The sequence below is a fragment of the Hyphomonas sp. BRH_c22 genome, from assembly GCF_000961795.1.
Taxonomy (GTDB): domain Bacteria; phylum Pseudomonadota; class Alphaproteobacteria; order Caulobacterales; family Hyphomonadaceae; genus Hyphomonas.
On the sequence record NZ_LADU01000124.1, the window covers coordinates 1 to 53,342 of the forward strand.

Annotated in this window: 55 protein-coding genes, 1 tRNA gene and 1 pseudogene; 21 read left to right on the forward strand and 36 right to left on the reverse strand. The window is 62.2% G+C overall.

Annotated features, from left to right (window positions below):
• Positions 1-252, forward strand: a pseudogene (locus tag VR74_RS17885) (IS91 family transposase); the annotation flags it as partial.
• Between the two features lie 437 nt (positions 253-689).
• On the opposite strand, the gene VR74_RS17890 reads toward VR74_RS17885, so the two are convergent.
• The 3 genes from VR74_RS17890 to VR74_RS17900 form a co-directional block, all read right to left on the reverse strand.
• Complete coding sequence (locus VR74_RS17890) at positions 690-1,442, reverse strand: SDR family oxidoreductase (RefSeq protein ID WP_045699174.1); 753 nt, start codon at positions 1,440-1,442, stop codon at positions 690-692.
• 409 nt (positions 1,443-1,851) lie between these two features.
• Positions 1,852-2,529 (reverse strand): hypothetical protein, encoded by a 678-nt coding sequence (locus VR74_RS21305; protein WP_299951180.1) that lies wholly within the window; start codon positions 2,527-2,529, stop codon positions 1,852-1,854.
• A gap of 33 nt (positions 2,530-2,562) precedes the next feature.
• A complete protein-coding gene (locus VR74_RS17900) occupies positions 2,563-3,234 on the reverse strand; it encodes a DUF4386 family protein (protein ID WP_045699178.1) in 672 nt (223 codons plus the stop codon).
• A gap of 156 nt (positions 3,235-3,390) precedes the next feature.
• Between VR74_RS17900 and VR74_RS17905 the strand changes: the two genes are divergently transcribed.
• On the forward strand, positions 3,391-4,593 hold the full coding sequence (locus tag VR74_RS17905; protein ID WP_045699115.1) for a helix-turn-helix transcriptional regulator: 1,203 nt from the start codon (positions 3,391-3,393) through the stop codon (positions 4,591-4,593).
• Between the two features lie 213 nt (positions 4,594-4,806).
• On the opposite strand, the gene VR74_RS21620 is transcribed toward VR74_RS17905, so the two are convergent.
• Entirely contained in the window at positions 4,807-5,055 is a 249-nt protein-coding gene (locus tag VR74_RS21620; RefSeq protein WP_366462829.1) for a DUF3363 domain-containing protein, read from the reverse strand.
• Between VR74_RS21620 and VR74_RS17915 the strand changes: the two genes are divergently transcribed.
• The 4 genes from VR74_RS17915 to VR74_RS17930 all read left to right on the forward strand — a co-directional run bounded on the left by VR74_RS17915 (position 5,018) and on the right by VR74_RS17930 (position 8,099).
• Positions 5,018-5,335, forward strand: a complete 318-nt coding sequence (locus tag VR74_RS17915) for a hypothetical protein (protein ID WP_299951183.1) — start codon at positions 5,018-5,020, stop codon at positions 5,333-5,335. The genes VR74_RS21620 and VR74_RS17915 overlap by 38 nt on opposite strands.
• Before the next feature lie 70 nt (positions 5,336-5,405).
• On the forward strand, positions 5,406-6,449 hold the full coding sequence (locus VR74_RS21310) for a fumarylacetoacetate hydrolase family protein (protein ID WP_299951186.1): 1,044 nt from the start codon (positions 5,406-5,408) through the stop codon (positions 6,447-6,449).
• A 16-nt stretch (positions 6,450-6,465) separates the two neighbouring features.
• Positions 6,466-7,257 carry a glutathione S-transferase family protein gene (locus VR74_RS17925; RefSeq protein ID WP_299951189.1) on the forward strand — a complete coding sequence of 264 codons (792 nt, stop codon included), beginning with the start codon at positions 6,466-6,468 and terminating at the stop codon, positions 7,255-7,257.
• A 53-nt stretch (positions 7,258-7,310) separates the two neighbouring features.
• Complete coding sequence (locus VR74_RS17930) at positions 7,311-8,099, forward strand: enoyl-CoA hydratase/isomerase family protein (RefSeq protein WP_045699120.1); 789 nt, start codon at positions 7,311-7,313, stop codon at positions 8,097-8,099.
• A gap of 159 nt (positions 8,100-8,258) precedes the next feature.
• Here the strand turns inward: VR74_RS17930 and VR74_RS17935 are convergent, their stop codons facing one another.
• From VR74_RS17935 to VR74_RS17970, 8 genes are all read right to left on the reverse strand, one after another.
• Positions 8,259-8,870 carry a glutathione S-transferase family protein gene (locus tag VR74_RS17935; protein WP_045699122.1) on the reverse strand — a complete coding sequence of 204 codons (612 nt, stop codon included), beginning with the start codon at positions 8,868-8,870 and terminating at the stop codon, positions 8,259-8,261.
• Between the two features lie 84 nt (positions 8,871-8,954).
• Positions 8,955-9,161 (reverse strand): hypothetical protein, encoded by a 207-nt coding sequence (locus VR74_RS17940; RefSeq protein ID WP_299951195.1) that lies wholly within the window; start codon positions 9,159-9,161, stop codon positions 8,955-8,957.
• Between the two features lie 44 nt (positions 9,162-9,205).
• Positions 9,206-10,048 carry a fumarylacetoacetate hydrolase family protein gene (locus VR74_RS17945; protein WP_045699126.1) on the reverse strand — a complete coding sequence of 281 codons (843 nt, stop codon included), beginning with the start codon at positions 10,046-10,048 and terminating at the stop codon, positions 9,206-9,208.
• 46 nt (positions 10,049-10,094) lie between these two features.
• Positions 10,095-11,618 carry an arylsulfatase gene (locus tag VR74_RS17950; RefSeq protein ID WP_299951198.1) on the reverse strand — a complete coding sequence of 508 codons (1,524 nt, stop codon included), beginning with the start codon at positions 11,616-11,618 and terminating at the stop codon, positions 10,095-10,097.
• Positions 11,619-11,637: 19 nt separating this feature from the next.
• Positions 11,638-12,417 carry an SDR family oxidoreductase gene (locus tag VR74_RS17955; RefSeq protein ID WP_045699127.1) on the reverse strand — a complete coding sequence of 260 codons (780 nt, stop codon included), beginning with the start codon at positions 12,415-12,417 and terminating at the stop codon, positions 11,638-11,640.
• Positions 12,417-14,096, reverse strand: coding sequence for an FAD-dependent monooxygenase (locus VR74_RS17960; protein ID WP_045699129.1), 1,680 nt, complete (start codon positions 14,094-14,096; stop codon positions 12,417-12,419). The genes VR74_RS17955 and VR74_RS17960 overlap by 1 nt, the downstream gene beginning before the upstream one ends.
• Positions 14,093-15,064, reverse strand: coding sequence for a VOC family protein (locus VR74_RS17965; RefSeq protein ID WP_045699131.1), 972 nt, complete (start codon positions 15,062-15,064; stop codon positions 14,093-14,095). The genes VR74_RS17960 and VR74_RS17965 overlap by 4 nt, the downstream gene beginning before the upstream one ends.
• A 45-nt stretch (positions 15,065-15,109) precedes the next feature.
• On the reverse strand, positions 15,110-17,563 hold the full coding sequence (locus VR74_RS17970) for a TonB-dependent receptor (protein WP_299951201.1): 2,454 nt from the start codon (positions 17,561-17,563) through the stop codon (positions 15,110-15,112).
• A 171-nt stretch (positions 17,564-17,734) separates the two neighbouring features.
• Here VR74_RS17970 and VR74_RS21315 point away from each other — a divergent pair, with 171 nt between their 5' ends.
• Positions 17,735-18,373, forward strand: a complete 639-nt coding sequence (locus VR74_RS21315) for a TetR/AcrR family transcriptional regulator (RefSeq protein ID WP_299951204.1) — start codon at positions 17,735-17,737, stop codon at positions 18,371-18,373.
• Positions 18,374-18,431: 58 nt separating this feature from the next.
• Here the strand turns inward: VR74_RS21315 and VR74_RS17980 are convergent, their stop codons facing one another.
• From VR74_RS17980 to ychF, 3 genes are all read right to left on the reverse strand, one after another.
• The gene (locus VR74_RS17980; RefSeq protein WP_045699137.1) at positions 18,432-19,136 is read right to left on the reverse strand and encodes an IS6 family transposase; all 705 of its coding nucleotides are present in this window, start codon (positions 19,134-19,136) and stop codon (positions 18,432-18,434) included.
• A 234-nt stretch (positions 19,137-19,370) separates the two neighbouring features.
• Positions 19,371-19,460 (reverse strand) — tRNA-Ser (locus tag VR74_RS17985).
• 70 nt (positions 19,461-19,530) lie between these two features.
• A complete protein-coding gene (gene ychF / locus VR74_RS17990; protein WP_045699138.1) occupies positions 19,531-20,628 on the reverse strand; it encodes a redox-regulated ATPase YchF in 1,098 nt (365 codons plus the stop codon).
• Positions 20,629-20,775: 147 nt separating this feature from the next.
• On the opposite strand from ychF, the gene VR74_RS17995 reads away from it, so the two are divergent.
• Entirely contained in the window at positions 20,776-21,690 is a 915-nt protein-coding gene (locus VR74_RS17995) for a toll/interleukin-1 receptor domain-containing protein (protein ID WP_045699139.1), read from the forward strand.
• Between the two features lie 80 nt (positions 21,691-21,770).
• Here VR74_RS17995 and VR74_RS18000 read toward each other — a convergent pair whose 3' ends face one another.
• The 9 genes from VR74_RS18000 to VR74_RS18040 form a co-directional block, all read right to left on the reverse strand.
• Positions 21,771-22,352, reverse strand: a complete 582-nt coding sequence (locus VR74_RS18000; protein ID WP_299951207.1) for an ATPase — start codon at positions 22,350-22,352, stop codon at positions 21,771-21,773.
• A gap of 13 nt (positions 22,353-22,365) precedes the next feature.
• The gene (locus VR74_RS18005; RefSeq protein ID WP_045699183.1) at positions 22,366-22,914 is read right to left on the reverse strand and encodes an ATP synthase F0 subunit B; all 549 of its coding nucleotides are present in this window, start codon (positions 22,912-22,914) and stop codon (positions 22,366-22,368) included.
• 74 nt (positions 22,915-22,988) lie between these two features.
• Entirely contained in the window at positions 22,989-23,225 is a 237-nt protein-coding gene (locus tag VR74_RS18010) for a F0F1 ATP synthase subunit C (protein ID WP_034737903.1), read from the reverse strand.
• 116 nt (positions 23,226-23,341) lie between these two features.
• Positions 23,342-24,100, reverse strand: coding sequence for a F0F1 ATP synthase subunit A (locus VR74_RS18015; RefSeq protein ID WP_045699185.1), 759 nt, complete (start codon positions 24,098-24,100; stop codon positions 23,342-23,344).
• A gap of 8 nt (positions 24,101-24,108) precedes the next feature.
• Complete coding sequence (locus VR74_RS18020; protein ID WP_299951213.1) at positions 24,109-24,468, reverse strand: AtpZ/AtpI family protein; 360 nt, start codon at positions 24,466-24,468, stop codon at positions 24,109-24,111.
• Between the two features lie 149 nt (positions 24,469-24,617).
• Entirely contained in the window at positions 24,618-28,079 is a 3,462-nt protein-coding gene (gene smc / locus VR74_RS18025; protein ID WP_045699140.1) for a chromosome segregation protein SMC, read from the reverse strand.
• Between the two features lie 15 nt (positions 28,080-28,094).
• Positions 28,095-28,754, reverse strand: coding sequence for a DsbA family protein (locus tag VR74_RS18030; protein WP_045699188.1), 660 nt, complete (start codon positions 28,752-28,754; stop codon positions 28,095-28,097).
• 67 nt (positions 28,755-28,821) lie between these two features.
• A complete protein-coding gene (locus VR74_RS18035) occupies positions 28,822-29,484 on the reverse strand; it encodes a thioredoxin domain-containing protein (RefSeq protein ID WP_299951215.1) in 663 nt (220 codons plus the stop codon).
• A gap of 25 nt (positions 29,485-29,509) precedes the next feature.
• Positions 29,510-30,082 (reverse strand): DciA family protein, encoded by a 573-nt coding sequence (locus VR74_RS18040; RefSeq protein WP_299951217.1) that lies wholly within the window; start codon positions 30,080-30,082, stop codon positions 29,510-29,512.
• A gap of 42 nt (positions 30,083-30,124) precedes the next feature.
• Here VR74_RS18040 and VR74_RS18045 point away from each other — a divergent pair, with 42 nt between their 5' ends.
• The gene (locus VR74_RS18045) at positions 30,125-31,168 is read left to right on the forward strand and encodes an A/G-specific adenine glycosylase (RefSeq protein WP_045699141.1); all 1,044 of its coding nucleotides are present in this window, start codon (positions 30,125-30,127) and stop codon (positions 31,166-31,168) included.
• Here VR74_RS18045 and VR74_RS18050 read toward each other — a convergent pair.
• Together VR74_RS18050 and VR74_RS18055 are read right to left on the reverse strand one after the other, a co-directional pair.
• The gene (locus tag VR74_RS18050; RefSeq protein ID WP_045699142.1) at positions 31,165-32,247 is read right to left on the reverse strand and encodes a site-specific DNA-methyltransferase; all 1,083 of its coding nucleotides are present in this window, start codon (positions 32,245-32,247) and stop codon (positions 31,165-31,167) included. The genes VR74_RS18045 and VR74_RS18050 overlap by 4 nt on opposite strands.
• A 230-nt stretch (positions 32,248-32,477) precedes the next feature.
• On the reverse strand, positions 32,478-33,332 hold the full coding sequence (locus tag VR74_RS18055; RefSeq protein ID WP_045699144.1) for a metal-dependent hydrolase: 855 nt from the start codon (positions 33,330-33,332) through the stop codon (positions 32,478-32,480).
• A 68-nt stretch (positions 33,333-33,400) separates the two neighbouring features.
• Here VR74_RS18055 and VR74_RS18060 point away from each other — a divergent pair, with 68 nt between their 5' ends.
• Together VR74_RS18060 and VR74_RS18065 are read left to right on the forward strand one after the other, a co-directional pair.
• Positions 33,401-34,003: a TetR/AcrR family transcriptional regulator gene (locus tag VR74_RS18060; RefSeq protein ID WP_045699146.1), complete on the forward strand. Its 603-nt coding sequence runs from the start codon at positions 33,401-33,403 to the stop codon at positions 34,001-34,003.
• A 48-nt stretch (positions 34,004-34,051) separates the two neighbouring features.
• A complete protein-coding gene (locus tag VR74_RS18065) occupies positions 34,052-34,822 on the forward strand; it encodes an SDR family oxidoreductase (RefSeq protein ID WP_045699148.1) in 771 nt (256 codons plus the stop codon).
• Positions 34,823-35,233: 411 nt separating this feature from the next.
• Here VR74_RS18065 and VR74_RS18070 read toward each other — a convergent pair whose 3' ends face one another.
• Positions 35,234-35,908, reverse strand: a complete 675-nt coding sequence (locus tag VR74_RS18070) for a cytochrome b/b6 domain-containing protein (protein WP_045699150.1) — start codon at positions 35,906-35,908, stop codon at positions 35,234-35,236.
• Between the two features lie 5 nt (positions 35,909-35,913).
• On the reverse strand, positions 35,914-36,426 hold the full coding sequence (locus VR74_RS18075) for a cytochrome c (RefSeq protein WP_299951220.1): 513 nt from the start codon (positions 36,424-36,426) through the stop codon (positions 35,914-35,916).
• Between the two features lie 170 nt (positions 36,427-36,596).
• On the opposite strand from VR74_RS18075, the gene VR74_RS18080 reads away from it, so the two are divergent.
• Complete coding sequence (locus tag VR74_RS18080) at positions 36,597-37,142, forward strand: hypothetical protein (RefSeq protein ID WP_299951223.1); 546 nt, start codon at positions 36,597-36,599, stop codon at positions 37,140-37,142.
• Between the two features lie 28 nt (positions 37,143-37,170).
• Here VR74_RS18080 and VR74_RS18085 read toward each other — a convergent pair whose 3' ends face one another.
• The 5 genes from VR74_RS18085 to VR74_RS18105 all read right to left on the reverse strand — a co-directional run bounded on the left by VR74_RS18085 (position 37,171) and on the right by VR74_RS18105 (position 40,307).
• Complete coding sequence (locus VR74_RS18085; RefSeq protein WP_045699153.1) at positions 37,171-37,656, reverse strand: NAD(P)H-dependent oxidoreductase; 486 nt, start codon at positions 37,654-37,656, stop codon at positions 37,171-37,173.
• 83 nt (positions 37,657-37,739) lie between these two features.
• Positions 37,740-38,096, reverse strand: a complete 357-nt coding sequence (locus VR74_RS18090; protein WP_045699155.1) for a hypothetical protein — start codon at positions 38,094-38,096, stop codon at positions 37,740-37,742.
• Positions 38,097-38,296: 200 nt separating this feature from the next.
• Positions 38,297-38,704, reverse strand: a complete 408-nt coding sequence (locus VR74_RS18095; protein ID WP_299951226.1) for a GIY-YIG nuclease family protein — start codon at positions 38,702-38,704, stop codon at positions 38,297-38,299.
• 40 nt (positions 38,705-38,744) lie between these two features.
• Positions 38,745-39,740, reverse strand: a complete 996-nt coding sequence (gene hemB, locus VR74_RS18100) for a porphobilinogen synthase (RefSeq protein WP_045699157.1) — start codon at positions 39,738-39,740, stop codon at positions 38,745-38,747.
• 30 nt (positions 39,741-39,770) lie between these two features.
• Entirely contained in the window at positions 39,771-40,307 is a 537-nt protein-coding gene (locus VR74_RS18105) for a GNAT family N-acetyltransferase (protein ID WP_299951229.1), read from the reverse strand.
• Positions 40,308-40,369: 62 nt separating this feature from the next.
• Between VR74_RS18105 and VR74_RS18110 the strand changes: the two genes are divergently transcribed.
• Positions 40,370-41,509 carry an isobutyryl-CoA dehydrogenase gene (locus VR74_RS18110; RefSeq protein WP_045699159.1) on the forward strand — a complete coding sequence of 380 codons (1,140 nt, stop codon included), beginning with the start codon at positions 40,370-40,372 and terminating at the stop codon, positions 41,507-41,509.
• A 50-nt stretch (positions 41,510-41,559) separates the two neighbouring features.
• Here the strand turns inward: VR74_RS18110 and VR74_RS18115 are convergent, their stop codons facing one another.
• On the reverse strand, positions 41,560-42,408 hold the full coding sequence (locus VR74_RS18115) for a type II CAAX endopeptidase family protein (protein WP_299951231.1): 849 nt from the start codon (positions 42,406-42,408) through the stop codon (positions 41,560-41,562).
• 244 nt (positions 42,409-42,652) lie between these two features.
• On the opposite strand from VR74_RS18115, the gene VR74_RS18120 reads away from it, so the two are divergent.
• A complete protein-coding gene (locus tag VR74_RS18120) occupies positions 42,653-45,184 on the forward strand; it encodes a zinc-dependent metalloprotease (RefSeq protein WP_299951234.1) in 2,532 nt (843 codons plus the stop codon).
• Positions 45,185-45,346: 162 nt separating this feature from the next.
• On the opposite strand, the gene VR74_RS18125 is transcribed toward VR74_RS18120, so the two are convergent.
• Positions 45,347-45,601 carry a PilZ domain-containing protein gene (locus tag VR74_RS18125; RefSeq protein WP_299951237.1) on the reverse strand — a complete coding sequence of 85 codons (255 nt, stop codon included), beginning with the start codon at positions 45,599-45,601 and terminating at the stop codon, positions 45,347-45,349.
• 133 nt (positions 45,602-45,734) lie between these two features.
• Between VR74_RS18125 and VR74_RS18130 the strand changes: the two genes are divergently transcribed.
• The 5 genes from VR74_RS18130 (at position 45,735) to VR74_RS18150 (ending at position 49,624) form a co-directional block, all read left to right on the forward strand.
• Positions 45,735-46,796 (forward strand): enoyl-CoA hydratase/isomerase family protein, encoded by a 1,062-nt coding sequence (locus tag VR74_RS18130; protein WP_045699161.1) that lies wholly within the window; start codon positions 45,735-45,737, stop codon positions 46,794-46,796.
• A gap of 60 nt (positions 46,797-46,856) precedes the next feature.
• Positions 46,857-47,567, forward strand: coding sequence for a DUF805 domain-containing protein (locus VR74_RS18135; protein WP_045699163.1), 711 nt, complete (start codon positions 46,857-46,859; stop codon positions 47,565-47,567).
• A gap of 259 nt (positions 47,568-47,826) precedes the next feature.
• A complete protein-coding gene (locus tag VR74_RS18140; protein ID WP_299951240.1) occupies positions 47,827-48,321 on the forward strand; it encodes a MarR family transcriptional regulator in 495 nt (164 codons plus the stop codon).
• A 144-nt stretch (positions 48,322-48,465) separates the two neighbouring features.
• Entirely contained in the window at positions 48,466-48,864 is a 399-nt protein-coding gene (locus VR74_RS18145) for a VOC family protein (RefSeq protein WP_045699167.1), read from the forward strand.
• 67 nt (positions 48,865-48,931) lie between these two features.
• On the forward strand, positions 48,932-49,624 hold the full coding sequence (locus tag VR74_RS18150) for a hypothetical protein (RefSeq protein ID WP_045699168.1): 693 nt from the start codon (positions 48,932-48,934) through the stop codon (positions 49,622-49,624).
• Here the strand turns inward: VR74_RS18150 and VR74_RS18155 are convergent.
• Positions 49,621-50,202, reverse strand: coding sequence for a cytochrome c family protein (locus VR74_RS18155; RefSeq protein WP_045699170.1), 582 nt, complete (start codon positions 50,200-50,202; stop codon positions 49,621-49,623). The two genes, VR74_RS18150 and VR74_RS18155, sit on opposite strands and share 4 nt — an antisense overlap.
• Before the next feature lie 138 nt (positions 50,203-50,340).
• Here VR74_RS18155 and mutL point away from each other — a divergent pair, with 138 nt between their 5' ends.
• Both mutL and VR74_RS18165 read left to right on the forward strand, forming a co-directional pair.
• The gene (gene mutL / locus VR74_RS18160) at positions 50,341-52,203 is read left to right on the forward strand and encodes a DNA mismatch repair endonuclease MutL (protein WP_045693344.1); all 1,863 of its coding nucleotides are present in this window, start codon (positions 50,341-50,343) and stop codon (positions 52,201-52,203) included.
• An 18-nt stretch (positions 52,204-52,221) separates the two neighbouring features.
• The coding region (locus tag VR74_RS18165) for an alpha-hydroxy acid oxidase (RefSeq protein WP_045699172.1) at positions 52,222-53,342 on the forward strand (1,121 nt) is incomplete at its 3' end.

The following is a 53,342-nucleotide window of genomic DNA, read 5'->3' on the forward strand; positions in this document are numbered from 1 at the left end:
CGCATCCGCCATGTCGGGTTCCTCGCCAACACACAGCGCCGAGACGCCATTGATCGCATCAGGGACCTGCTCGCAGAGCGCATGCTGCCCTCGCAGGACCCGGAATCCGGGCCAACGCCGGAGCCTGCACCTCAAACACCCGAACCGGAAAAGTGTGCCTGTTGTGGTGGACGGATGATCCTGATCGAACTGATCACCCCGGCGTCCCGCCTGCGACGACGATCACCGCCAGAAAGGATCGACACCTCATGAACGCCGCCTCACGCGCTCATCTTTGCCAGCTTGCGTTCGCCACCATTGGCGGCGACGGTCAACTGCGCTCTGGCCGAACCCATCCTGGCAACATCGCCCAACCTGGCCCGCCAAAACAGGGCCAGACACGCGACATCCGCCTTGTTCGACATCGATCCCGACGATCGAACGCACTCGCGCTCTGAAGACGAGAAGCAAGCGCAGTCTTTAAATCCCCATAGCAGTCCACACCGTCCGCGCGTCAGGCATTGAGCCTTCCACGACGCCCGCCATCATGCGTGGTGCAACCGGCTGTGCAAGGCGGGCGTCGTGGAAACCTAAACAGAAGCAGTCATCAGGAATCGGATGCTCAGCGGGCAAACTTTGGCCCGTTTCCGCCGGTCGGTAAAAGCCAAGCAACCGGTCGCTATGGGGGAATGACGGACACCGGCAATTTCTTACAGTTTGCTTATCGAGTTTCCGCCATCCGCGATCATGGCGCTTCCGGTTACGAAGGATGCGTGATCAGAAAGCAAGAAGAGCGCGGCGTTAGCGATTTCGGACGGCTCCGCCATGCGCTTCAGCGCGTGAAACCCGCGCACGACCTCATGAAAATCGGCATCATCCCCGGCCATTGGCGTCATCGTACCTCCTGGTAGGAGTGCATTGACGCGAATGTTTTCAGGACCGTGCTCCGCCGCAAGCACCTGGGTAATGCCGATGAGGCCAGCCTTTGCAGCGGCGTAGGCCCCCATGCCGGGCAAACCAATCGTGTGTCCGACGAATGAGGAGGTGAAGACGATGGAACCGCCACCGCGTTTGCGCATAGCCGGAATTTGATGCTTTGCCGCGTAGAAGCCGCTGTTGAGATTAACCGCTATCACTTTATGCCAGTTGCTTTCTGCCATGTCGGGGATTGGTCCCATATCACCCGTCACACCAGCATTGTTGAAAGCGCCGTCGAGCCCCCCGAAGCGCGACTCTGCAAGCTTCACCAGGTCTGCGGCATAGGCGCTGTCTTCGACGTCCCCTGCCAAGAAAACCGCCTCGCCACTGTTGGCAGAAATATCCTTTGTGATTTGCTCAAGTCGTTCGACGCGGCGGGCTCCAAGAACCACTTTCGCGCCTTCGGCCGCAAAAATCTTAGCGGCTGCGGCTCCGATACCGCTGCTTGCGCCGGTTATGATGATTGTCTTTCCGTTGAGAAGCATTCCCATCTCCATTGATTGAGGATTAGGAGGTGTCTGACGATATCGAGGTGCTCAACCCACCCGATTCTTGCGCAGTTTGTTGTTTTGTTGGCGGAGGAAGTCAGTCGTTTTTTGCTGCTGCAGCAATAATCAAAATGGGGCACGAACGGGCCTTTCGCCGCAGAGCCATCGATTGACTGTTTCCGGCGAGTTCCAGCCAGATGGCCAGGTCTTCTCGAATGGGCGTTGTTGGCCCACAACGGTCGTTCAACACAAGAAGCCGAATGACGGTGCTTGGCGAAGTCCGGCCTGGTGCTGGTGAGGTAGCCGGATGACCGGATCCAGTTCCCCCTGCCGATCGCCGAAGATAATGATCCGTGCCGACTTGGCCCAATTGAGACAGGCACTGGTGGGCCTCCGAACGGCGTATCTAACGGGAAGGAGTTCTGTACCAATTGGTGAAAGTCACGCGCATCAGCCAAAACACCATCAGTGCCAGAACGGCGACAATCGGGGAGGTGAGGAAAAATGGTGTGCGCAGGACTTCCGGCAGTACGTCATTGTTGCCGAGAAAGAAAATCGTCACTGCGATGAACAGAGACAGACACATCCGCCAGAGGTGGCGCGCAATCCGATGCTTGCCAGTGCAGCCGCCGCGCCGGATCACAGCAACATCCTGCGCACCAAACAGCACCGCGAGAGCGGCCAAGATGAAGAAAGCGGCGGAGGAAACATCGCTCTGCAACGGAGCCCCGCGGATTGTTTCTGTCAGGCCCAATCCGAGTGCGGATGCGCCCGCAATGAGAATGAAAAGACAATTCGCCAGCTCAAACCGCTCCGTTTTTCCTTCGCGGCGCATGACTGTCGCCCAGCCGCTGGAGAGCAAATAGAAGGCCATCACGCTCAGAAAAAAGGTGAACAGAATTGAACGCGTGACGCTGAAATAGAGGCCACTTGCGATCAGTAGGAGCATCGCGCCAAAGAACAGGTTTCCGGCCATCCTGTGCAGACGCCGCCCCTTCGCGGCCGCCAACGCACCCGCACCGGAGATGACGGCCAGCGTGCCCATCAAGAGGTGTAGCAACCCAATGAGTGGAAGATCAGACATGTTAGTGTTCATCCTGATAGTATTTTGGGTGGCTCATGCCGCTGAAGGCATCAGTTTGCGCGACTTGCGGGACAGCATCACGACACCCGCCCCAAGAAACCAGACGATCTGGCTGAGCCCGAAAACAGCGTTGAGCGGTTCGAAATCGGGGTAGATTGTCACGATGCCGGCAAGCCCGATCGCAAGGCCGAACAGGTTCAACGCCCTGGGCAAACCGCGATGTCGCAGTCCGGCCAGACTTACCAGCGTGATCCAGACGCCGCCGACGAACTCAGTTCCCCCGCCCAAAACATTCTGCACAATGCCAACGGTGAGCCAAACCGTCGCGGCGCGCTCGGGATCAGTTTCAGCAAGGCGCGTGACACTGTCCGCGCCAAGGATGGAGAGCATGCCGCTGACCAGAACGATGGCGGCCCAGATGATGCCGACCGCCGTCGCCGTCTGCATCACAACAGGCGCGTGCGCTTTCAGCCGATCATTGAGTGCGAGCAGGAGCACGATAAGAAACAGGCTGGCCAGAACGTAGCTGACAAGCATGGTTAGAAACAGCTGAAACGCATGGTCTGCGGCGAAGGCCACGCTGCCTGAAGGTCCGGAATAGCCCGATGAGTCCAGCACGAAGATGAACATCGCAAAGCCGATGAGGTAACAGGCTGCCATAGCGATGGCGGAAAAGCCGCCAGCTTTCTGAAATTCGTGTGTCATTTTCAGGCCCTTTCTGTTGTAGACCGTATGATCTTCAATTGCGGGATTTGCCTGATGCCTGTCGTCCGTCCCCAAAGGCCCGGACACACCGAGCCACCTTCGGCATTTGAACGCAGGCCTGACTCCGCTAGGAATAGTGCCTCCGGAGAATAGCAATTGCCCAATCTCGACGTCTTCGCCCTGATGGTTGCCGCGCTGGGACAGATAGGTCTGTGCGCGACGATCCTGCTCGCGCGTGCAGGACAGAGCCAGACCTACATGCCGCTCAGCGCTTTCTTCGTCGCGCTAGGGGTCGTGATCATGGATCCAGTCGTCGCGGTGTTCGCGCCTGCGTTGAGGACGCAGGCAATTGCCCTGACCCTCCCGGCCTATTTGTTGCTCGGTCCGATGCTGTGGTTGTATATTGAGGGGCTGACAGCTTCCGTGCCGTGGCAATGGCAGCGTCGCCATCTCTGGCATTTCCTTCCATTTGTGCTGGGTCTGATCGTCGCCGGAATGTTGATCGCGCAACCTCTCGATATCCGCGAGCAGATGTTGTTCACCGGCGAACTGCCACCGGGTGGACTTGTTGTGATAATCGCTCTCTCCGCCTTCGCTCTAATCCTGCTGTGGCCAGTACAAGCAGGCTGGTATGGTATTCGGGCGATCCGGCGCCTGCGCACCTACCGTCATGAACTCCGCAACTTATTCGCCAGCAATGAGAGCCGTGAACTGTACTGGCTGAGTTGGCTCATTCTTGTACTTGGCGGCGTGTGGTTGTTGGCGTTTGCTGCAATCATTGCCGAAAACTTCTTCGGCCGAGTCATTATCGACCGTCGCGCGGGGGCCGTTATGGCCCTGCTGCTCACCTGGACCCTGGCGGTCTGGGGGCTGCGGCAGAAGCCAGGCTTCGAAGGGCGGTATCTCGGCGACGCTTCAGACGAAGTCCCGGAAGAGGTCACAGACATCACCTCCAGCCAGAAATACCAGCGCTCAGCCCTTGGCGAAGAGCAATCCGTCCGGATTGCCGCAAAAATTGATGCCGCGATGAAAAGCGATCAACTTTTCCTCGACCCCGCGCTCTCCTTGCACAAGCTAGCCCGCCACGTCGGGATTTCTCCGAGCTACATTTCGCAGACGCTTAATGAGACCATCGGGAAGAGTTTTTTCGATTATGTGAACCAGATGCGGGTCGAATACGCGAAACCGCTCATCATTGAAAGTAAAGAGACCATTCTGGCAATTTCTCTGCGTGCCGGCTTCAATGCGCGCTCGTCATTCTACAAGGCCTTCAAGCTGGAAACCGGCCATACACCAAGCGCATTTCGCAACGCCGACCAATCCTCACAAGAAGCAGTGGACACGCCAATTCAAGAGTAGCGTCAAGTCGCTCCAAAATGGACACTCACAAGTTGGCACCGAACACCGACTCTTGGCGAGTTTCCGACATTCAATACTGCTCCGCCCAATGTCTCCTGACGAGATAATCCAGCCTTTCCAAACGAATCCTAACGATGTCGCTAAGCTTCACCAACTCTTTCTCCGAGAGGGCAGGGAGTTCGACATTTGCAATTCCAATAGAAGATCTGTCCCTCATCTCGATATCCCGCGCGTCCTTCCACCTGGGAATGTCCATCCAAGTCCCTTCGCCTTTGGCTCCAGGACAAGGCTCTGCCCCCGAAGGCGTTCCAGATCGCGTCGCCATGGCACCAGCGCGAATGCCTTTTCGTTGCCGATGAGGGACATTCGCCCCTGGGCAAGGTCGATCCTCCGCTCAAACCGGCCCTCGAAGGACTGGCGCTGCGTGAGTGACACGACCAAAATATCCTTTGCTGGCGTCACTGAAGCGCTGATGCTCTGGCACCGCGCTGTCGGGCAATACAAGGCCGATCTGGACCGGGCGCTGTGTTGCGCTGGAGGGCTCAGTTGCCACGCTCGACGCAGCAAACAGGGCCATGAGCAGTATTTGATTGTGAAACCTGGAAACATCCTGGCGTTGGCGTTTCGGATCGTTGATCCCGACAGGAAGAAAATGTTGACACACCTCTCATTTGTGGGATTTATCTCAATTATCGACGTTTCAGTTCGCTCTGCAATACGGCCGCTAGCCGCCCAATCCTAGGGAGTTCGCGGGTTCAGCAGCGTTTGCGACAAGCGGCTCGGCAAAACACAGACCGGAGTGGGAGTTCCAGATGCGGCCCGTGAAAATTGTCCTCGGTGCGCTCGCGCTACTCCTCGGCGGCGCCATCCTATGGTCGCTTTGGATCTCGCGCCCGATTTTTGATGAAACCCGCGAATTCGCTCTCACCGCGTCGGTCGCCGATCCGCTGGAAGCCCTGACCTTCGCACGCACCCCAGATGCCCTTATCCGCGTCACCTCAATTGGCGACACCGGCGTGACCGGTATAGATCTGACCGCCGTTATCGGGGTCGACGAGACGTCTGACCTCCTCCAACTCTATTCTGTGCTTGGCTATGACGCCCTCGCTGGCGTTGACGGGCCATCGGTCACCGCCGCGAACACGGCGCTACGTGCGCCTATCGAGTACACCGCCCCCTTTATAGCTGCCGGCACAAACTATGCCGAGCATGCCGAGGAAGTGCTGCTCGACGACCCGCCTTTCCTCTTCCCGAAGCTGTCTGCCCCGACACGCTGGGATGCCCCGGTCCATTTCGTTCCGCGCCTCGATTATGAGGCGGAACTGGCAATGGTCCCGCTGACAGACATCGAAGACCCCGGCGACGCGGTCGAGTACGGCCTGGTCTTGTGCAATGACTTTACCGATCGCTGGACGCTCATTCGCGAGTTGCGGCTCAGCAAACCGATGGGAACAACCGGCTTTGCCAGTGCCAAGGGCCGCGAAACCTTCCTGCCCTGCGGAAACCTGTTCGTTATCCCACGAACGCAGGACTTTCATCGCTCCATTGAACTACGCCTTTATGTCAACGACGCTTTGCGTCAGCATTTCGTTGCCGATGACATGATCCTTAAAGTCGGCGACATTGTCGCGCAGGCCTTCGCCCAGCAGGATTGGATCTATTGGCGGGGTGAGGAAGCGGTTGAGTTGCTCCCCCACGGAACCATTCCCTCTGGCACGCTGATCCTGACCGGGACAGCTGGCGGTGTTGTCTTCAAACCGGCCAATATCTGGGCGCAATGGCTGTATCTGGAGCGCGGCGACATTGTGCGCACCGAGGCCGACGGGCTGGGCTACCTCGTTAATGAAATTCGCTGATCCCTCGGAGGCCACCATGAAGCTGTATCACAACCCGATTTCAACCTGCTCGCAGAAAGTACGTCTCGTCCTTTGCGAGAAAGGGATCGAGGTGGAGGACGCCCTCCTGGATCTGCAGCGCGGGGACCAGTTTGATCCCACCTATCTCAAGCTCAATCCGAATGGGGTCGTCCCGACACTTGAGCACGCCGGCAGCGTGATGACCGAGTCGACGCTGATCAATGAGTATATCGACGACGCCTTCCCGGCGCCGTCCCTGCGGCCGGCCGCAGCCACCGGGCGGCACAGGATGCGCCTGATGACCAAGCGGGTGGATGACGCCCTTCATGGCGCGTGCGGTGTGCTCACCTATGCCATCGGCGCGCGGCCTACCCTGTTGGCCCGCCCCGAGGCCGAGCGCGAAGCCATGCTGGCCAAGATCCCGGACGCGGCGAGGCGCGAGACGCGGCGGAGCGTGATCGAACGCGGCGCCGAAGCGCCCGCCTTCGCCTCGGCCATGGACATCCACCACGCCGTGCTTGATCATGTCGAACGCGCACTCGATGGAAGCCCATGGATCGCCGGAGAAACCTTCAGCCTCGCAGACTGCGCTCTCGCGCCTTATGTCCTGCGCGTTGACCATCTCATGCTGGGCGAACTTATCGAGACCCGTCCCAATCTTGCCCGCTGGTATGATGCGGTGCAGGCGCGGCCGAGCTGGGCTGGCGCGGTGACACAATGGTTGCCCGATGCCGTGGTCGATGCCTTTCGCAGCGCCGGGCAAGCCCTGAAGGCCGAGTATCCACGCGTTGCCGGCCGCCGGGACTGACAACCTGGCCTCATAAGTCCCTGCCAGGCCAAAGAGCCAGACGGAGTATCTCAATGACAGATCCCCTGCTAATTGACCAGGACGGCGCCGTCGCGATCGTTTCGATCAATGATGCACCCTTCAACCGTATGTCGCTTGAATTCATGGATGCCCTCGAAGAGCACGTCACCCGGATCGGCTCAGACACGTCCATTCGAGCCGTTGTCATGACCGCAGAGGGGCAGGATAATTTTTCAGTCGGGATGAATCTCAAGCAATTGCCTGAAGGCATTGCGCGTATGGGAAGTGCCGATGCTGTGTTCGACCAGCGCCTCCGGATCATCCGATCAATTGAAACCATGGAAAAACCATGGATCGCGACGCTCTTCGGGTTCTGTCTTGGCGGGGGTCTTGAATTGCCGCTTGGATGTCATTTTCGCCTCGCCGCTGCAGAGGGAGCGCAGATCGGCCTGCCTGAGCTTGACCTCGGATCAGTTCCTGCCTGGGGTGGTAGTGCACGTTTGACCAAATGCGTTGGTGAACATCACGCACTGGACATGATCCTGCGGGCGAAGAAAATTTCAGGGCCTGAAGCGTTTCGTATCGGCCTCGTCCACGAAGTGTGGTCGCTAAAGGACTTGAAGGCGGCAGCCGTGCGGCTCGGTCACGAACTTGCGGCCATGCCCGTTGGCCCAGTGCGCAGTATGCTTGGCCTGATCGTCAATGGCCAGGACAGACCCCTTGAGGAGTTGCTGACCGCTGAGCGGCAGGCCGTCAAAGACAATCGCAACACGTCCGATTCCCGAGAAGGGATGGCAGCGTTTCTTGAAAAGCGAAGGCCCCTGTTCCATCGTGCTGAATAACGTGCGCACGCTATCTGAACGGTGTGTAGTCCGAGCGAGGTGGCGACCAACGACCAGACCAAACATCCGCCTTTCGTTGACGAGCCCACACATGCTGTCGCTTCGCGTTTAAGGCACCGACCATGAGTTGGGGTACGCACTCATTGCGCGGAGTAGAACTCATCTGATTGAGATGGCTTTTTTGAAAGCCTCTCGGTTTTCAATTCGGCCTATATAGGATTTCAGAGCCGTCATGCTGTCGTCGACCGAGCCAATCCGGTTGCTCATGAAGCAAGCATGACCGAGCATAATATCTGCAGCCGAGAAGTCACCGGCAAGATAGTCCCTGCCTTCCAGAGCCGCATTCACAGGCTCGAGCACCTTGGTGAGCAAGCGGGTGGCCTGGGCCAGCGCCGTTTGATCCTGCCGATCAGGGGGTAGCAACAGCGTGTTGACCACTACAATGTTCACCGGTGGCATGACCATGCCTTCACAATAGTGAAACCATTGCAGGTAAGCCGGAAATTCCGGGTCATGCGGTGCCGGCTTGAGACCGCCGTTCTTGTGACGCTCGATAATGTATTCGATGATTGCGCCGGACTCGAATATCCGGACATCACCGTCCTCGAGCACCGGGACACGGCCAAGCGGGTGGCGGCTGCGATGCGCATCGGACTTGAGGTCCTTGGGGTGGAAAGCCATCTTGTTCAATTCGTAGGGCAGTCCAAGTTCCTCCAGAAGCCAGACAATCCGTCCCGCGCGGGAATTCGGGGCAAAATGAACCTTAAGCATAGTGTCTTTTCCTTGGGCCTGGGTATTCATCATTTGGTATAATCCGAATGCCGCAAACAATTGGCATCGGTCAGTTTCCAGTGTTCAGCGATGTGACGGCTCATCTGTCAGAACGCCTAGGCGCCTCCTGCCGAGAAGCGTGTACAGCAAGGCAAATTCGTTCCCTTTCAGAAGGCCGAGCTGCGTATCCGAAAGTTGGAGGTCTTCCATTATGGTGGGTGACAGGATGCTGATGAGCTGGCGGGCGACGACGTTCATTACCGTGACAGCGGTGAGGGGGACGAGCATCATATTGCGATATCCGGCACCCCCGCTCGCGTGCAGCCTCTCCGCCGTCATTCCGGTCTGCAGGTCGCTTCGATTGACCCGAGGCCCTCGACTTCGCAGCGTACCACATCGCCGGGCTTGAGGAATTGCGGCGGTTTCATCGCCCCGCCAACGCCGCCCGGTGTGCCGGTGAAGATGACGTCGCCTGGCTCGAGGGTCATGGCTTGTGAAAGTTCGGCGACCTGTTGCCAGACATTGAAGATGAGATGGCGCGTGTTGGACGATTGGCGCACCTCGCCATTGACGCTGCATCGGATGTCGAGCGCATGGACATCGCCCGCCGCCGCGCTGGTTGTGATCCAGGGGCCGAAGGGGGCATGCGTATCGAATGACTTGCCGAGCGAGTATTGAGGTGTCCGCATCTGCCACATACGTTCGCTGACATCATTGCCAACGCAATATCCGAAGATGTGGGATGGGGCGTCTTCGGTCGAAATGTGGCGTCCGCCCTTGCCAATGACGGCGACCATCTCGACTTCGTAATCGGTGGTGAAGGAGCTGCGCGGAATCTCGATAGGGTCGAACGGGCCATTCACGGCGGTCGCCGCCTTGGTGAACCATATCTGGTGGGGTGGCATATCCATGCCTGACTCTTCGACATGGTCGGCATAGTTGAGACCTATAGCGAAGATCTTGCCGGGGCGCGGGACAGGGGCAAGCAGCCGCACACGATCGAGCGCAATTCGTTCGCCTTGCTGCATCAGGGCCATCACCTTGTCAGAATGCGCTTCCCAATCGTCGATCAGCGCGATCATGTCCGCAGCGATGCTGGACAATGAGACGATCTGGCTGGCGTCAACGAGGACGCCTGGTTCGGCTTTTTCATGCCGCAGGAAAGTCAGGAGATGCATTAGAGTATCCTTCTTGTTGTGTTGGGCGCGGCCTTGGCGACGCGGTTTAGTCCCGGATCTGTTCGGCCCAGGGCGCGCGGTCTTCCTCGCCGCCGAAAAAGTCCGGATCATCGACCACGTCCTGAAGAGGCAGAGCGATGTCAGCGCCGCGCGGGAGAGCCGCAAGCTCTGCGGTAAGCACCGCCACCTGTTCGGGATACGCGCCAGCACGATCGTCCTGTTCGCCGGGATCCTCGGTCAAATTGAACAATCGGGGCGGCGTGTTGGCGATCAGGACAAGCTTCCAGGGATAGCGGTAATAGGCGATATCCGTGGCCTGATGGGTCTGGACAGCATAGCCAAGCGCTTCGACCGCCCCTGCGCCTGAAATTGCAGGCCAGGCGCTGCGCCCGTCCAGCGGATCGGTTTCATGGGGAATCCCGGCTGCATCGATCAGGGTAGGCAGGACGTCCTGCACACTCACGAACGCCTCTTCCCGGTCCGCCTCAAGTACGCCGCGCCAATAGACCAGAGAGGGAACCCGGACCCCGCCTTCGTGGACCGAGCCCTTGCCACCCCGGAAAGGCGAATTGTCCGATCCGCCCTGGGTCGAGTTGACCTGGATGAATTGGAGGAAGCGTGGTGTCATGCGAACACCAAATCGTTGGCCCAGCTGCTCCATGACCTGCTCTGGTGACAGATTGGCGGGCGGCGCGGGGGCCGGAATCAGTCCGCCATTGTCGCTGAGGAACCAGATGAGCGTTTCATCGATCAGGTCTTCTGCTTCCAGCGCGGCCACGATCTCACCGACAGCCGCGTCGAATTCGCTGACCATTGCGGCATGCACCCGGCGCCTCGGATCAGTCATGTCGCCATAACTGGCGATGGTCGCTTCTGGTGCTTCATTCGGCAGATGGGGGGCATTGAACGACGCCATAAGAAAGAGCGGACGGGCGCTGTCACGCTTTTTGATGACGCGCACCGCCTCAGCAGCGACCAGATCGGTGACATAGCCCTCTTCGCCTAGGCTCTCACCATTGCGCTGCAGGTCGTAACCCCCGCCATGTACATGGTCCCAATAGCCGATGCCGCCGTGCAGGTTCCCGTAGAAATAGTCGAAGCCCCGACTGTTAGGGTGATACGGTCGCCGGTTTCCGCCAAGGTGCCACTTGCCCAGCAGTGCCGTCTGGTATCCCGCTTCCTTCAGATATTGAGGCAGGATCCGCTCGCTCAAGGGGAGGCCGTTTTGCATGTTCTTGGAGATCGGTGCCAGCACGCCGAGGCGCAGCGGTGACTGTCCCGTCATCAGTGCGGCACGAGTCGGACTACAGGTTGGTTGTGCATAGAAGCGGCTGAGCACAACGCCTTCAGCGGCGAGCCTGTCGAGATTGGGTGTGCGGATTTCGCTGCCATTGAAGCCGACATCATTCCAGCCGAGATCGTCGGCCATGATGATCACAATGTTCGGATAGAGCGGCTGCTCATCGGTGGCGGGCGCGAGCTCCGGAAGACCCGCGCGCGGCGAACAGGAAGCGATCAGCATCAGGCTGGCCAGCAGGATCGAAAACAAACCAGTCGAACGTGCAATCATGGACACATTTCTCATCGGCCTACATCAGCCCCGCATAGGAGCCGCCATCCAGCTGGATGTTCTGGCCCGAGATGAACCCCGCATACTCACTGCAAAGAAAGGCGCAGGTGGCCCCGAATTCCGCTGGCTGCCCGAACCGCTTCGCCGCGATGGACTGCGCAATCTCCTCCCGCGCCTCCTCATAGGTGATGCCTTTGAGCTGGGCCGTCAGGCGCGCCATGCCCACCTGCCTCTCGGTGTCGAAACGCTCCGGTAACATGAAGTTGATGGTGACATTGTCGGCGGCGACCTCCGGGACGAGCGCCTTGCAGGCGGCGGTCAGTCCCGTGCGCGCGGCCGTCGACAGGCCCATCGGCGCGCGCGGCGATTTCACCATGGCACTCGTAATGTTGATGATGCGGCCGAACCTGCGGGCCTGCATGCCCGGCAGGAGCCCCCGGATCAGCATCAGCGCAGGCAGCATGTTGGCCCCGATCGCGGCCAGCCAGGCCGCTTCATCCCAGGCCTCGAAACGCCCCGGCGGCGGCCCACCATTATTGTTGACGAGGATGTCGGCTTCCGGACAGGCTGCAAGCAGCTCTCCTCGTCCCTCCCTGGTGTTCAGGTCAGCGGTCAACGCCCGGACCGGATTTCCTGTCTCGTTCTCGATGGCGACGCGTGCAGCCTCCAGCGTATCAGCGTTGCGGCCATTCAGGGTCACGTGCGCGCCTTCGCGAGACAGGGCGAGCGCGCAGGCATGGCCAAGTCCCTTGGAAGACGCGCAGACCAGCGCCTTGCGTCCATTCAGCCCCAGTTCCATCACGCAGCTCCTGTTAATGTAATGCATGCGGGGCCAAGCAGGGCTTCGATCGCCGCGCCCATCGCGCTGCGGGCGGCCTCATCGAACGTCGGTGCGACGTGCAGGATATGCCGGTCGGGTCTGACCAGAATGGCCCCCTCGGGCGAAAGTCCCATCCGGTCGGCCCAGCTGCCTTCGGCGAGTGTAAAATCCCGGCCTTCGGTCACCGGCGTCACGGGCTCTGCAGTCCGATCGGTCACCAGCGTGCCGACATTGGCAGCAGGACCAGTGATCAGCGTCAGCCCGGAACCTGAAACGAGGTCGAGGACCGACCCAGCACCAGCAAGCCCGCAATGAGGCAGATAGGCACCTGGGATTGCGCGCGGATGGAACGCGCTGATCGGGAGATGGTCGTCGATCGTGCGGTGTTCGCCATAGATGTATCCAAGCTGCAGACGCAGGCTGTCAAAATGATCCTTCTGGTAAGCCACGGCCGCGTCGATTTCCGCCCGTTTTGCAGGGTCGGCGAGTTTTCCGGCGAGCGCATCGGCATCGAGATCACGGCCGATATCCTGGCCGAGTGCCTGGAGCAGCACGCGCAGGCGCATCGCATTGGCAACGCTCTGGCTGGTATTGGTTTGCGCAACCTGGCGCCGCTCGGTTTCATAGGTGTCCAGCAATGCCGAGCTGGCCTCGCCGCGCTCAACGGCAGCGATCTTCCAGACAAGGTTTTCGATATCGGCCAGGCCGGTATTGAGGCCGAGCCCGCCGGATGGCGGGAAACGGTGCGCCGCGTCCCCGGTCAGGAAAGTATTGCCGGATCGGTACTGCCCGGCGACCTGCGCTGTCATGATCCAGGGGCTCGTTCCTTTGATCGTGAAAGGCACCTCGGCACCGATGGCCTCGCGCACGATGGCCTCGCACTTCGCCAAATCGAAATCGCCGGGCGACTGGGTCGCCGGATTATAGGCATGCATCAGCACCCAGGTCCGCGCGATGTCGTAGGCAATCAGCACGCTGCCCGTGCCCATGCCGAACAGGAAATAGAGGATGGCCGGCTTCTTGGCGATGACCGGGCGCAGATCGGCTTCGAAGTGGATTGTAATGTTGTGCGCGAGAGCATCAGGCCCCAGCATCTTGATGCCGGCTGCTTCGCGGACCCGGCTGGCGGCACCATCGGCCGCGATCAGGTATCGGCTGCGGATCGCGATGTCCTTGCCGGCCGCGTGATCGCGCAGGTGTGAGACCACGCTGTCCGCCAGCATGTCGCAGCCCAGCCACTCAAGTTCTCTCTGCAGGCGAACATGCCGGGCACCGATCAGCGAAGTTTCGAGAATGTTCTCGAACTTCGGTTGCTCGATATTGATCAGGGGCCAGGGTGTGAAGGCACGAACGGCCTCATCCTGGCGCTCATAAGGCAGGCTGCCGATCTCATGGCCGGACAGGTTCGTCATGAAGCGGACATGCGCGCCCTCTGCAGGGGGCGTCATCACCTTGTGGATCTCGTCAATGGACAAGCCGACGGCATGACAGATTTCCAGCGATCGGGAATTCAGCGCATGCGCCTTGGGCGCGCCCACTCGACCTGAATAGCGTTCGGCGACCAGCGCCCCCAGCCCCTGCCGCTCACACAGATGGGCGCCAAGCAGCCCGACCGGGCCACCCCCGGCGATCAGGACAGGAATATCGATCGGGGTCATGAGATCACCCTGGCGCTCGTGCGAACATAACTTGAAGGCATGTCGGGCCCCCACTGGCTGGCTGCGCCCTGGTCGATCCCGAGACTGCCCGGGGCGACGCTGGCGTCGAACTGGTCGCCATCGGTCCAGTGCTCATGGATCTGTCCCCAGGGATCGTTCCAGTAGTCGAACACCTGACTGCCCAGCAGGTGCCGGCCAATGCCCCATTCCGGCGAACGCTTCTTGGCGCTGAGATGTTCATGTCCGGCGAACACATCGTCGATATCGCAGACTTCCCAGGAGACGTGATTGAGCCCCGGCACGCCGCCGCTCGTCATGTCGCTGGAGAAGAGGATCGTATGATGATCCGTCGGCTCGGCGCCGCGATCACAACGGTTGAAGATCGCCACCGGCATGCCGGGTGCCAGCTCGACCGCATCCGAGACAATCAGTCCGAAGCGGGCATTGTACCAGCTGAACATTGCCTGTGGATCAGGAGCGTTGAGCTGCAAGTGTCCAAAGCGCTTGACCCGGCTGGGCCCTCTGGGGATGCGCTGCGGCGCGCCGATCCGCTCGAAACGTGTGCCCATATTCAGCGCGCGCGGGTTGGCGGTGTCGAGCGGCTGGGCCGGTTCCTGGCCGAACACGACCTCGACCTTCAACCCGATAGGATCGGTGGTGACGGTCCGGAAGCCGCCGCCGGGCGACTCCAGGGGTTCTACCGGCGAGAACCCCTCGCTGCCGGCAATCTTCTCGAGATCATCCCGGGATCCGGCGACAAAGGCAAACCCGCGAAATCCCGGCTCGCCAAGATGGGTGACATGCACGAAGGGCGCTGGCCCCACACCGCGCATGTAAAGCGTATCCTCGGTGCGCTGCGCGCGCACCATGCCGAAATCGATCAGGAAGGATTCCATCCTGTCGAGATCGGGGGCCTGCAAACGCGGGAACGCGACGTCCCGAACCTTGATGATAGGTGTCTGGCTCATGCTAAGTCTCTTTCGTTAGTGTGCATACGTATGAAGTCCGGCGGATCATTCGCCGAAGAAGCGGTAGCTGAATTGCAGCAGCACGCTGCGCGGACGACTTGCAGGCCCTTGCAGCTCGCCGGCCGAGACACCGGGTACCGTGCCGCCCACGGGCACGACACCGCCTGATCCTGTGAGGACGATCTCATCGGTCAGGTTTCGCCCGATCAGGTCGATCGACCAGCGGTCAGTTTGACCCATCAGGCCAAGACTGGCATTGAACAACCAGAATGCATCCTGCTCGGCGCGCGGATCGTAGCGATTGTTTGTCTGATACGATCCTGAATAGCTGGTATTGCCGTTAAGCCTGTAACGCAGCGAACTGGTCAGTCGGCCTTCATAGGCCGCGCTGAGACTGCCGGACCATTCAGGCGCGCGCAGGAGCGGCAGTCCTTGCAGGTTCTGCGCGTTGCCGCTCCCCGGCGCGACTGCTATCACTCCCCCCAGCTGGGTCAGGAAATCGCATCCGGCCATTTGCCCAGCAATCTGCGGCCCATTGCACGGGAAGAATACATCCTCAGTGTACTCGGTGTCATTGAACGACAGACCACCGGTGATCGTCAGGCCGTCAATGGCGTCGGGCGACCAGATGCCATCAAGTTCGAAACCCTCGGTTTTTGCAGCACCCGTATTCACCACGCGCGTAGAAATGCCGCCGCCGGCAAAGTCGAACGTCGAGAGCTGAAGGTTGTCATAGGTGTAACTGAACGCCGCTGCATTCAGGCGCAGATTGCCGCGCGGCGAGGATTTGATACCGACCTCGAAGCCGTCGACCGTCTCTTCGGCGAAGCTCTGATCCGAGGGGATAGCTGCCAGTTGGGACGACCCGTTCACCGAAGTGTTGAAACCGCCGGACTTGAAGCCCTCCTTGTAGGCTGCAAACAGCGTCACCCGTTCATGCGGGCGCCAGGCGATGCTGACCTCGGGCGACCAGTTATCATAGGACACTTCGTCAGGGGACGGCTGGAAAGCGCCGGTCGGAACTGCGGGCGGAGCGAAACTGGCAGGCAGGACCAGACCGAACCCGCCCGGCGACAGCGCACCCGTGCCGCTGAGGGTCCTGGTCTCGCTCGTATAGCGGGCACCGGCACTGATCTCGATTGTCGGGGTCACATCCCACAAGAGCTGGCCAAAGGCCGACTGCGAGTCGGAATCGACGCTCTGGTCATTCTCGAACAGCAGGCGTGCGCCCGGCGGAAAAGGGGGCGCAGGAGCTGGCACGAGCAAAGCCTGTGCGATGTCGAATGAGCGATCGTCGAAGAAAGCCCCGATCATGAAATTGACCGGACCTTCAAACGTGCTGGTAAGCCGGATTTCCTGCGACAGCGAGGTCTGATCCTGGTCGAAGCCGGAAACGAAGATCGGTGCGAGCGTCGGCAAGGTGTTGCCGTAATTGCTGTATCGGAGGTCCGAATACCCGGTCAGGCTGGTCAGCGTGAGACTATCGGTCAGTTCCACCGACAGCTCCAGCGAGGTCAGCAGCATGCGGGTCTCGCCCTCCGGCTCAGCGCTGAACAGGGGAGACAGCGCGGCGAGCGCAGGGTCTGGATCGCCTGTGACGAAGACCTCATCCAGCTGGCAGTTATCAACCGGCCCGTTGATGGGACCGGGGAGCCCCGACCCTTCGCAACCGAAGCGCTGCTCGATGCCCTGAGGGGCACCCTCGCCGGTTCCATAAGCGAGCTTGAACCGGGACGTGAAGCGATCGTCCGGCGTCCAGTTGAGCGTCGCCCGCCCAAAGAAGGTCGAGGTTTCCTGCGCATCAGGACGAACCGCTCCCGGCGCAACATTCTCATACGGGCCGTCCTCATCGGACGCGCGCAGGTAGAGCCGTCCGCCCAGCGTTTGCAGGATAGACCCGGAGATTACGGCCTCGCCAAAACGCTCGGCGGCACTGAACTCGTACCCGCCCCCAAGCTCGAACAGGAATGTGTCGGTCGGGTCGCTCGTGCGAAGCGAAAGGATTCCGCCGGGGCTGTTCTTGCCGAAGAACAGGGCCTGCGGGCCTTTCAGGACGTCGATCTGCTCCACGTCATATTGCCCGAATCGCAGCGCCGTCGCATTGCTGAACTGGACCCCGTCAATATTGATCGACACGGCCTGGTCGCTGGAGGCGTTGAGCCCCCCGGTCGATATGCCCCGCAGCGTGATCAGGCCCTCTGCGCCGCCACTTTCATCGATCACGAGAGACGGCGTCAGGGCCGAGATGTCCTCAAAGCCTTCCGCGCCGAAGGCGTCGATCTGGTCCTTGCCAAAGGAACTGACGACAACCGGGACATCCTGCAGCCGCTCCTCGCGGCGACGGGCTGTGACCGTGACAGTTTCCAGTGTCCGCGCCGCTCCATCGGCCTGGATCGCCTCGTCGGACGCGCCCTGAGCCAATGCTGCGCTGGTCGGCCATAGAGCGAGTACCGCGGCACCCGCCAAAAGTGCGCGCTGGCGTGCAAGATCGTGTTTCAAGATATCCTCCCTGGCGCTGGTTGTTTCCAGCTTTTCGATGCGTCCCCGCATGGGGCACATCTGTAACCACAATATGAGAGAACTCCCAATTATGAGTCAATACTCATATTTGGGATACTGTTCAAAACATTCAAACCACGGTAAGCTTCATCATTTCTGAAGGAGACCCACTTGCAGACGTTTACGATGTTTGCGCCGGAAGCGGCGAGCCTGGGCAAGAGCGCAAGAACGCGCGCACAGCTGATGGACGCCGCCATTGCGGTGTTCGCCCGCCATGGCATCGAAGCGGCATCCGTGAACGAAATCGCGCGGGCTGCTGGCCTTGCGAACGGTACCTTCTACGTTCATTTCCGCGACAAGGACGAGGTGGTGTCCGTGGTATCGCTTGCCCTGGCGGCCGAAATAGCACGTCAGCTCGACGAAGACATGCGCGATATCGAATGCGCGATCCAGCGCGTCGTCTGCGCAACGCGTCGTTTCCTTCAAATCACCCGCGAACAACCACCCCTTGGCTGGGCGTTTCTCAAGGCGTGTCAGGTGTTGCCTGACCTTCGCCAGCAGGTGGGCGTCTACATGCGCCAGGACATTGCAAGGGGCGTCAAACAAGGCGTCTTCACAGAGCCTGTCGATGACTTCCTGATCGATTGCGTCGGCGGGCTTGTCCTTTCAGCCCTGCTATCGTGCCTGTCGGGCACGGCCGCCGCCGATGCGGGCGCCCGAACAGCGGAGATGCAGCTTCGCCTGCTTGGTATCGACAAAGAAGCGGCCAGGGCAGCAGTCGGGCAGGCGCTCGACGCCCACCCAATCTGAAAACAGGTGCTGTCAGTCTAATGCGAACCAGTCTCGGATTTTCGCGGAGCAGCAGGAGCTATGCGACAAGAAGATCGCGCCACTCGCGAAGCGCGGCGTCTCGTTTTTGTTTGAACCGGGTTCTGGTGTTGATGTGCCTTTCAAAGTTGAAGTGATTGTGCACTGACGAATGGACTGAAACGAATTTCTGCAAACTTCGCATCCGCCGAAATCGAGACATCGCCCGCTCTCGTCTTCGGAAGGGCAGGTGTGAATTCTCGGCGCGATTGTTCAGATGGCGAGCCGTTTCCTGGCGACGTTCATTCCCGATGACTTTCATCGCGGCCCGGTAAGAAGGGCACTTGTCCGTCACGACGATGTGCGGGCTGCCATAGCGCTTCATTGCTTTCTTCAGGAATTTCAACGCAGCGGCTTTATCGCGCTTCTTGGTTACATAAGATTCGAGAACTTCGCCTTCGTGGTCGACAGCTTGCCACAGGTAATGCCTCTCGCCTCGTATCTTTACGAAGACCTCGTCTAGGTGCCACAACCATTGGGGGCTACTTCTCATCGACTCTGAGCGCCGCCTCCTGATCTTATGCGCAAAGTATGTGCCGAACCGATCAACCCAGAGACGGATGATTTCGTGGCAGACATCGATGCCGCGCTCGTGAAGAAGGTCTTCAACGTTCCTCAAGGACAGCGGGAATCGGACATACATGAGTACGGCTAGCTGGATGATCTCGGGCGAAGTCTTGAAGTAGCGAAACGGGTTCTTGGCCATCTCCTGAGGCTAAACACTTGGATTGGTCATCTCAAGCCCGGTTCTCCTGACAATGCCCCATAGCGGCGCGGTACCCGTCGTCTCAGCTGGTAAAGGCCGCCAAGCATGAAGATCGACACACGTTCACTCCGTCATTGTGCAGCAAAACAAGCCAGGACGCATGCAAATGGGCGCAACGGCGCGCATAAAAACCAGTGTATTCTGGGAATTATGGGATTTTCAGGGGCGGAATAGTGGCGGAGAGGAAGGGATTCGAACCCTCGATACGCGTTAACGTATACGCCCTTAGCAGGGGCGCGCCTTCAGCCGCTCGGCCACCTCTCCAGCGCAAGCTAGTCGTCTAGTGAAACCGGAGCCGCACCGCAAGCCCCGGTCGCCATCTAACGCATGTTTCCTAGACGTTGAACCGGAAGTGCAGGACATCGCCGTCCTGGACAATGTATTCCTTGCCCTCGGCCCGCATCTTGCCGGCTTCCTTGGCGCCGGCTTCCCCGCCCGACGCGACAAAGTCGGCAAAGGCGATGGTTTCGGCGCGAATGAACCCCTTTTCGAAGTCGCCATGGATAACACCTGCAGCCTTCGGCGCGGTCCAGCCACGCCGTATGGTCCAGGCGCGGGCCTCTTTCGGCCCGACCGTGAAGTAGGTCTGCAGGTCGAGCAGGTCGTAGCCAGCGTGAATGAGCCGCGTCAGACCCGGTTCTTCGAGGCCAAGCGCCGCCAGGTATTCTGCGCGGTCCGTCTCGTCGAGCAGGGCGAGCTCGCTTTCGATCTGGGCGGAAAAGACCACGCAGCCGGCACCTTCTTCCCGGGCGCGGGCGACAACCCGTTCGGAATGCGCATTGCCCGTGGCGGCGCTGTCTTCGTCGACATTGGCGACAAACAGGACCGGCTTGGACGTGAGAAGCTGCAGCATGTTCCAGGCGCGCAAATCATCCTTGGCGATTTTGGCTTTCCGGGCGGGGCGTCCTTGATTGAGTTCGGCAAGGGCCAGGTCGATCAGCGCGACCTGCGCCTTGGCGTCCTTGTCACCGGACTTGGCCTTCTTCTCGACGCCGACCTTGCGCTTTTCAAGACTTTCCAGGTCGGCGAGCATGAGTTCGGTTTCGACCACTTCGAAATCTGCAATCGGATCGACGTGTCCGCGCACATGCGTGATGTCATCGTTCTCAAAGCAGCGCAGCACGTAGATGATGGCGTCTGTCTCACGAATATTGGCGAGAAACTGGTTGCCGAGACCCTCTCCCTTGGAAGCGCCCTCAACCAGACCTGCAATATCGACAAAGTTCATGCGCGCCGGAATGATCTCCTTCGATCCGGCAATCCTTGCCAGTTCGTTCAGACGGGGCTCGGGAACGGCCACTTCACCCACATTCGGCTCGATCGTGCAGAACGGGTAGTTGGCGGCCTGCGCGGCAGCTGTCTGCGTCAGGGCGTTGAAAAGCGTGGACTTGCCCACATTGGGCAGGCCCACAATTCCGCATTTGAAGCCCATTCCGGCCTCCTTTTCTTAACTGTCTGAGCGCGGCCTTAGCGCTATTTCGCAGTGAAAAACAGGGAGTTTTGTCGCCTGAAAGCGGAATTGGGTGGCCAAGGGGCAGCGGACTGCTATTCTCGGCACGAGAGTTGCAGGAATGACCCCATGGCATATGACGTCTTTCTGGTTTCCGCGAGCGAAGATCGCGATACGGCGAAGCTGATCGCACGGCGGCTTCGCGCCCTCAAATTCAAGGTCTGGTTCAATCAGAAACAGGTTGACGAGACTTTTGATGCCAAGGACGCCCGCAACGCGACGAACTCCACCTCCATGCTGGTCCTCTGGTCAGAGAATGCCGTAAAGAGCGACTGGGTGCGTGCGGCCGCGTCAGTGGGGCATTCCCGCCCCGGCACACTGGTCCAGATGGGCCTCGACAAGACAATTCCCTACGAGCCCTTCCGCACAGGCAAACGCCATTCGGTCGTGGGCATGACATCGCGCAAGACGCCTGACGGTTTCTACAAGGCCGTAGAAGCGCTGGGCGCGAATGACGGCCGCACCGACCTTCGCGAATGGATGGGCTTTGGCGCGAAGGACGAAGACGAACGCGCTGACTGGCTCGCAGCCCACCCGCATGACCCGCTGGCGCTCCACGCGAAGGCGCAACGCGAAAAAGAGCTTGGTATGAAGCCTGCCCCTGCGCCTGAAGCGCAGGGCGCTGCAGCGCTGGCGGCGGCCTCCCTGAAGGGGCACACCAACGGAAACGGACACCGGCCGGTTGCAGGCATGACCATTGCGGCGGCTGCCGCACGGCCTTCCGCAGCGCCGGTGACGGAAACCGTCGAAGATGCAATTGTCAGCTGGGGCACGATCGTGGCCATTTCACTGGCCATTCTGGGCATGCTGATTCTGGCATGGTTCTTCCGCTCGCAGCCCATCTCACCTGAAATGCGTGTGGCAATGCCCGCGATCAGCAATGGCTCGCAGGCCACTGTGACCTGCCCTGTGGGCCAGGTGCCGCGATCCCTGATGAATGATGTGCTGCAGCCGGGGCCGATCATCAACGATACGGACGATTAGGCCATTCGGGTTCGCCTGAAATGAAAAGCGCCGCCGGATGATGTCCGGCGGCGCTTTTCATTTGATCTGCTTCTGAAGGACTAGCTGAGGGCGCGGTCGATCTCGCGGGCAGCGGACTCGAACTGGTCAACACCGGTGTCTTCACTGAGAATGCGGCGGGCCGCCGAGATCGCGGCATCGGCCGCAGCGCGGCGGACCTGCTCGGTTGCCTCGGTTTCGGCGCGAGCAATCCGGGCTTCCGCAAGCGCCTCACGGCGCACCATGCGGTCAGCGATGTCCTTGCGGGCTTCGGCCATGATCTGCTTCGCGTCGGCCTTGGCCTGATCGATCATGGCCTCTGCTTCCTTGTCGGCATCCTGTTGGCGGCGTTCGGCAAGGGCGAGGGCCTCTGCCGCCCGCTCGCGCAGGCTGCGGGCTTCTTCCAGTTCCTCTGCAATCGCGGTGGAGCGCGCGTCAAGGCCGCCCAGAACGGTTTTGAATGCGCCCATGCGGGCAGCGATCAGCAGGAAAACGACCAGCGCCAGAAATGCCACGAAGGTGACCGGGTCGCTCGCCGCATAGGCAAGGCCACCCATGAAGCCTTCGCCGTGGCTGTCTTCAGCCGCCATTGCCGGAAGAGATGACACCGCGAAAAGTGCACTCAAAAGGATGAGGTGTTTCATCGTCCGCATCTGGCTACTCCATTGCCGCCGTGACGGCTTTTTTCAGTTCGGCCTTGGTGGCCGACACGCCGAAGCGGCCCACAATCACGTCAGCTGCATCGACGGCAATCTGCTCGACGTTCTTCATGGCATTCGCGCGAAGGCTGGTAATGCGCGCATCGGCCGCTTCCAGTTTCTTCTCGAGCTCTGCATCGACCCGCGCCGTCTCAGCCGCCATCTCGGCGTTCATCTTGTCCCGGGCCTTGTCGGACGTTTCGCGCGCCTTCGCCTTGGCCTGCGCAATGCGCAGTTCAAGTGCCTGCTGCGCTTCGGTTGCCTGATCGTTGAGGCGGCCAGCCTGGTCAAGGTCGGACGCGATACGGTCAGAGCGCTTTTCGAGCGTGTCCGACAGTTTCGGCAGGATGACCCGTGACATGGCGAGGTAGAGAATGCTGAACAGGATCGCCAGCCAGAACAGCTGCGATGGCATGTGCCAGGTTTCAAACGGCGGGAACGGCGCTTTGCCGTCCGTGCCGTGTTCTGCCCCTTGGGCCGCAGTTTCTGCAAGCAATGCGATCAGCATCGGAAAATCCTCGGTTTCGTGTCCAGTCGTGGGAGCCGGCGACACGGCCGCCGGCCCCAAAAAGCAGGTTCTGCCTAGACGACGAAGAGGATCAGGATGGCAACGAGGAACGACAGGATGCCGAGCGCCTCGGAAAGGGCCATACCGATGAACAGGTTGCCGGTCTGCTGGGGAGCAGCCGATGGGTTGCGCATGGCGGCGTCGAGGAACGAGCCGAAGATGTTACCCACACCGATAGCGGCACCGATCATGCCGAGCGTTGCGAGGCCTGCGCCAACGTATTTGAGGCCGAGGGTGATATCGCCTTCCATGGGGATCTCCTTATGGGAATGCTGTAGTTCTACAAAGTGCCGCTCGTGAAGCGTGTTCCGTCTGCGGCGTCAAGCGGTTTGGTGAGGCCATGTGGCCGCACCGGCGAAGTGGGTCCCTAGTGCGCGGGGTGGAACGCGTCGTTCAGGTAAACGCAGGTAAGAATGGCGAAAACGTATGCCTGAAGGCCCGCAACCAGCAGTTCGAGGGCGTTGAGGGCAACGCCCATGGCAAACGCGAACGGCGCGATGATCACATAGGCGCCGCCGGCAGCGATCAGAGCAACCGTAAATCCGGCAAACAGTTTCAGCATGATGTGTCCTGCCAGCATGTTGGCGAACAGGCGCAGGGACAAGGTCAGCGGGCGGGCAAAGAACGAGATGACTTCGATCGGGATCAGGATGATATAGATCGGCCATGGGGCGCCCGATGGTGCGAACAGTTTGAGGAACTTGAAGCCGTTCTTGTAGAATCCGAAGCCGATGACGATGGAGATCACCAGCAGCGCGAGGGCGCCTGTCACGATGATGTGGCTGGTGGTGGTGAATGCATAAGGTACCATGCCGATCATGTTGGCGAAGAAAAGGAAGAAGAATAGCGTGAACACGAAGGGGAAGAATTTCAGGCCTTCCTCACCGGCCGCTCCGCGTACCATGTCTGCGACGAACCCGTAGCCGATTTCCGCAAGCGACTGCACGCGCGAGGGGACCAGCTGTCCCTTGGACGCGGCAATGCCGAAAAAGGCGATGGTCAGGATCACGCCCAGGGCCATGAAGCCTGATGCGTTCGTGAACGACAGGTCGACGCCGCCGACGTTGAACTCAAGCCATTTCGTGATCTTGAACTGGTGGATCGGATCCAGTGCGACGCTAGGCATAAACAGGTTCATCCGTCCTTATTCCCGTCTTCCGGAGCCTCAAGCTCCTGTGTGTGTTTCAACGCCCGAGCATTCAGCTCTTTATAGGCGCGTATGATGGCCCGTATGCCTGCCGCGAAGCCCAGGGCCCCCATGATCAGCAAGCCCCAGGGCTTTGTTCCCGCGAACACGTCGATCCAGTAGCCCATGAAGCCACCAACAAAGACCGAGGTGCCGAATTCCGCACCGTATCGCAAGGCGTAGGCCCCAGCCGAGTGATTTCCTTCGTCAGCCCTGGTCTCACGTCGCTTTGCCGCTTCACGTTCAGCCCGGGCCGCCCTTGCCTTGGCGATCTCGTCACCAAGGCCGTCTGGACCTTCACTGGACATGTTTTTTAGCGCTCCGCAGCCGCGAATCCCTGCTGACGGGGAGACCCCCCGAATTTGGCGCAAACTATGAGGGGGGCGAGGGCAAGTCAACCGCGATTGCAGAAACGCACTTCCTTGTTTTTATTGAATATACTGGTTCACGCTCTGCGCTACTCCGCCGCAACGAGCTGTTCGGCGGCTTCGAGATCGACAGAAACCAGTTTCGAGACGCCCTTTTCCCGCATGGTGACGCCGAAAAGACGGTCCATCCGGCTCATCGTCACCGGGTTGTGGGTGATCACCACGAACCGCGTGTCGGTGCGCTGGCGCATCTCGTTCAGCATGTTGCAGAAACGGTCGACATTGGCGTCATCGAGAGGGGCATCGACCTCGTCGAGCACACAGATCGGCGCCGGGCGGGACAGGAAGACGGCAAAGATCAGCGCGGCGGCAGTCAGCGCCTGTTCGCCGCCCGACATGAGGGCAAGCGTGCCGAGCTTCTTGCCCGGCGGCTGGGCGTAGATTTCCAGACCGGCATTCAGCGGGTCCTCGGCATCAATAAGGCGCAGCTCGGCCTGCCCACCCTGGAAAAGGGCGGTGAACAGGGCCTTGAAATGCTCGTTGACCGTTTCGAACGCGACAAGCAGGCGCTCGCGCCCTTCGGCATTCAGGGCATCGACGCCCTCGCGCAGCTTGGCGATGGCTGCTTTCAGGTCTTCCTTCTCGTGGACCTGGCTGCCGAGGCGTTCTTCGAGTTCGGTGGCTTCCTCTTCGGCGTTCATGTTGACACCGCCGAGCTGGTCGCGCTCGCGCCGCAGGTCTTCGACCTTGCGCTCGGCATCCCGCGGGGTGAATTCTCCCATTTCGTCTGCATCCAGCCCGGCCTCGGCAATGGCGAGCAGGCCTTCGGGTGTGCGCTGAAACGAATGGCGCGCGATCTCGACGCTTTCCTCGAGGCGCCCTTCGGCGGTTTCGAGTTTGACTTTCCACCCGGCGAGGCTCTCGCGCGCTTCAGACGCTGCGATGGCCGCCTGACGCGCGGCGTTTTCGGTTTCCCGGACCGTGGCTTCCTTCTCGGACAGCTGGTCTGCAATGCGCTTGCGGTCGCTTTCCAGCCGCTCGACATCTGTCGACATGGTTTCGATTTCGGCCGCCAGTTCTTCGGGACGCGCCTTTGCGGCAATCGCTTCAGCTGCAGCTGCGGCGCGGCGTTCCAGCAGGCGCTCGACACGGTCGCCCGCAGCGATGGCGCGCACTGTCCAGGTTTCAATGTCGCGCTCAAGGCCAGCGCGCCGTGCGGCGGCCTGCTCGCGGCCGCGCGTGATGTCTGTCAGGCGCCCGCGGGATTCAATTTCGTCATCGCGCGCTTCGGTGACACGAATACGCGCCTGCGTGAGGCGGGACTCCAGCGAGGCTTCCTCATCCGCAGACGATTGCGGCGACATCAATGAGAGCGCTTCCTTCACCACAGCGAGGTCGGCTTTGGCACGGTCGAGGGCTTCGCCGGTCGAGTCGCGCTTCATCGCGGCGCGTTCAGAGGCTTGCGAGGCTTCCGTCACGCGGGTGCGCGCTTCACTCAGCGCGCGTTGCGATGGCGCAATGGCCTGGCGTAATCCCCGCAGCGATTCCTCGACCGAGAGGCGCGCGTCGCGGGCGCTGGTCAGAACCGCCGTGCAATGTTCAAAACGGGCCCGCAGAGGTTCGATCTCGGCCAATGCCGCTTCCAGCCGGGCCTGCTGCTCCAGCCGAGCCGCTGCGCTTGCCGGAGCGTCCGGTGTGCGTGTGAAGCCGTCCCAGCGCCAGAGGTGTCCCTCGCGCGACACGAGGCGCTGGCCCGGCTTGAGCTCCGCCATGAGCCGGGCGCCATCAGATGCGCTGACAACACCGCACTGAGACAGGCGCGCGGCCAGTTCGGAGGGGGCCTCGACAAATGCGTTCAGGCCCGTCGCACCCGATGGCAGGGCCTGGGCGGCCGCACTTGCGCCGCTCCAGAACATGGCGGCGTTCCGGTCGGTCGGGGCCTCGATATCATCTCCCAATGCGGCAGCGACAGCCTTTTCGTAACCGTCTTTCGTGCGGATCCGGTCAATCACGGGCGGCGCGCTGGGCCCATCGGCCTTGCGCAGCAGTTTCTGCAATCCCGCGATTTCGGCTTCCAGTGCGCGGACATCCTTGTCGGCAGCATCGCGCGGCGGTTGCGCAAGGGCCTCGTCTTCCCGGGTTTCGTGAAGCCTTGCTTCGGCGGCCTCGACTGCAGTCTCGGCATCGCGCAGGGCCGTCTCTGCCAGCGTTTCGGCGTCCTTGGCGTCCTTCAGTTTGCGTACCAGCGAAACGGCGTCTTCCAGGCCAGCCATGTCACTGGTCAGGCGATTGATTTCAGCCGTGATCTGGTCGCGGCGGCGTGTCTGGGCACCGACGTTTTCTTCGGACGCCTTGCGGCGGGCACGCACTTCGGAGAGTTGCCCCTGCGCCGCGTCTGCCGCTTCTTCTGCCGCTGCGAGGCGGGCGCGGGCATTTTCGAGCGCGGCGCGGGTTTCGGCCTCGATCTCGTCATTGCGGGCTTCGTCCATCACCGGCAAGGCAGAAAGTTCATGCCGCGCGTTATCGGTGGCGGCTTCGGCTTCGGTCTTCGCCGCCTGTTCGCGTTCAAGGTCCTCGACCAGACGCGCGGCTTCCGCTTCGAGCCGCGCAAGGGCATCGGCAGCGACCTTGCGCTCGGTTTCGAGTCTGGCGAGCGCGATCCGGGCCTGGCCAAGTTTGGCCGAGGCGACGCTTTCGGCTTCGCGGAGCGGTCCCAGGCCTTCGCTGGCTTCGATGCGCTGGCGTTCGCACACGGCATCCTGGCGGGTCAGGTCTTCTACGGCGCGGCGGGATTCTTCGAGTTTCTCGCGCGCAATCTCGCAGGCGATACGGGCTTCGGTCCAGCGCAGATGGGCGACGAGGGCGTCGAGGGCCTGGATCTCGTCCGACAGGCGGCGGTACTTTCGGGCCTTGCCGGCCTGGCGTTTGAGGCTGGCGAGCTGGCGTTCGACTTCGGCGGAAACTTCCGTCAGGCGTTCGAGATTCGACTCGGCGCCGTTGAGTTTCAGTTCCGCCTCATGGCGCCGGGTATTGAGGCCTGCAATGCCGGCGGCTTCTTCGAGAATCCGGCGGCGGTTCTGGGGTTTCGAGCCGATCAGCTCGGATATCTGCCCCTGGCGGACGAGGGCTGGCGAGTTGGCGCCGGTCGATGCGTCGGCGAACAGGAGCTGGATGTCCTTGCCGCGCACCGTGCGCCCGTTGAGCTTGTAGGATGTGCCGGCACCCCGGCGCAGCTTCCGGACGATTTCGAGCGTGTCAGACGAGTTGAATTCAGGCGGTGCCGTGCGTTTGGAATTATCCAGAACGAGTGTGACTTCGGCGGTTTCCCGCGCCGGGCGGTTCTGTGCGCCGGAGAAGATGAGGTCATCCATCTCGCCGCCGCGCATGGCCTTGGCAGAGCTTGCGCCCATGGCCCAGCGCAGGGCCTCCAGCAGGTTTGACTTGCCACAGCCGTTCGGTCCCACGATCCCCGTCAGACCCGGTTCTACGGGTATGGTTTGCGGATCGACGAACGACTTGAAGCCGGCGATGCGGAGTTCTGTTATCTGCATGCCGGCCTCATATCCTTATTGTCCTGCCGCGTTTGCGAGAAGCCCGTCAAGCTTTGCGGAAAAGCCCTCCGGTGAACGAATGTCGCCTTCGAAACGGGCCATCTCGCCGTCGAATATGAAGGTCGGTGTGCTGTCGACGCCGTCTTTCTGGGCCTCGTCATAGGTCGTTTTCAGGCGCTTCCGGATCGATTCATCGGCCATGCAGGCATCGAAGGCTGCTTCGCCATTGATCCCGTGACGTTCGCCGATGGCGACCAGGGCGGCTTTGAGTACGCCATTGCGGGCCGCATCCGTGATGCCGCTCTGGTGTTCGAAAATGTCGTCCAGCACGTCGAAGTATTTGTCGTCACCCGCGCAAAGCGCCATCGCATAGGCCGGGACGTCGATATCGTGGATGGGGTATTCCCGGAAAATGAAGCGCACCTTGCCGGTGGACACGTACTTTTCCTTGATTTCGGGCAGGACCGTATCGTGGAAATATTTGCAGGCGGGGCAGGTGGGCGATGCGTATTCGATCACTGTGACCGGCGCATCGGCTGAGCCAATGACGTGGCCGATCTTCGCAGGATCGTCTCCGCTCTTTGCGGCCGTGCCCGGGGTTTCGCCATTGCCACAGGCAACAAGCGCCAGCGCCGACAGGGCGGCCAAAGCGGTTCGTCTGGAGATGCGTTCCATCATCATAACCTTTGCGTTAAGAATTGAGTCGTCTTGGTTGCCAAATCGTTAATGCCGTACAAGGGCCCTATTGAGGCAGCTTTTCCAGCTCGGCATTGAGATAGGTTTCAAAGGCGTCCGCCGAGTGCACGTCACCGTCCGCCACCTTGACCTGGCCATTCACGATGAATGTGGGGGTGGCCCTGACGCCAAAGCTGTCACCCGTCATCATGGTGTCGGCGATGCGCTGGCGAATCGGACGGTTGGCAAGGCAAGCATCGAAGGCCTTCTTGTCGGCGATGCCGTGGCGGGCTGCGATATCGAGGAACAGGGCTTCAAGCTTGCCGTCCTTTGATGCGTCGAACACGTCATTCTGGTGTTCGAACAGGTCGTCGAGGACATCGAAGAACCTGTCGTCGCCGGCGCAGTTGGCCATGGCATAGGCCGCCACGTCGATGTCATTGAGCGGGTATTCACGGAAAACGAACTTCACCTTGCCGGTCGAGATGAACTTCTCTTCGACCATGGGCATGACATCGTCATGGAAATGCTTGCAGTGCGAGCAGGTCGGCGAGGCGTATTCAATCACCGTCAGGGGGGCATCCTCGGCGCCCTTCACGTGGCCCAGCACGGCGGGAACAGTTGTTTCAGCGGGCGTCGGCGTTTTGTCATCACCTGTTGCATTGCCACAGGCGGCGATCATCAGAGCGAGGACCGAGATGAGAGCGGAGGGGCGGGAAACAAGAGCCATTTGAGGGGCCTTCACATGGAATTGGCTATTTGGCCGGACCGGTATCCGGCGTGGGCGAAGCGGGATCGTCTGCGGTTAGCACGGCTGCCCCCAATGCAACAATCGCCGCGCGCAGGGCAGTGTTCTCGATTCTGGCGGCGCTGTCTTCCAGTTGCCTGCGCTGGGCACTGGTGAGGGGAACGGGCCGCCGGCGTGGCCTGGCAGGCTCGCTTGTGGCCAGGGCGCCCTGCACGATCTTGATGGCGATAATGTCGCCGCCGGCCGATACCGACACGCGCTGCCGGATCGTCTCGACCTGGTGCTGTACCAGCGGGGCGGCCTGGGGAATGACCCGCAGGGTGAGAACGCGGCCGTCCTTGCCGCCAGTGATCTTTTCCGGGCGGCAGAAGGGGTAGAGCTTCTCGCCGACGATCTCTCGCCACCGGCGTTGCAACAGCTGCACGGCGGGGAGCTTCTTCGCGCCGACCTTGCGGCCGAGCCGCTCCGCCGCGAGGCCGATCTGGGGGATGCCCGGATGCACCTTGCGCGCTCGCTGATAGCGCAGGCGGACGCGGGCGCGCGCCTCTTCAAGGGGATCGAGGGTTGATCTTGTGACCATTCGTCAAGACAAGCACGGCTTGATGGCGAGGAAAAGACGAACGTGGTTCCCAAGGCGAAACTAGCCACACTCCCGGAGCGGCTGCTGGCCTGGTATGAGGGGCATGCGCGCGACCTGCCCTGGCGTGTTTCGCCAGCAGGTCGCGCGGCGGGAATCCGCCCTGATCCTTACAGGATATGGCTTTCCGAGATCATGCTGCAGCAGACCACGATCCCGCACGGGACGCCGTATTTCCACAGGTTCGTCACGCGCTGGCCGGATGTGGAGGCGCTTGCAAATTCTCGTGATGAAGAGGTGATGAGCGCCTGGGCGGGGCTTGGATACTATGCGCGGGCCCGCAACCTGCTCAAATGCGCCCGCGAAGTGGTGGCATTGGGCGGCTTTCCGCAGACCGGGCCGGAACTCGTGAAATTGCCCGGGATTGGCCTCTATACGGCAGGGGCCATCGCCGCGATTGCGTTTGACCAGCAGGCTGCAGCTGTCGACGGCAATGTGGATCGCGTGTTCGCACGGCTGCTGGCGCTGAAGGGCGAGTGGCAGGCCGAGAAGAAGGTGATCGCCAAGGCTGTGCGGGCCCTCGTGCCTGCGGAGAGGCCGGGCGAATTTGCCGAAGCCCTGATGGACCTTGGCGCCACGGTCTGCACGCCGACACGTCCGGATTGCGGCAACTGCCCGCTGTCAGAGCTGTGCAGGGCGCGGGCGGAAGGGGCGCCGGAACGGTATCCGGTGAAGCCTGCGAAGGGCGTGACGAGGGTGCGGCAGGGGGTGGCCTACGTGCTGGTGGACGGGGAGGACGTGCTGCTTGTGCGGCGCCCGGACAAGGGCCTGCTGGGCGGCATGCTGGCCCTGCCGAGCACCGATTGGCCAAAGACCGGAATCCCTGAAGCCGCGCCGCCCGCAGATGCTGACTGGCAGCCTGTCGGAGAGGTGCGCCATGTGTTCACGCATTTTGCCCTGACCCTGAGCGTCAGGCGCGGCGCCCTGAATGGCAAACGCCCGGACGGGGTGTGGACACCCATCCGGGACGTTGAAGGCTTGCCGACCGTCTTTGCCAAGGCCTTCCGGCTGGCAGTGGAGCGAGACTAGTTCAGGCCCATTTCTTCACGGTAGCGGCGGCGCAGGAGGTCGATCGGCGCAAGGTTCCGCTTTGGGTCTTCGAAGTGCCAATAGGTCCAGCCATTGCAGGCCGGGGCCTGCTGGACATGCGCGCCGAGGCGGTGGATCGAGCCGGACACGGCGCCCGTGGTGAGGGAACCGTCGACCCGGATGCGGGCCTGGTAGCGGCGCTGCGGCGAGAACAGGCGGTCGCCCGGCTTCAGCCAGCCATTGTCGATGAGCGCGCCGAACGGGACGCGGGGCAGGGACTTCTTGCTGCGCTCGGTCTCCAGCATGTCGCCTTCCAGCGGCGTGATGGCCGCAATGCGGGCGCGGGACAGGCGGACATAGTCGGGATCGCGCTCGATGCCGACGAAATCGCGGCCGAGGCGCCGGGCGGCGGCGGCGGTTGTGCCGGTGCCGGAGAAGGGGTCGAGCACGACATCGCCCGGCCGGGTCGTGGCGAGGAGGATGCGCGAGAGCAGGCTTTCCGGCTTTTGAGTCGGGTGGGCCTTCTTGCCCGCTTCGTCCTTCAGGCGTTCGCCGCCCGTGCAGAGCGGGATGACCCAGTCGGAGCGCATCTGCTTGTCTTCGTTGAAGACCTTGAGGGCGTCATAGTTGAACGTGACGCGCGAGGCTTCGGACTTGCCGGCCCAGATCAGTGTTTCGTGGGCATTCTGGAAACGGGTGCCCTTGAAATTCGGCATCGGGTTCGACTTGAGCCAGATCACATCATTCTGGATCCAGAAGCCCTGGTCCTGCAGCACGGTGCCGACCCGGAAGATGTTGTGATAGGAACCGATGACCCAGATGGCGCCATCATCCTTCAGGACGCGGCGGCATTCCGACATCCACTCATGCGTGAACAGGTCATAGGCATCGAAGCTGTCGAACTTGTCCCATTCATCATCCACGCCGTCGACGATTGACTGGTCGGGGCGTGTCAGCCCGCCGCCCAGTTGGAGATTGTAGGGTGGGTCGGCGAAGACCAGGTCGACAGACTGGTCGGGCAGGCGCCGCAGGATGTCGATGCAGTCGCCCTGCATGATCGTGTTTCGTTTCAATTCCATTTGGCCAGCCCCATGCGACGCGTGTTTCGTGAAGCCGAATCAGTGACGGACGCCGGTTTCCGAAACCCTAATAGTTGCGGAGCCGAATCAGTCCTGTTCGTTTTGATACCGAAACTAACCGATTTGAAGGGCTGTGGATAACCCTGTGGATGCTTTTGTGGAATTACCGGGCACGGGCTGTTGAAATCCCGGTTGTGACGGGCCTATGGGCGGCTCGGGCGAACGGAGCCCTACTCGGCTGCGACCATGTCGAACTCCTGCTTCCAGCCGGCCATGACATCGCGATTGTCATGGTCCCAGGGATGGAAACCGGGTTTGAACCAGGACAGCCAGATGGCCCAGCCCGCGCCGAACAGGGCCGGCTTCTTCCAGAGGAAGTCCTTCACGGTGCGCCGGGCGGCCTCGGGCTCGTAGCCATCCGCGACGAGCAGCATGCTGGCATATTCCGCGATATTCTTCGTGAACTGCTGGGTGATGAGCAGCATGGACAGGCTGCGGCGGAAATAGCGCTTGAGCGGCGACCAGTCGCGTGTGGCTTCCATGAAGACGTCATAGGCGACGGCCTTGTGCTCGGTCTCTTCCATCGCGTGCCAGCGCCACAGGCGCTCGAGCGAGGGCTCGGTCTTGCTGAACAGCGGTTCGCCATCAATTTCGAGGTCGAGCATCAGGTCGGCCATCATGGAGGTGAAATGTTCGAGGCAGATGGTGGCAATCAGCATGCGCATCGGGCCGCCGGAGCGTCCGAAGGCGATCTTTTCCGCGATGGCCGCCTCGATTTCGGCGACGGGATATTTCTCGCGGTCGATCATGTTGTTGAGCATGTGATGCTCGCGCGAATGGATGGCTTCCTGCGCGATGAAGTCTTTCACGTCCTGCGCCAGCTTTCCGGTGACCTGTCCGCGATGGGCCTTGACGGCATCCATGAACAGGCGCTCGCCGTCAGGGAATGTCAGCGACATGGCATTGAAGACGGCGGTCGCCACGGGGCTGCCGTCGAGCCAGTGATCGGCGCGGGCCCCGTCCATGTCGAAATGGAAATCGCGCGGCAAAATCGTGATGTCTTCGGGTGTGCGTTTGTTCGTCATTGTGCATACTGCCCTTGAAACGGAAATGCGGACTGGCTTCATGTGCCTACATAGTGTTACTGACAAAAATGTCAATAAAAAATAAACCCAAGCCCCGGATCCGCCGCTCTCCCGAAGAGTCGCGCAGCAATATCCTGTCGGCGGCTGAATCGCTGCTGGTGGCGCAGGGGCCGCAATCCCTGCGGCTGGCCGATGTGGCCAAGGCGGCCGGTGTGGCCAATGCCACGGTGCTGCACCATTTCGGCTCGATCGACGCAGTCCAGAAGGCGCTGATGGAGCGGATGATCGCAGACCTGGTGGCCGGCATCATGGCCGTGAACGTGCCGCAGGAGGATCCGGCAGCCGCGCGCGAGGCGGCCTTGCGGACCCTGTTTGACGCCTTCGAGACACGCGGGGCGGCGCGGCTGGCGGCCTGGCTGGAGCTGACCGACGAGACGAGCCGCCTGACCCTGGTGCGCGAGGCCGTGCAGGAAGTGGCGCAGACCAAGATGGCCAAGACCAACCTGCCGGCAGATCTGGTCGAGGACCTGATCCTGCTGAGCGTGACGCTGGCGGTTGGCGTCGGCCTGTTCGGGCCATCGCTCGGCCAGCTGATCGGCAAGCCACCAGAGCGGGCGCGGGAATTGACCCTGCAGATGCTGCTGGCGAACCTGGAACGCCTGTCGCCGTAGCCTTTGAGGGGTGTGCGGACTATCGAAAAACACAAGGAGGAAACGGTTATGGATCTGAAATTGAAGGGCAAGAATGCCATCATCCTGGGTGGCACGCGCGGGATTGGCCGGGCGATTGCGGACACGCTGGCCGGCGAGGGCGCGAACGTGGCCGTCTGCGCGCGCAATGCGGACCAGGTGGCCGAGGCGGTGAGGGAACTGGGGGCGATGGGCGTGAAAGCCACCGGCGCAGCCGTGGACATTACCGACGGCGCGGCGCTGAAAAAATGGATTGCCGACGCGGGCAAGACGCTGGGCGGGGTGGATATCCTGATCTCCAATGCAGGCGCGATGGCGCAGGGCAATGATGAGGCCGCCTGGAAGCAGAATTTCGAATTGGATATCCTGGGCGCGGTGAATGCGTTCGAGGCGGCGCAGCCCTTGCTGGCCAAGGCGGCGGAGGCCTCCGGTGATGCGGCCTTCGTGATCATTTCGTCCGTGTCGGCGGCGCAGTCTGATCGCGGCGAGTCCTATGGCCCGATCAAGGCGGCGCTGATCCACATGGCCAAGGGCCTTGCCCGTCAGCATGCCGCCATCGGCATCCGCGTGAACACGGTGTCGCCCGGCATGGTCTATTTCGAAGGCGGCATCTGGCACACGGTGAAGACCAACATGCCGGAATTCTTCGAGCAGGCGAATGCGCGCAACCCCACGGGCCGGTGCGCCACGCCGCAGGAAATTGCCAATGCGGCCGTGTTCCTGGCGAGCCCGCTGTCATCCTATACGACGGGGGCGAACCTGATCGTGGACGGCGCGGTTTCCAGCCGCGTGAACTTCTAGATACGTCAGCCAGCACCAGCGCCCGGCATGGCGGGGGCCATCCGGTGCAGTGCGGGCTGAATTCGGCTTGGGGGCGGGGGCTAGGACGTGTCCGGCGCCAGCGGCGCGCTCGGGAAGACGTGCGGGCCTTGCGGGGCGCGTTGCTCCGTGAAGGGGCAGAGGCCCTGCGGCGTGATATTGTCCGACAGGTCGCAGGCGAGGGCGGGCGCGGCCCATGCGGGAACGCGCGGCGCATCATAATGATAGAGCGCGGGGCGTCGCCAATCGCGTTGATGTAGAGATTACCCCGGCGCGAAGGCATGATGCACGCATTATGCGCCGGGAACGGAGGGTGTGGGACAGGTTTTGCGGCAGGGGCCGCAGGGATTGCAGGATGCAGGGTGTGGAGTGGGGGAGAGGGGGCTGGCCGTATCAGCCGCCGAGCGTGGCGACGGCGTAGATAGCGGCGAGGGCGATGGCGGTGGCGGCGAGGATGCGGGGCCAGGGGGCGCGTGATGGGGGCTGGGGGGCGGCGAAGTTTGCCTCAGGGCGGTGGCCGGTGACCATGGGGCGGACAAGATTGTCGCGTAGCAGGAAGAGGTAGGCGGCGATGGCGGCGACATGGAGCGCAACCAGCACGAGCAGGACATTGAAACTGGTCTCGTGGATGTCGGCGAAGAGGCGGCCGGTTTCGAACGAGACAAGCGTGGCCAGCGGGCCGGATTCCAGCCCGTCGACATCCACCGCGAAGAGGCCTGTGGTGATCTGTGTGGCGAGGGCGGCCAGCATGGCGAAGACGCTGAGCGAGCCGGCGGGATTGTGCCCGAAATGGGGACGGTGGCGGCGGCCGGCGAGGTCACGCAGGTAGGCCGCGAGCGTGGTGGGCCGTGCGAGCATGCGGGAGAAGCGGGCCGTGGCCGGGCCAATCAGGCCCCAGACGAGCCGGTAGACGATGAGGCCCAGCAGGATGAGGCCGAGGCGGCGGTGCCAGTCCATCATGCCCTGTTCGGCCGTCCACCACATGGCCACAATGCCAAGGACGAGGAGCCAGTGGAAGAGACGGACGGTCCAGTCCCAGACGAGGACGCGCGCGGCGGGCGGGGCCATCGGCGCTAGTCGTCTGCGCGATAGGTCTGGTGGCAGGCCTTGCAGGTGGCGCCAGTGGCGGCGAAGGCCTCGGTGATGGCGGCGATGTCACCGGCGGCAGCGACCGTGCCCAGCGTGGTGGCGGCGGCCTGGAAATCGGCGAGCTTCGTGTCGAAATCGGTGCGCGTTTCCCAGATGACGGGCAGGGCATCTGTCTTGACGCCGGAGGCGGGGCCGGAGCCTTCGGGGAACCAGTCTGCCATGCCGGACGTCTCAGCGGGCACGCTGGCAGCGGCGGCCTGTATGGCGGCGAGGTCGGGTTCGCCGGACTTGAGATTGTCGCTGATCGTCTTGAATGCCTTGCCGACGGCCTTCAGATGGGTCTGGCGGGCCTCGACTGTTTCGGCGGCGGTCAGGCCGTTGGAGAGGGGTGTCGTGGCGGCTTCAGCGTCAACGGGCGCGTCGCCGGTTCCGCAGGCGCTGAGCAAAGCGAGGCTGGCGAGGGCAGCAAGGGCGAAGGGGATCTGGCGGTGCGTCATGAGGCTCTCCGTGCATGTGATAGGCCCATTGGTACGGAATCGCGGCGGCCTGTGCAATAAATTCCGGGGTCTGGCAGCCGGAATTTGCGTGCGTGCCTGCCGATGAGGCGTATTTTACTCACGATCTGATTTGTGTTCTGATTAGTATATAAAACGAATCGGGGGGCGGCATGAAAGGGATCTTGCCCATAGGGCTCGGTCTGGGTGGGGCGGTGATTGCGGTTGGGGCGGGAATCGGGATATGGATTGCGAGCGCAAGGCCGGATGCCGGGACCATGCCCGGCGCAGCCCACGCGCATATGGCAATGATCATGCAGCACGCAGACGAAGCGTCCTGGCGTATAGACTCGATATTGCCGACGCCGGAATATTGCACCGGCCTGTCGACGCGGTTCGTGTTTCGCATCTGCGATGGCGAGCCGCTTGATGGCCGTCCGTGGCCGGACTGGAAGCATGATGCCGAGCCGGCGGAGCAGGCCTGTATCCTCGGCCTGTTCCACCAGACCAATGCGCATGCCTATCGACTCAGGCAGGAGCAATATGTCGGCCTGGTGCCGGGCAATGAGCGCGTCTCTGCCTTCGTGTCAGACCTTTGTTCGGCCGTGACGTGGGCGGATGACATGAGCCGGGGTGACGACAAGCCGCTGCCGGACCTGATCCGTGCCTTCTATGCCGACCGAGCCGAATCCATGGTGACGCCGAGGCGGTCGTATTAGGGCGGTGTGAGCGCGGTTCTTTGCCTGCTCAGAACACGCCCATGGCGATGCCGGCGGCGAGGGCGGCGGCGAGATCGCGGCACCTGGCGAGATCGACTTCGGGGATGGTTTTTTCAGCGAGAATGTCTTCCGGCGTCTGGGCATGGGTGCAGACGATGAGCGGCGGCTGGACCTGTTTGAGGCGCCAGCCGGTGGCGATGCGGGCGGCCTGCTTGACGGCGCTTTCGCCATCAGACCCGGCGCAGACCATGAGGCCATAGGGGCGGCCTTCGATCTGTCCGAGGGCGGAGTAATAGCAACGGTCGAAAAATTCCTTCATCTCGCCGGACAGTGCGGCGAGGTTTTCCGGCGCGGCGAACAGGTAGCCATCGGCGGCGAGCAGGTCTTCCGGCGTGGCGTCGCGGGCGCGCCTCAGGATCGTTTCTGTCTCATCGCTGGCGGCGGCGCAGGCGGCCTCGGCCATCTGGCGCGTGCCGCCGGTGCGGGAATGGTAGACGATGAGGAGCTGGGGCATATCCGGGCAGGGTCCATTGGCGCAGCGCCAAGGCTAGCAGAAGGCGCGCGGGGGGAACAGGTGACTGCGCCCCCCGTGCCCTGCTATTGCATGGGCAGGTCCATGGCATCGAGGGAGCGTTCCAGGACGACGGTGCCGAGATGTTCGCCATAGAGGCGCATGGCGTATTCGAACATGGGCGTGCCCACTTCATTGAAGCCGACGCCGCAATTGCCGGAGGCATTGAGGCCGGCCGTCAGCATGAGCGAGCCCAGAACGCTGGTTGCCTCTTGCTTCTTCTCCTGCAGGGCCAGCAGCATGAGCTGTTTCATCTGGGAGATGTCAGCCTCTGTGGCGTGGCTGATCATGCAGGTGGCGACCTGTTCGGACCGGTCCTCGGCCCATGCGGGCGCGGCGGTGAGGCATGTGGCGGCAAGTCCAAGGCAAAGGGTGCGGATCATGGGAGGCTCCTGAATTGACCGGCGAGGGGTAGGCCGGGATCGTGTCAGGATTGAGATGGCACTGCGCGGATGAATGGGCGGTGAAGGGTGGCGTGGATTACGGATTTGTGAGGTTTGGGCGTGAGAAAGCGTCTCCGAAGCGCTCATGCTGAACGAAGTCGAAGCACGGGCGCGGGCGGGGCGGGTATGCGCTGTTGCGTTCATCCTTCAACTTCGCTCAGGATGAGTCTGGTGTGGGGGGGCGAGGACGAGTCCGGTTCATGTAGGGTGTCCGGGTGGGCGAGTTTGTGGAACTTTCCCAATTCCCGGATGGGCGGCGCGGTTTGCGATTTCGACAAGGTCTTGAGCCGGGTCCAGTCACCGAGAATGAAGGCTTCCGTCTTCGCCCGGCTCCAGCCTTTCATCTGGCGTTCGAAATTGACCATGCTGCCAGGGTCCGGGAACGCGCCAGCCCAGATCAGTTCAACAGGCCGGCGCCTGAACGTGAAGGCCTTGGGATCGATGCCTTCATTGTGCGCCCAGACGCGGTTTTCCACGTCGTCTCCCCTGTGGGAGCCGACATAGTATTTCCCGTCCGCACACAGCAGAAGATAGACCCAGAACGCCATGGCCGTCTTATAGCGCTCAGGATGAGTTCAGTGTGGGGGGCTAGCCCAGATTCTCCGCCGCCTCTTCCGCGAAGTAGGTGATGATGCCGCTTGCCCCTGCGCGTTTGAAGCACATGAGGGATTCCATCATGACGCGGTCGCCGTCGATCCAGCCGTTCTGGGCGGCGGCTTTTATCTGGGCGTATTCGCCGGAGACCTGGTAGGCGAGGGTGGGCACGCCGAAGGTGGCGGAGACGCGGTGGACAATGTCCAGATACGGAAGACCCGGTTTGACCATGACCATGTCGGCGCCTTCGGCGAGGTCGAGCGCAACCTCGCGCAGGGCTTCGTCGCTGTTGGCGGGGTCCTGCTGGTAGGTTTTCTTGTCGCCCTTGAGGGACTTGGCCGAGCCGATGGCGTCACGATAGGGGCCGTAGAAGCCGCTGGCATATTTGGCGGCATAGGCGAGGATCATCATATTGGTGAAGCCTTCCTCGTCGAAAGCCGTGCGGATGGCGCCGATGCGGCCATCCATCATGTCTGAGGGGGCGACACTGTCGGCCCCGGCGGCGGCGTGGGCGAGGGCCTGGATGCACAGCTTTTCGACGGTGGCGTCATTCGGGATGGTGCCGTCGGCATCGAGCAGGCCGTCATGGCCGTGGCTTGTATAGGCATCGAGGGCGACATCGGTGATGAGGCCGATTTCGGGGGCGGCATCCTTCATGGCGCGCAGGGCGCGGGGGACGAGGCCGTCAGGGTCGAGCGCGCCGGAGCCGGTCTCGTCTTTCCCCTCGGGGCCAATATAGGGGAAGATGGCGATGGCGGGGATGCCGAGCGCGCTGGCGCGTTTGGCCGTGAGGGCGGCCTCGGCGACGCTGAGCCGGTCTATGCCCGGCAAGGAGCCGACGGGCACGCGGCCTTCGCCATCATGCACGAATATGGCCCAGACGAGATCGGCGGGCGTGAGCGTGTTTTCGGCGACGAGGCTGCGGATCCAGGGGGACTGGCGCAGGCGGCGCATGCGGGTGGCGGGGAAGGATTGGGGGAACTGGGTCATGGGCGGATAGATGCGGCAAATCGGGGGCCGCTACAACCACTTCACCTTGCGTATCATGAAGCAGCGCTGCGACACATCGAGGCTGGCGGCCTGGACGCTTTCGAGGTCGCGCATCCAGCCGGCCATTTTCGCCTGCGGAATCTCGCGGAAACCGAGGCTGCGATAGTACGGCCCGTTCCATGCGAGGTCGCGGAAGGTGGACAGCGTGATGCAGCGCAGCTTGCGGGTGCGCGCCTCGCCGGCAACCCGGGCGATCAGGGCGCGACCGAGGCCCCGGCGGCCATGGTCCGGGTGGACGCTGATCTGGTCGAGATAGAGCGTTCCGCCGCGCTGGGAGGTGAGGGCAAAGCCGACGGGCCGGCCCTTGCGGTCGCGGGCGACGAGCAGGTCGTTCTCCTCAAGGGCGTGTTCGAAGACTTCCGCGGGGACATGGTCGGCGAGGGCCTCCTCGGACAGGAGCCCGGTATCGGCAAACAGCCCGCCAGCGGCCAGATCGACCGCGATCAGGGCCGGGATTTCATCCCTGGCCGACCGAGTGATCGAATAGTCTTCGGGGAGGCTTTGCATTGACTCTCGCTGCGGCTGTTTGTCATTGGTCTGGTTTCTAGTCAGTCAGGGACGAAAAGCCAATGAGCGCAATGTTTACCGATGAGCAGGCCATGATCCGTGACATGGCGCAGAAATTTGCCAAAGACCGCCTGCTGCCGCATTCGGAAGCCTGGGACCGGGACAGCCATTTCCCGGTCGATGTGATCCGGGACGCGGCGGAACTCGGCTTTGCGGGCATCTATGTGAAGGAGGATGTCGGCGGATCGGGCCTGACGCGGACCGATGCGGCGCTGATCTTCGAGCAGCTGTCCTATGGCGATGTGTCGACGGCAGCGTTCATCTCGATCCACAATATGGCAAGCTGGATGGTGGACACGTTCGGGTCTGAGGCGCAGCGCAAGGCCTGGCTGCCGCGGCTGACCTCGATGGAGCTGATTGCGAGCTATTGCCTGACCGAGCCGGGCGCGGGATCGGACGCGGCGAGCCTGAAGACGAAGGCGGTGAAGGATGGCGACGATTATGTCATCACCGGCACCAAGCAGTTCATCTCCGGCGCCGGCACATCGGACGTGTACGTATTGATGGCGCGCACATCGGATGATGGCGCAAAGGGCGTGTCGGCCTTCATTATCGAGAAGGATACGCCGGGCCTCAGCTTTGGTGCGAATGAGCGCAAGATGGGCTGGAAGAGCCAGCCGACGGCGCAGGTGATCCTCGATGGCGTGCGCGTGCCGTCGGCGAACCGGATCGGCGAGGAGGGGCATGGCTTCCGCTTTGCGATGGCGGGCCTCGATGGCGGGCGGCTGAACATTGCGGCCTGCGCGCTGGGCGGGGCGCAGCTGGCGCTGGACAAGGCGGTGGCCTATGCGAAAGAGCGCATGCAGTTCGGCAAGGCGCTGGCGGAATTCCAGTCGATGCAGTTCAAGCTGGCCGACATGGAGACCGAACTGCAGGCGGCGCGCGTGATGCTGTACGAGGCGGCGGCGCGGCTCGACGGCAAGACGCCGGATGCGACGCGCTGGTGCGCGATGGCGAAGCGGTTTGTCACGGACACGGCGTTCAATGTGGCCAATGACGCGCTGCAGGTGCATGGCGGCTATGGCTATCTGGCCGACTATGGCGTGGAGCGCATCGTGCGTGACCTGCGCGTGCACCAGATCCTCGAAGGCACGAACGAGATCATGCGGGTGATCATTTCGCGGGATATGTTGAAGGGGTGATTGGCGGGTAACTTTGACCGCCGATACTGAGCGTCAAGAAATGGTGTTTCTCAGAACCCTTCGGACTTCGCTTTTCGCCAGTAGACGATGGCAAAGGCGGTCACGACAAGCGGGACCATGAGTCCAAATTCATCGATCCACATCTGTGTGGCCTCGGTTGTCACAGTGAGGGGCGTGAAGATCTTCTGGATGAAGATATTATGGGCGGCGTGAAACATGACGGCGGGCCAGAGGCTGCCGGACTTGAATGTGAAATACGTCATGATCACGGACATGCTTGTTATCATGAGCGTGAAGCATGCGACCTGGAACAGGGGGTCACCGCCGCCATACTTGATGACAATGGGATAGTGCCAGGCTGCCCATATCAGGCCGCTGACGATGGACACGGTGCCAAATGGCATGACTTTGCGAAGTTCCCAGACAAGAAAGCCGCGCCAGCCAATCTCTTCCCCGGCAATTGAGCCGAGGGATTTGATAAACTGGACGCTGGCCAGCAGACCGATCATGACAAGCATCGACAAGGCAGGCGCATTCGGCGGAAAGCCAAGTTCCGCAGACCATTCGGAAATGGTCTCAGGATTCAACGGCACCCCGAGACCGAATGTCCAGATCAGGCCATAAGCCAATGCGACATAGATCAACGGAATCAGGTAGGCCTGAAAATTGCTGCGCCAGTTTCCCCACGCCCATGGCAGGCTGGAGATTGTGCGGCCCCTGATCTTTTGAGTCACCAGGGCGGCGATCGCCGGACACACCATTAATGTGCCTATGTAGAGGCTGGTGGGGTTAAGCTCGAGGATCGCATAATGCGCAATCGCGCTGAGGCAGCATACGATTACCAGGAATATCGAAATCGTTATCCAGGCATCACGGCGATCTGTCGGTGAATATGTCATTGGCAGAGGCATATCGATTTTCAATAAACTGTCCAGTGCCTTTTATAAGAAGGTCGCTTTCACGCGACGGTCTCGACGCTGGTGCGACAATGAAGAGGATGACAGGGCTCCTGTGTCGTTGAGGATGAAGGGGCATTGCCCGCCAAGTTCAGGGCTGTTTCCAGAGCTGTCCACCGGAAACGATTTGAACCTTTCGGCCAATTGCGGCAGCGTAGGAACAGCCAGCGATTCCCGGAGAGAATTCATGCGTCTTGTTGCCTCGCTATTGCTTGCGGTTTTTGCCGTGTTTCCGGTGGCGTGTGCCGCGCAGCCGAAAGCGGCGGTTGCCGCAGAGGCGCCGGGTGGGGCGGACTGGGCGAGTGCGACAAGGGGGCTGACGCTGAAGGCGGGCTTTCTTGATCTCTATGTGGACGCCAAGCGCGGGCGCGTGCTGGCGGCGTTTCCGGCGCCGGACGCGGAAGGCGTGTCGCTGCGGGCGATTCATGCATCGTCGCTGACGGCAGGGCTCGGGTCCAACCCGATTGGCCTCGACCGCGGCTATTTCGATGGCGGGCAGATCCTGGCGTTCCGGCGCATTGGCAAGAAGGTGATCGCGGAGAAGGAAAACTGGACCTATCGGGCGAGCGCCGACAATGCGCTGGAGCGCAAGGCGGTGCGGGAATCCTTTGCGCGCTCGTTCATCTGGGCCGGGGAGATCATTTCGGAATCGCCTGAGGGCGCCTTGCTGGTGGACCTGTCGGGCTTCCTGACGCGCGATGCGCTGGATGTGCGCGGCGCGCTGAAGGGCCATGACGATGGTGGGGAGTTCTCGATCGCGGAAGACCGGTCGATGCCGGACGTATCGCAGGCGCTGAGCTTTCCCGACAATGCCGAGTTTGATGCCTTCCTGACACTGACAAGTGATACGCCGAAATCGCAGGTTGTGGCGACGGCGGCGGACGGACGGGCCTTCACGCTGGTGCAGCACCAGTCGCTGGTGCGCCTGCCGGACGATGGTTATCGCCCGCGCATGTTCGATCCGCGCAGCGGGGCGATTGATGTCGGCTTCTATGATTTCTCCGCGCCGCTGTCTGGCAGCGTGCGCCAGTCATTCGCGCGCCGTTTCCGGCTGGAGAAGCAGGACCCCGCGGCGGCGAGCAGCCCGGCAAAGGCGCCACTGGTTTTCTATGTCGATTCCGGCGCGCCGGAGCAGATCCGGCAGGCGCTGATCGAGGGCGCGATGTGGTGGGCCGATGCCTTTGCAGCGGCGGGCTTTCCGGACTCCTATCGCGTGGAGGTGCTGCCGGAAGGCGCGCACCCGCTGGACGTGCGTTACAACATGATCCAGTGGACGCACCGGCAGACGCGGGGCTGGTCGTATGGCGGCGGCGTGTATGATCCGCGCACGGGCGAAATGCTGAAGGCTAATGTCATCCTGGGCAGCCAGCGCGTTCGGCAGGATCGGATGATCTTCGAGGGGCTGGCCGGCACGGACAAGACCGGCACCGGCGCGGCGGATGACCCGGTCGAGCTGTCACTGGCGCGTATCCGCCAGCTGTCTGCACATGAGGTGGGGCATACGCTGGGCTTTGCGCATAATTTTGCGGCTTCCAGCAATGATCGCGCCTCAGTGATGGATTATCCGGCGCCGCTGGTGACGGCGCGGCGCAATCGCACGCTGGATTTCTCGCAGGCCTATGCGGTGGGCATCGGGGAATGGGACAAGGCGGCGGCCGCCTGGCTTTATGCGCAGTATCCGGAGGGAAGTGATGGCAAGGCTGAGGGCGAGGCGGTGCTGCTGGCGGCCTATGAAAGCGGGCTGCGGTTCGTGGATGATGCGCAGGGGCGCAGCGTGGGAACGGCTCACCCGTATGCAAGCGTCTGGGACAATGGCGGCGATCCTGTGGCGACGCTGAACGAGACCATGCACGTCAGGCAGATTGCGCTCGGCCGGTTCGGGCTTGGCAATATCGGGGCGGGAGAGGGCGTGCCGAAGCTGCGCGAAGTGATCGTGCCGCTTTACCTTTATCATCGCTACCAGGTGAATGCGGCGGCAAAACTGGTTGGCGGGTATGATTTCCGCTATTCCGTGCGCGGAGATGGCGGCGAGACGGGCGCGCCGGTACCGGCGGACCGTCAGCGTGCTGCGCTGGCTGCGCTGGTGGCGACGCTCGATCCGGCGGTGCTGGACCTGCCGGACGCGACGCTGAACCTGCTCAACACGCCGCTGGATGCGTTTTCCGGTTCAGCCTCCGGCGGGGAGTTTTTCCCGGGCGCGACAGGCGCCATGTTCGACCTGGTCACAGCGGCCGATACCGCCGCGTCGCAAACGCTGGAAGCGCTGTTGCATCCGTCACGGGCGGCGCGCCTGATCGAGACGCAGCGGCGGGATGCAGGGGCGCTGAGCTATGAAGACGTGCTGGCCAGCGTGGAGGCGGTGGTGTTCGCCGCACCGGCCACGCCGCGGCAGGGTGATATCCTGCGCCGGGAGCAGGTGCGCTATGCCTCGCTGCTGATCGACCTGGCGGCGAATGGCGGGGCGACGCCGGAAGTGGCCGCGCGGACGAATGCCTATCTCGGCGCACTTGGCGGGCGCATCGCCGTGAAGGGGCAGGGCGCTGATGCCGCAACGCGCGGCGATATCATCCGGCGCATCACGGCTCATCTGAGCCAGCCTGCCGCGCCAGCCTCTCCGGCTGTGCCGGTAACCGACGTGCCGCCCGGCAGCCCGATTGGCTCGGACATGGGCGAGTCATGCTGGCATTGTGATACGGTGGTCGCGGCGCCGAGGCGCTAGGCGGCGCCTGATGCGCCTGCTGGCCCGGCGTTTTGGGAGCGCTCATCCTGAGCGAAGTCGAAGCACGGGCGCGGGCGGGGAGGGGGTGCGCCGCCTCCTTCATCCTTCGACTTCGCTCAGGATGAGTACGGTGTGTGGGGCGAGGGTTTTTGGCGGGTCTGGCTAGTCGATCTTGAATTCGACGCCGATTTCGCGGCCGCTTTGCCAGCGGCGGATGCAGGTGCGGGGGCGTTTGAACTGGGGCATGTGCATGACGAACTGCTCGGGAAGGGTGGTGCCTTCCGGTGTCACGATGCGCGCACCGCCGGGGGATACGTCGCGAATTTCGCAGGCCAGACGCTTGAAGAGGCCGAGCCGGATCATGCCGTTCTCTGTCAGGCTGGTGCGGCTTCCCCTGCGATTCATGGTCGTATTCATCGTCGATCCTCTCGGACGCAACGGTAAGCGATTGTGCGTCCAGAAGGTAAGATGACAGAAACTGGTAAACGGATATTGCTGTGATAAGTGCAGTTTTGAAGCATTCGAAAAAGAAACGAAAAAGGACGCGCCGATGACTGAAGATGTTCGGATCACCGCCCGGAAACGACTGGGGCGTATTACGCTGACGCGGCCCGCAGCCCTGCATGCGCTGAATGCCCCGATGTGTGAGAGCATCCTGTCGGCGCTGGAGCGGTGGGCGGGCGATCCGACCATTCATCTCGTCATGATCGAGCATGAGGAAGGTACGCGGGGCTTCTGCGCGGGCGGGGACATTCGCATGCTGGCCGAAAGCGGGGCGGGCGATGCAAGTGAGGCGCGGGCCTTCTTCAATGTGGAATACAGGATGAACGCGGCGCTGGAGGCGTTTCCCAAGCCCGTGCTGGCGATCATGGACGGGGTGACGATGGGCGGCGGCGTGGGCCTGTCAGTGCATGGATCGCACAGTGTGGCGACCGAGCGGACCGTGTTTGCCATGCCGGAAACGGGGATTGGCCTGTTCCCGGACGTCGGCGGGGGCTGGTTCCTGCCGCGCCTGTCCGGCGCGCTGGGCACATGGCTGGCGCTGACAGGGGCGCGGCTGAAGGGCGCGGACGTGGCGGCGGCGCGTGTGGCGACGCATTTCATGCCGTCCGAGCTGGTGCCCAACCTGAAGAAGCAGATCGAAGGGGCCGATTTCTCGGTCGATGCCGCCGATCTGCTGAACGAGATCCTGCGCGCCGTGAGCCATGCGGTGCCGGCGGGGAGTTTCGAGGCGCACCGGGAGATCCTCGACCGCTGCTTCGCGCCGGACACGGCTGAAGGGATCATCGCCGCGCTCGAGGCCGATGGCAGCGACTGGGCGGGCGAACAGGTGGCTGTGTTGCGCACCAAGTCTCCCGAGACCGTGAAAGTGGCCTTGCGCCAGTTGCGCGAAGGGGGGCGGCTGGAGCGTTTCGAGGACAATATGCGGATGGAATACCGGATCGGGTGGCGCAAGGTGCAGAGCGCGGACTTCCTGGAAGGTGTGCGGGCGGTGATCGTGGACAAGGACAATGCGCCGAAATGGTCGCCCGCGCGCCTTGAGGATGTGACGGAGGTCGACGTTGCGCGCTATTTCGAGCCCCTTGGCGCGGACGAACTTCAATTCGATTGAGACTGGACAAGCCGTTTGCAATTCGGCCAGAAACCCCTTGGGCAGCTGAGGGAGACAAGCATGCGCGGAGAGGTTCTGAAATCCGATGGCCCGGATGGGGCCGGCCTGATCCTGGGTGAAGATGGCATGCGCTATCAGTTCTCGCAGGTGCAGGTGCGCAATGGCGCCGTGCTGCAACCGGGCCGGACGGTGGATTTCGTCGGCATGGGTGAAGAGGCGCGCGACATCTATGCGCTGGGGGCGGCAGCCGCACCGGCGCAGCCTGCGCCCGCCCAGCCGGCCTATGCGGGCGCGGCGCCGATGATGCCGACGGCGAGCTATGCGGCAGCGGTACCGCTGAAGGGTGACGGGCTGTGGACCTATTTCACGCGGGCCCTGACAAAGAACTATTTCCAGTTCAACGGGCGTGCCCGCCGGTCTGAGTATTGGGGCTATACGCTTTTCGTCATCCTGACCTTTATCGTGGCCCTGGTCGTTGACGGGATCCTGAGCGTCGCGTTCTACGGGACGACCGAATATGGGGATCCCCAGTTCATTCCGATCCTGACGATACTGTTCGGGCTCTACCAGATCATCCCGTCCATCGCTATCACCGTGCGGCGCCTGCACGACCAGGACCTGAGCGGCTGGCTGTACCTGATCAGTTTCGTTCCCTATGTCGGTGGCTTGATCCTGCTCGTCTTCATGATCCTGGACAGCAAGCCCGCGCCGAACAAGCATGGGCCCAGCCCCAAGTATATGGGCGTAACGACGGCCGATACTTTCGCCTAGTTCTGCCGCGCGTCCAAGTTTACCAAGTATTCACCATGCATTGATGGCCGCCCCCACACGCGGGGCGACCAAAATTCGCGTGCAGGGCGTAAAACTGGCGTGATTTGGCGGTAAAACACGTTACGCGGCAGTAACGGTTAATGCATTTGACCATTTGTTAACATTCTACACTTGAAGCGGGAGCATGATTATCAAATAATTAGGATTGATCGCGTAAATCTACTCAAACTACAACAAAAGTTGAGTGATGGTGGAAGTAATGATGATCTCCGATATGCAGGAAACTGCACCCCTTTCCGTTGGCGAGTCTTTTCTCAAGTCTCTGTCCCTTCTTGAACAGGCGCATCGCCGTCTTCACGACGTCGTCAAGGACGACCTCGAGCGCGGTGGTGAACGGTCGCTGACCGGCGTCCAGGCCCTGCTGATCTACGAGATTGGCGATGACGAAGCGCCCGCTTCGGTCCTGCGGGCCCGCGGTGCCTTTGCCGGCACGAGCCTGTCCTACAACGTCAAGAAACTGCAGGAGGGCGGCTACCTGATCCAGACCCGCTCTGAAGACGACAAGCGTACTGTGACGCTGCGCCTGACCGAGCGTGGCCTCAAGGTGCGCGACCGTGTCGCCAACCTGTTCGAAAAGCAGGCAACGGCCCTTGAGCCAACGGCGAGTGTTCGCCACGACGACCTGTCGCAACTGAACAAGACCATTTCGCGCCTCGAGCGCTTCTGGTCCGACCAGATCCGCTTTCGCCTCTAAGCGGACAACGCGATCATTCGCGTCCCCTGAAAAGCCCTCGCCACCCTGGCGGGGGCTTTCTTTTGGGCGAAAGCCGGTGATGGCGCTTGACCTCAACCGAGGTTGAGGCGGGATAGGTCACGCTCCACACATCAGGGAGCAGACATGACAGTTGAAGACGCCACGATCCGGATTGCCCGGCCCACCGATAATCTTGATGCCCTGTTGCCCTTCTATCGCGACGGGCTGGGCTTTGAAGTCCTTTACGCGTTTCGCGGGCATGGTGATTTCGATGGCATCATGCTCGGCCATCCGGGCGCGCCGTATCATCTCGAGTTCACAAGGGCGCATGGTCATGCGGCCGGACGCGCGCCTACCGAGGACAATCTGCTGCTCTTTTACCTGCCGGAGCCTGAGCGGTTCGATGCGGCCGTGCAGCGCATGCGTGGGGCGGGGTTCAGCCCGGTGCGCGCCTTCAATGCCTATTGGGACGTGAAGGGGGTCACATTCGAGGATCCTGACGGCTATCGCATCGTGCTGCAGAACGCGGCCTGGGACGTCTGATGCAGCGATTTCCGTCGGCGCCAGAATCTTCTGGGCGATCGCGGATCTTTCCCTTAGGTTTTCAACCATGCGGGGATTGGGGGCTGTTCTTGTTGGCGCGCTTGTCGTGGCCATACCGGCCGAGGCCGGGCCATGGGCGCGTGATGCCGGCGGCTTCTATGTGCGCGGCCTCGTCTCGGCGGAAACGCTGGGCGGACTGGATGGCATGCGGGCCGATACCTATGGCGAATACGGGCTGACCGACCGCCTGACGCTGACGGGCAAGACCGAGGCGGTTTTCTATGAAGACAGTATCGGGGCGATCGACCGGCAGTCCTATCGCGTGTCGCTGCGGCGCCAGCTCTGGTCGCGCAAGGGATTCACGTTTGGCGCCGAGGCGGGGGCCGTCTATGGCAACGCGATTGCCGGCACGTTCGGCTGCGATGAATGGGGCGGTGAGGCGCGGGTCAGCGGCGGCTATTCAGGCGTGCGCAAGTCGCTGGGATTCTATCTGTTCAGCGACGTCGCGCTGATCAGCCATCAGGATGGATGCCTGCGCCGCAGGGCGGAATTCGGCTATGGTGCTGACGTGTCCGACCCGATATTCGTGACCCAGCAGGTCTGGCTGGAGCGCAGCAATGACAGCGCCGACTTGAACAAGTTCGAGAGCCAGGTCGGCTATCATTTCGGGCATTTCGACGTATCGGTCGGATACCGCGAGGAATTTGGCGGGATCTATGAGGAGAATGCCTACCTCATCGCGCTGGCGACGCGCCGCTAGGGCGCGGGCGTCTCTTCCGTTTCCGGGGCTTCATAGCCGGTTTCCAGCATAAGGTAGGCGATCAGGGCAAGCCGGTCTTCAGGCCTGCGCACGCCGGCAAAGCTCATCCGGTTGCCCGGCAGGAATGCGCGCGGATTGGCCAGCCATTCATCGAGATGGCCCGGCTCCCAGATGAAGTCGGCTTCCATCAGCGCGTCAGAATAGACAAAGCCTTCCAGCGTGCCGATTTCGCGGCCAAACAGGCCGTGCAGGTTGGGGCCGACCAGGTTGCCGGCGCCCTCGGCAGTGAGATGGCAGGAGACGCACAGCTTGAACGTGCGCTTGCCGAGCGCGTAGTCCGCGGTGTTGTAAGGGGCCGGGAGGCTGGCGAACTCGGCGTTCGGTTCGCCGACTGGTGCAGCAGCGGGCGTGGCGACTGGATCCGCGACAGGCGTTGCGGCAGGGGCGGGCGCCGCTTCTGTCGCCGGCGTGGTGGCTGCAGGTGTGCTCTGAGTTTCGGCCTCTGTGCCCGAACCGCCACAAGCGGTCAGGAAGGCAATGACGGAAAACGCGGCGGCTGACTTGAGCAGTGGCGGCATGACGCAAGAATCCTTTTCAAACGGGTCTCAGCCCATTGTGTGCCTTCGCCGGGACCGTTGCAACCGTCCGGGCTCGCGACACATTGCACGACTGATGCTGCCCGCGACAAAGCCTGCGGGCTGGTCTACTATTGTTCCATGCCTGATTCCGTTCGCCCGAAGCCCCAGATCCGCCGGTTGCCGCCCGATGTGGTCAACCGCATCGCGGCTGGCGAAGTGGTGGAGCGCCCTGCCGCCGCCGTGAAGGAACTGGTCGAGAACGCGCTCGATGCCGGGGCGGCGCGTGTGGCAATTGCCATTGAAGAGGGCGGCCTGAAGCGCATCACCATCGAGGATGACGGATGCGGCATGTCGGCTGACGACCTTCTGGTGGCGCTGGAGCGGCATGCGACGTCCAAGCTGTCGCCGGGCGCAGACGGGCGGGTCGACCTGTTGAACATCCACACGATGGGGTTCCGGGGAGAGGCCCTGCCATCGATCGCATCGGTCAGCCGGATGACGCTGACCTCGCGGGCGGCGGGAGAAGATGCGGCCGACGTGTTCGTCGAGGCGGGGCGGATCGAGGGGCCGCGGCCGGCCGCCTTCACCGGGCGGGGCGAGACGGGCACGCGGATCGAGGTGCGCGACCTGTTCCATGCCACGCCGGCGCGGCTGAAATTCATGAAGGGCGAACGGGCGGAGACGATGGCCGTGTCCGATGTCGTCAAGCGGCTGGCCATGGCCAACCCCACTGTGGCGTTCAGCCTGGAAAGCAATGGGCGCAGCCTGTTCCGCCATGCGGCCGAACCGGAGGGCGAAGACGGGCAGCTGGCGCGCCTTGGCGCGATCATGGGGCGCGACTTCCGCGACAATGCCGTGGCGATTGATGCCGAACGCGAGGGGGTGCGGCTGACCGGGTTTGCCGGCCTGCCGACGCTCAATCGCGGCAATGCCCAGATGCAGTTCATGTTCGTCAATGGCCGCCCGGTGAAGGACCGGATGCTGAACGGGGTCATCCGCGCGGCCTATCAGGACTTCCTGGCGCGAGACCGGCACCCGATGGCGGCCCTGTTCGTGGATCTCGACCCGGAATATGTCGATGCGAACGTGCACCCGGCGAAGACGGAAGTGCGTTTCCGCGATGCGGGGAATGTACGGGGATTGATGATCGGCGCGCTGCGCCATTCGCTGGCGGCGGCGGGGCACCGGGCCTCGACGACCGTGGCTGGGTTTGCGCTTGGCCGGGCAAGGCCGGAGGCGCCGATGCCGACGGGTGCGCTGTTCCAGTCGCGGGCAGGGTCCGGCGGAGGGCATGTTGCGCCCATCCAGCGGGCCGAAACGTATGAGCGCAGGGGCCATGCCGAAGCGCCGTCGGAGCCTTATGACTATAGCGATGCCCCCACGGCGCGGGTGGAATACGTGCCGGATGCGCCGCAGGCGGACTTTCCGCTTGGCGTGGCGCGGGCGCAGCTGCACGAAACCTATATCGTGTCGCAGACGGCCGATGGTATCGTGATCGTTGACCAGCATGCGGCGCATGAGCGGCTGGTCTATGAGGACATGAAGCGCCAGATGGCGGCGGGCGGCGTGAAGCGGCAGGCGCTGCTGATACCGGATGTCGTGGAGCTGACCGAGGACGAGGCGGCGCGCGTGCTTGAGCGGGCAGGCGAGCTGGCCGAGCTGGGGCTGGAGATTGAAGCGTTTGGCGCTGGCGCGGTATGCGTGCGGGCGACGCCGGCCCTGTTCGGCGAGATGGATGCCATTGGCCTGATCCGCGACCTGGCGGATGACTTTGCGGAGTATGATGCCGGGCTGGCGCTGAAGGAGCGGTTCGAGGAAGTCATGGGCAACATGGCGTGCCGCGGATCGGTGCGGGCCGGACGGCGCCTGACGGGTGAGGAGATGAACGCGCTGCTGCGCCAGATGGAGGCGACGCCGCATTCCGGCCAGTGCAATCACGGGCGCCCGACCTATGTGGAGCTCAAGCTGGCGGACGTTGAGCGCCTGTTCGGGCGGCGCTGAACCGGGGGGGAGGGTGACATGAGAGCGGCTGAGGCGATCAATATAAATGATTTGCGGACACTGGCCCGGAAGCGCCTGCCGCGCATGGTGTTCGACTATATCGATGGCGGGGCCGAGGACGAGCTGACGCTGCGGCGGTCGGTGGACCGGTTCTGCGATTACGAATGGGTGTGGAATTCGCTGGTGGATGTATCGGCGATCCGGACGCAAACGCTTGTGTTCGGCCAGCCGAGCGCGCAGCCCTTCTTTGTGTCACCGACGGCGGCGTCGCGTCTGTTTCACCCGATGCAGGGCGAGCTGGCGACGGCCCGCGCGGCGCAAGCGGCTTGTGTGCCTTATTCCGTATCGACGCTGGCCAGCCATACGATTGAAGACATTGCAAAGGCCGCGCCGACGATCCCCAAGATCATTCAGGTCTATGTCTGGAAGGATCGCGGCCTGGTGCGCGACTTTCTCGCGAGGGCCAAGGCGGCAGGCTATACGGGCTGTGTACTGACGGTTGATGCGACGGTGGCCGGGCAGCGCGAGCGCGATCCGCGCAATGGTTTTTCCATTCCTCCGTCCGTGAACGTCAAGACGGCGACGCAGGCGCTGGCGCGCCCCGGCTACCTGTTCGATCTGGCCCGCTCACCCAAGATCGGGCCGGCGAACTTTCAGGGTGTGGACACGGGTGGACGCGATGTCATGGGCGTGATCAACGAGCTGTTTGATCGCACGATGACATGGAAGGACGCCGAATGGATGGCGCAGGAATGGGGCGGGCCATTCGCGGTGAAAGGCATCAGTACCGCAGAGGATGCACGCAAGGCGGTGGATTCCGGGGCCAGCGTGGTGTGGCTATCAAACCATGGCGGCCGCCAGATCGACACGTCGGTTCCGGTGGTGGACCTGGTGCCGGACGTCCGCGCGGCGGTCACGGACAGGATCGAAGTGATCGCCGATGGCGGCGTGAGGCGGGGCAGCCATGTGCTGAAACTGATCGCGCAGGGGGCGACCAGCGTGGCGCTGGGGCGGGCGTGCCTCTACGGGCTGGCAGCAGGCGGCGAGGCGGGTGTCACGCGGGCGCTGGACATTCTTGCGGCAGACGTGGCCCGCCTGCTGGCCCTGCTGGGCGTGCCGGATATGAAAGACCTGGACGG

Bases quoted from the DNA above. Each gene is read 5' to 3' on its own strand.
- VR74_RS17890 (WP_045699174.1), bottom strand. From the start codon at position 1,442: ATGCTTCTCAACGGAAAGACAATCATCATAACCGGCGCAAGCAGCGGT.
- VR74_RS21305 (WP_299951180.1), bottom strand. From the start codon at position 2,529: ATGTCTGATCTTCCACTCATTGGGTTGCTACACCTCTTGATGGGCACG.
- VR74_RS17900 (WP_045699178.1), bottom strand. From the start codon at position 3,234: ATGACACACGAATTTCAGAAAGCTGGCGGCTTTTCCGCCATCGCTATG.
- VR74_RS21310 (WP_299951186.1), top strand. From the start codon at position 5,406: ATGCGGCCCGTGAAAATTGTCCTCGGTGCGCTCGCGCTACTCCTCGGC.
- VR74_RS17925 (WP_299951189.1), top strand. From the start codon at position 6,466: ATGAAGCTGTATCACAACCCGATTTCAACCTGCTCGCAGAAAGTACGT.
- VR74_RS17930 (WP_045699120.1), top strand. From the start codon at position 7,311: ATGACAGATCCCCTGCTAATTGACCAGGACGGCGCCGTCGCGATCGTT.
- VR74_RS17935 (WP_045699122.1), bottom strand. From the start codon at position 8,870: ATGCTTAAGGTTCATTTTGCCCCGAATTCCCGCGCGGGACGGATTGTC.
- VR74_RS17940 (WP_299951195.1), bottom strand. From the start codon at position 9,161: ATGATGCTCGTCCCCCTCACCGCTGTCACGGTAATGAACGTCGTCGCC.
- VR74_RS17945 (WP_045699126.1), bottom strand. From the start codon at position 10,048: ATGCATCTCCTGACTTTCCTGCGGCATGAAAAAGCCGAACCAGGCGTC.
- VR74_RS17950 (WP_299951198.1), bottom strand. From the start codon at position 11,618: ATGATTGCACGTTCGACTGGTTTGTTTTCGATCCTGCTGGCCAGCCTG.
- VR74_RS17955 (WP_045699127.1), bottom strand. From the start codon at position 12,417: ATGGAACTGGGGCTGAATGGACGCAAGGCGCTGGTCTGCGCGTCTTCC.
- VR74_RS17960 (WP_045699129.1), bottom strand. From the start codon at position 14,096: ATGACCCCGATCGATATTCCTGTCCTGATCGCCGGGGGTGGCCCGGTC.
- VR74_RS17965 (WP_045699131.1), bottom strand. From the start codon at position 15,064: ATGAGCCAGACACCTATCATCAAGGTTCGGGACGTCGCGTTCCCGCGT.
- VR74_RS17980 (WP_045699137.1), bottom strand. From the start codon at position 19,136: ATGGCCAAGAACCCGTTTCGCTACTTCAAGACTTCGCCCGAGATCATC.
- ychF (WP_045699138.1), bottom strand. From the start codon at position 20,628: ATGGGCTTCAAATGCGGAATTGTGGGCCTGCCCAATGTGGGCAAGTCC.
- VR74_RS17995 (WP_045699139.1), top strand. From the start codon at position 20,776: ATGGCATATGACGTCTTTCTGGTTTCCGCGAGCGAAGATCGCGATACG.
- VR74_RS18000 (WP_299951207.1), bottom strand. From the start codon at position 22,352: ATGAAACACCTCATCCTTTTGAGTGCACTTTTCGCGGTGTCATCTCTT.
- VR74_RS18005 (WP_045699183.1), bottom strand. From the start codon at position 22,914: ATGCTGATCGCATTGCTTGCAGAAACTGCGGCCCAAGGGGCAGAACAC.
- VR74_RS18010 (WP_034737903.1), bottom strand. From the start codon at position 23,225: ATGGAAGGCGATATCACCCTCGGCCTCAAATACGTTGGCGCAGGCCTC.
- VR74_RS18015 (WP_045699185.1), bottom strand. From the start codon at position 24,100: ATGCCTAGCGTCGCACTGGATCCGATCCACCAGTTCAAGATCACGAAA.
- VR74_RS18020 (WP_299951213.1), bottom strand. From the start codon at position 24,468: ATGTCCAGTGAAGGTCCAGACGGCCTTGGTGACGAGATCGCCAAGGCA.
- smc (WP_045699140.1), bottom strand. From the start codon at position 28,079: ATGCAGATAACAGAACTCCGCATCGCCGGCTTCAAGTCGTTCGTCGAT.
- VR74_RS18030 (WP_045699188.1), bottom strand. From the start codon at position 28,754: ATGGAACGCATCTCCAGACGAACCGCTTTGGCCGCCCTGTCGGCGCTG.
- VR74_RS18035 (WP_299951215.1), bottom strand. From the start codon at position 29,484: ATGGCTCTTGTTTCCCGCCCCTCCGCTCTCATCTCGGTCCTCGCTCTG.
- VR74_RS18040 (WP_299951217.1), bottom strand. From the start codon at position 30,082: ATGGTCACAAGATCAACCCTCGATCCCCTTGAAGAGGCGCGCGCCCGC.
- VR74_RS18050 (WP_045699142.1), bottom strand. From the start codon at position 32,247: ATGGAATTGAAACGAAACACGATCATGCAGGGCGACTGCATCGACATC.
- VR74_RS18055 (WP_045699144.1), bottom strand. From the start codon at position 33,332: ATGACGAACAAACGCACACCCGAAGACATCACGATTTTGCCGCGCGAT.
- VR74_RS18060 (WP_045699146.1), top strand. From the start codon at position 33,401: ATGTCAATAAAAAATAAACCCAAGCCCCGGATCCGCCGCTCTCCCGAA.
- VR74_RS18065 (WP_045699148.1), top strand. From the start codon at position 34,052: ATGGATCTGAAATTGAAGGGCAAGAATGCCATCATCCTGGGTGGCACG.
- VR74_RS18070 (WP_045699150.1), bottom strand. From the start codon at position 35,908: ATGGCCCCGCCCGCCGCGCGCGTCCTCGTCTGGGACTGGACCGTCCGT.
- VR74_RS18075 (WP_299951220.1), bottom strand. From the start codon at position 36,426: ATGACGCACCGCCAGATCCCCTTCGCCCTTGCTGCCCTCGCCAGCCTC.
- VR74_RS18080 (WP_299951223.1), top strand. From the start codon at position 36,597: ATGAAAGGGATCTTGCCCATAGGGCTCGGTCTGGGTGGGGCGGTGATT.
- VR74_RS18085 (WP_045699153.1), bottom strand. From the start codon at position 37,656: ATGCCCCAGCTCCTCATCGTCTACCATTCCCGCACCGGCGGCACGCGC.
- VR74_RS18090 (WP_045699155.1), bottom strand. From the start codon at position 38,096: ATGATCCGCACCCTTTGCCTTGGACTTGCCGCCACATGCCTCACCGCC.
- VR74_RS18095 (WP_299951226.1), bottom strand. From the start codon at position 38,704: ATGGCGTTCTGGGTCTATCTTCTGCTGTGTGCGGACGGGAAATACTAT.
- hemB (WP_045699157.1), bottom strand. From the start codon at position 39,740: ATGACCCAGTTCCCCCAATCCTTCCCCGCCACCCGCATGCGCCGCCTG.
- VR74_RS18105 (WP_299951229.1), bottom strand. From the start codon at position 40,307: ATGCAAAGCCTCCCCGAAGACTATTCGATCACTCGGTCGGCCAGGGAT.
- VR74_RS18110 (WP_045699159.1), top strand. From the start codon at position 40,370: ATGAGCGCAATGTTTACCGATGAGCAGGCCATGATCCGTGACATGGCG.
- VR74_RS18115 (WP_299951231.1), bottom strand. From the start codon at position 42,408: ATGACATATTCACCGACAGATCGCCGTGATGCCTGGATAACGATTTCG.
- VR74_RS18120 (WP_299951234.1), top strand. From the start codon at position 42,653: ATGCGTCTTGTTGCCTCGCTATTGCTTGCGGTTTTTGCCGTGTTTCCG.
- VR74_RS18125 (WP_299951237.1), bottom strand. From the start codon at position 45,601: ATGAATACGACCATGAATCGCAGGGGAAGCCGCACCAGCCTGACAGAG.
- VR74_RS18130 (WP_045699161.1), top strand. From the start codon at position 45,735: ATGACTGAAGATGTTCGGATCACCGCCCGGAAACGACTGGGGCGTATT.
- VR74_RS18135 (WP_045699163.1), top strand. From the start codon at position 46,857: ATGCGCGGAGAGGTTCTGAAATCCGATGGCCCGGATGGGGCCGGCCTG.
- VR74_RS18140 (WP_299951240.1), top strand. From the start codon at position 47,827: ATGATGATCTCCGATATGCAGGAAACTGCACCCCTTTCCGTTGGCGAG.
- VR74_RS18145 (WP_045699167.1), top strand. From the start codon at position 48,466: ATGACAGTTGAAGACGCCACGATCCGGATTGCCCGGCCCACCGATAAT.
- VR74_RS18150 (WP_045699168.1), top strand. From the start codon at position 48,932: ATGCGGGGATTGGGGGCTGTTCTTGTTGGCGCGCTTGTCGTGGCCATA.
- VR74_RS18155 (WP_045699170.1), bottom strand. From the start codon at position 50,202: ATGCCGCCACTGCTCAAGTCAGCCGCCGCGTTTTCCGTCATTGCCTTC.
- mutL (WP_045693344.1), top strand. From the start codon at position 50,341: ATGCCTGATTCCGTTCGCCCGAAGCCCCAGATCCGCCGGTTGCCGCCC.